Genomic DNA, 56497 nt, shown 5'->3' with positions numbered 1-56497 from the left:
AGCGGCTGCTGCCCGTCTTCGACACCTCGCTGATCTCCCGGGTCGTCGGCGCCGACGCGCTCCGGACCCCCGACGCCGTGCAGGCCCGCGCGCAGTACGACACCCACGACGAACGCATGGCCGAATTCGGTGCCTCGCTCATCCCCCGGATGGCCAGGGAGGTGACGAGCGATGACATGGTGGGGCGGCTCGCCGACTCGCTCTCCCTCCCGGTCGCCCACCGCCGCCGCGGCCTGTTCCGCCGCACGTAGCACCGGACCCGGCCCCCGTCTCGCAGCCGAACCCGTCCCCCCACCCCGAGGACTTCCGCCGTGACACCGCTCGACCTCGCCGGCTACCTGATAGCCGGCCTGATGACAGCCGTCGCCCTGTGGCGCATGCCGGCCGCCCTCTGGGGCGACGAGGACGACCGCCGCCGCCGGGCCCTGTGGGGCTGTTACGCGGGATTCGCCGCCGCCCTGTGGACCAAGACCCGGGTCGTGCGCATCGGGCTCAACGACAGCTCCGTCACCGATCTCTCGGTACTGATCAAGCACTACACGGCGACCGTCGCGATCCTCGCCATCCTCAGCTACATCGTCGCCATCTACGGCCAGTACGCCGACGCCGGGGACGTCCCGCGGCACGTACGGTTCGCCCGGCTGATCCAGCAGGTGGCCGCGAAGGCGTCGGTCGCCACGCTGGTGCTGCTGACGGTGCTGTTCTTCACGGTCGTCGACCGTTCCGTCCCCTCGGACCGCTTCGTCGCCGACCACGCCGGACAGTGGGGCGCGACGCTCTACATGAGCGTGTTCTACCTCTACCTCGGCACCGCGTCCGCCGTCTGCGCCTACCAGTGGGCGCTGGCCACCGCGAGCGCCGGGCTCCGCCGGCTGCGGATCGGCCTCGGCATGATGACGTTCGCGATGTTCATCGGGGTCGGATACACCGTCAGCCGGACGCTGTTCCTCTGGGTGAGCGTGATCGACCCGCCGAGCGAGGCCTTCGCGCTGGACTTCGACCAGATCACCGAGGCCTCGCAGGTGGTGCTGTTCGCCTTCTTCGCGGTCGGCGCCTCCATCCCCGCCCTGAGCAACGTCCGCCGCCGGGCGAAGCTCTGGCGCGCCCAGGTGCGACTGCACGCGCTCTGGTACGAGTTGATGGCGGCCTTCCCCGACCAGCCCTTCGACCCCCCGGCCTCGCTGGTCCGCGAGCTGACCCGGTTCGGCACCCCGGCGGACCTGCGGATCGACCGCTGGGCGGCGGACATCGCCGACGCGGTGGAGAAGCTGCGCCACTACGCCCCCGACACCCTTCTCGCGGCAGCCGAAGCCGCCGCCGAAGCCGCGGCCGAGGCCACCGCCGCCGACCGGGAGCGGACGGGACCGCTCACCGACGCGTACTGGATCAAGGCGGCCCTCGCGGCCCACGGCGACGGCGCGGTTCCGGGGGACGCGGCGGCCGTCGGCACCCAGCACGCGACCGACCAGGACGGCGAGGTCGCCTGGCTGGTCCGGGTAGCCGCCGCGTACCGGACGGTCACGGCACAACGGGCCCGGCAGGTCCTGGAATCCTCCGCGGCGGCGGCAACAGCGGCAGCGGCAGCGGCAGCGGCAGCGGCAAAGGAGCAGACGGCATGAGCACCACCGGCATCGCGGAGACCTCCCGCACCACCTCCACCGCCCGTACGGTGACCGATGTCTTCCAGCCACGTAATCTCCTGCTCGCCGGGATGCTCGCGACCGGATACGCGGCGGCGGGCGAGTGGACGGGACTGCTGTGGGGACTGCTCGGCGCCCTGTGCGCCGGGATCGTCCCGGCCGGCTACATCGAGTGGGAGCGCGGACGCGGCACCTGGGGCGACCGCCATGTCGTCGACCGCACCAAGCGGGCCCCGATCTTCCTCGTCATCCTCGGCTCCATCGGCACCGGTTCGGCGGTCATGGTGCTGGGCGGCGCCCCCACCGGCATCCTGACCGCGATGCTCGCGCTCTGGGCGATGACGGTCGTCCTGCTGGCCGTGAACACGGTCTGGAAGATCTCGGTGGACGCCTCGGTCGCCTCGGCCGTCGTCGCCCTGCTCGCCGTGGTCCACTCGCCGTGGTGGCTGTTCGGGTACCTGATGACGGCCGCCGTGTGCTGGTCACGGGTCACGCTCGGCTACCACACGGTCGGCCAGGTGACCGCGGGGACCGCGCTGGGCGCGGCCACGGCAGGCGCGTTCCTGTTCGGCTGAGCCGTCCGGGTGGGGCCGCCGAACGGGTCCGGTTCTTACGGTCCCCTGACGTGCCGCCCGCGCAACCCCGCCCACCGGCCGCGGCGCCCTAGCGTGAGCGTCATGCGCGTACTGGTCACCGGCGGAGCCGGGTTCATCGGGTCGGAGATCGTCCGGACCCTCACATCGGCCGGGCACGAGGCGGTGGTGCTCGACGCCCTGCTCCCCTCGGCGCACGGCGAGGGAGCGGACCGGCGGGCCGACAGCCGGCTGATCGTGGCGGACGTGCGCGACCGTGAGGCCGTGGACCGCGCGCTGCGCGGCATCGACGCCGTGTGCCACCAGGCGGCGATGGTCGGCCTGGGCAAGGACTTCGCGGACGCCCCGCGGTACGTCGGGTGCAACGACCTCGGGACGGCCGTGCTGCTCGCCGCCGCGGCCGGGGCCGGGGTGCGGAGCCTGGTGCTCGCCGGATCGATGGTCGTCTACGGCGAGGGCCGCTACGACTGCCGGCTCCACGGCCCGGTCCGGCCGGGGCCCAGGGCGGAAACCGATCTGGCCGCGGGCCGGTTCGAGCCGCTCTGCCCCTCCTGCGGTACGGAGCTGACCCCGGGGCTCGTCGGCGAGGACGCGCCGGTGGACCCGCGCAATGTGTACGCGAGCACCAAGCTCGCCCAGGAACACCTCGCGTCCTCCTGGGCGCGCGCGACCGGCGGGCGGGCGCTGTCGCTGCGCTACCACAACGTGTACGGGCCGGGGATGCCGCGCGACACCCCGTACGCCGGGGTCGCCTCGTTCTTCCGCTCGTCGCTGGCCCGGGGCGAGTCGCCGCAGGTCTTCGAGGACGGGGCGCAGCGGCGGGACTTCGTCCATGTGCGGGACGTGGCGTCCGCGAACGCGGTGGCGCTGGAGGCCGTCTCCGGGCTCCGGCCGGGCGGCTTCGCCGCGTACAACACCGGGAGCGGGGAGCCGCACACCATCGGCGAGATGGCCGCGGCCCTGGCCCGCGCCCACGGCGGCCCGGCGCCGGCGGTCACCGGTGAGTACCGGCTCGGGGACGTACGCCATGTCACGGCCGACTCCCGGCGGCTCCGCGAGGAGCTGGGCTGGAAGCCGGCGGTGGGCTTCGCGGAGGGGATGGCGGAGTTCGCGGCGGCCCCGCAGCGGGACATGGCGGCGAGCCCGGCCCGCTGACCCGGCTGCCCGCCGGGTCGGCGGGGCCCGCCCCGCTCACGCTCACGCCACCGGCAGGGTGACCTCGAAGCAGCAGCCGCCGGTGACGTTGCGGACCTCGGCCCGGCCCGCGTGCGCCTCGACGATCCCGCGCACGATGGCGAGCCCGAGGCCCGCGCCGGCCGGGGGCGTACGGGCGTGGGTGCCGCGCCATCCGGTGTCGAAGACCCTGGCCAGGTCCTCTTCCGGGATGCCGCCGCAGCCGTCGGTCACCGACAGGACCACACCGCCGCCCGTGCGTTGCGCGGCCACCGCCACGGTGCCGTCGGCGGGGGTGCGGCGGATCGCGTTGATCAGGAGGTTGCCCAGGACCCGGCTCATCTCCTTGCCGTCGACCTCGACCGGCACCGCCTCGATCCGGTCACCGACCAGCCGTACGCCGTGCTCGCGGGCCAGCGGGTCGGCGCCGGCGAGCGCGTCGCCCACCAGGTCGTACACGGAGATCCGGGTGGGGGTCAGGGTGAGCGAACCGGCATGGATGCGGGAGAGCTCGAAGAGGTCACCGACCATGTCGTTCATCCGCTCCACCTCGGTACGTATCTGGCGCAGATAGCGCGGCGAGTCGACGGCCACGCCGTCCTCCAGCGCCTCCGACATGGCCCGCAGCCCGGCGAGCGGGGTGCGCAGATCGTGCGAGATCCAGGCGACGAGCTCCCGCCGCGAGGTCTCCAGGGCGCGTTCGCGCTCACGTGAACTGTCGAGCTTGGCACTGGTGGCGGCCAGTTCCCGGGTGAGGGCGGCGAGTTCGGCGGTGGCCGGGGCGGCGGGCGCCGCGAAGGTGCCGCCGTCACCGAAGGAGCGGGCGGCGAGGGTCAGATCGCGGCTCCGCGCCGCCACCCAGCGGCCGAGCAGCATCGCGGTGACGAGCGAGACGACGGCGGCCATCGCGACGACGGTCGTGACCACGGACAGGTCGTGCGGCGACAGGAACATCGCCCAGGCGACGGCCAGCGTCCCCGCGAGCATCGCGGTCACGGCGACCGCGGCGACCACGGTCAGCGAGACGACGAGCGAGCGGTGCCGGAAGAGCCGCAGGACGAATGCGCCGAGCAGCCCGGCCGCGGCGGCGCCGAGGAACGCGAACAGCGCGATGAGGAGTATGTCGGTCATGACGGCGCTCCGGAGGGGCCCGGAGTGGGAGTTACCGGCGGACCGGACGGCAGGTCCACTGCGCCGTCCGTCGGGCCGGACGGCAGGTCCAGGCGGTAGCCCACACCCCAGACCGTACGGATCAGCTCCGGCCGGGCCGGGTCCGCCTCGACCTTGCCGCGCAGCCTTCGCACATGGACCGTCACCGTCGACAGGTCACCGAAGTCCCAGCCCCACACCTCGCTCATCAGCTCCTCCCGGGTGAAGACCCGGCCCGGGTGGCGCAGCAGGAAGGCCAGCAGGTCGAACTCGCGCAGGGTGAGGGCCAGCGCCCGGCCGTCCCGGCTCGCCCGCCTGGCCGCCGGGTCGAGGACGAGGCCCGCGCCTTCGAGCAGCGCCGAGCGCCCGGCGGGTACGGCGGACCCACCGGCGCGGCGCAGCACGGAATCGACGCGCAGGACGAGTTCGCGCGGGCTGAACGGCTTGGTGACGTAGTCGTCCGCCCCCGTCTCCAGGCCGAGGACGCGGTCGTCCTCGTCGCCGCGCGCGGTCAGCATGATGACGGGCACCCGCCCGTGCGCCCGCATCAGGCGGCAGACCTCGAAGCCGTCCATGCCGGGCAGCATCAGGTCCAGCACCACCAGGTCGGGGCGGCGGCGGGCGAAACACTCCAGCGCGGCCGGGCCGTCCGCCGCGCGGGCCACGTCGTAGCCGGCAGCGGTCAGGTATCCGGCGACGACCTCGGAGACGGTCGGGTCGTCGTCCACGACGAGAACATGGCCGGGGGCGGGGACGGGGGCCGGGGCACGGACGGGGGTGGGGCCGGGACCGGAGGCCTCGCCCCCGGCTCCCCGGCCCCCCGGCGCCGGACGGGCGGGAATGGCGGGCTGCATGACCCCACCCTGGCACCCGCTCCCCGCGCGCCGGGCGCGTGGACACCGCCACCCGGTCGATGTCCACGTTTCGTAAGAATCCGTGGCCCGAATTGTCGGATTACGCTCCGTAGGGTGAGCCGGGTGACCGACTCCTCCGATAACTCCGGCCCCCGCGCCGACATCGTGCTGCCCTGCCTGGACGAGGCCGCCGCCCTGCCCGGGGTGCTCGGCGCGATCCCGCGCGGCTGGCGCGCCATCGTCGTGGACAACGGCTCCACCGACGGCTCGGCCGAACTGGCGCGCTCGCTCGGCGCGACGGTGGTGCACGAGCCGCGCCGCGGCTTCGGCTCCGCCTGCCACGCCGGGCTGCTCGCCGCCGAGGCGGAGTTCGTCTGCTTCTGCGACTGCGACGGGTCCCTGGACCCCGGGCTGCTCCCCGGCTTCGTCCGCCGGATCGCGGACGGCGAGAGCGATCTGCTGCTCGGCCGCCGTCGCCCCGACCGGCTCGGCGCCTGGCCCCTGCACGCCCGTGCGGGCAATCTGGCGCTGTCCCGGCTGCTGCGCAGACGTACCGGGCTTCGGCTGCACGACCTGGGGCCGATGCGCGCCGGGCGCCGGGCCGACCTGCTGGCGCTCGGCCTCACCGACCGGCGCAGCGGATACCCGTTGCAGATGGTGGTGCGGGCGGCGGACGCGGGGCTGCGGGTGGCCGAGACGGATGTCCCCTACCTCTCGCGCACCGGGAAGTCGAAGGTCACCGGCACCTGGCGGGGCACCTGGCACGCGGTGCGCGACATGCGCGCGGTGCTGGGCGAGGCGCCGGTCGCGGTGGGGGCGTCCCGGTGAACCCGGCCGCCCGTACCGGCGCGGGAACCGGAGCGACCGGGACGACGAACCGCGCCGGAACCGGAGCGCCCGGCGGGACGAACCGCGCCGGAACCGGAGCCGGAGCCGAGGCCGAAGCCGTCTGCGGGACCCCGCCCGTAGGGCCCGTGACCCTGCTGGTCATCGCCAAGGAACCGCTGCCCGGCCGGGTCAAGACCCGGCTGACGCCTCCCTTCACCCCGCAGGAGGCCGCACGGCTCGCCGAGGCCTCGCTCGCCGACACCCTGCGCACCGTCCTCGCGCTGCCCGCCGCGCGGCGGGTGCTCGTCCTCGACGGGGCGCCCGGACCCTGGCTGCCGCCGGGCATCGAGGTGGTGGGCCAGTGCGCGGGCGGCCTCGACGAACGGCTGGCCGCCGCGTTCGGCGGCAGCACGGGGCCGGCGCTCCTCATCGGCATGGACACCCCGCAGATCACCGCCGCCGATCTGGCGCCCGCGCTCTCCCCCGGTTCCTGGGACGGCTGCGACGCCTGGTTCGGCCCGGCCGAGGACGGCGGCTTCTGGGCGCTGGGCCTGGCCGAGCCGGAGCCGGAGCTGCTGCGCGGGGTGCCGATGTCCGTGCCGGAGACCGGCGCGGTGCAGCGCCGGCGGCTGGTCGGCGCCGGACTGACGGTGCGTGACCTGCCCAGGCTGCGGGACGTGGACACGGCCGCCGACGCCGTGGACGTCGCCGCCCTGGCGCCGCATGGCCGGTTCGCCTCCGTACTCGCCGGACTGACCGGGGCGGTGGCCCGATGAGGCGGACGGCTCCCCGGCACGGAACGGTCCGCCCGCCCCACCCGGACACCACCACCTCCTGGAGCACCGACCCGTACGCCAACGCCCTGCGCAACGGCCGCGGTCCGCTGTTCCTGCGCCGTACGGACGGCTGGCTGCTGCCGCTGGACGTGGAACGCTGGTGCGCGGGCGCGGACGCCGCGGACCTGTCCGCGCTGCACCGCTGCGAGGGGCCCGTCCTGGACATCGGGTGTGGGCCCGGCCGGCTGGTCGCGGCGCTGGCGGCCCGCGGCCACCGTGCGCTCGGCATCGACGTGAGCGAGGCGGCGGTGGCCCGCACCCTGCGGCTCGGCGGCTCCGCGCTGCACCGCTCGGTCTTCGAGCCCCTTCCGGGCGAGGGCCGTTGGGGCACCGTCCTGCTCGTCGACGGCAACATCGGCATCGGCGGCGACCCGCGCCGGCTCCTGCGCCGGACGGCGGCCGTGCTCGCCCCCGGCGGGCTGCTCATCGCGGAGACCGCGCCGCAGGACATCGACGAGCGGGTCCGGGTCCGGCTGGACGACGGACGCGCCGACCGGGCCGCGCCCGCCGCGCCCTTCCCGTGGGCCCGGCTCGGCACACCTGCACTGCTGCGCTGCGCCGGGCTCCTCGGCTGGATCGCCGTCGATCAGTGGGAGGCGGACGGCCGCACTTTCGTCTCCCTGCGCCGCGACCGCAGCGTCCTGACGACCAGCCAGAGCCCCGACAGCACGAACAGCGCGGCCGTAATCAGCAGCCAGTTGCCCAGGAACACATCGGGGGAGAGCCCGCTCGCCGGCTCGTAGCGCTTCGTGTGCCGGGTGATCAGCGGCCACCACATCAGCAGCAGCAGGCCGGATAGGAAGACCGGCACCCGGACGAAGTTGACCAGCCCCGGTCGCGGGCCGAGCGAGCGCCGCAGCAGCCGGTCCGCGCCCGCGTACAGCGGCACCAGCACCAGGTCGTGCACCAGGGCCGCGCCGACGAACCAGACGACGACGCCGAACGCGTCCCCGGCCAGCAGCCGCACCCCCGCGTATCCCGCCAGGGCGAAGGAGGCGGCCATCAGCAGGAGGTGCAGCGGGCCCTCCCCGTACCAGCGCCGTACGAGGTCACGGGGGTTCAGCCTGTTCACGGCTCTCCTCACGGCTCTCCTCACAGCTCCCCTCACAGCTCTCCGAAGGTCAGCCGGGACACCCATTTGGTGTTGAGCACGCCGGGCGCGGCCGGGACGATGATCCGTGCCGGGTATCCGTGGTCGGGGGACAGGTCATCGCCGTTGACCCGCAACGCCAGCAGCGAGCGGGGGTCGCGGACCTGGTTGTCGCGGAGCGCCGCCCGGCGGAACGGCCCGCTGCGCTGGACGGACTCCACCAGCACTCCGGGCGGGTTGTGCGGGTACCCGGCGAGCTCCGCCAGGTCCTTCAGGCGTACGCCGCGCCACCACTGGTCCGAGGTGGACCAGCCCTCCACACAGGCGATCGGGAGCGCCGCGCTGTACTGGTCCATGGCGAGCAGCTGCTCACGGGTGAACCGGAGGTCCCCGGCGTTCCCGCTGACGGTCAGCCACCAGCCCTCCCCCGTCTCAGCGGCGGTGATCCCGACAGCGGCGGCGGTCTTGTTGATCTGGAATCCGTTGGGGCCCGGACCGGGTTCGGCGGCGCCGCGCGGGGTGAGCAGCGCGATCTGCCGCAGCGGCCCGTCGAAGCTCCGGCCGGCCGAGGTGATCAGCAGGACCAGCGAACCGGCACCCACCATGGACAGCGCCCCGCGCCGGGAGAGCGTCGGCGCGGCCGGGGCCGGGGAGGCCAGCGGGTCCCCCGGCACGTTCCCGCTCAGCCCGCCCGACCTCAGCACCCGTACGGCCTGCGGCACCCGCAGCCCGGCATGGGCGAGGAACGCGGCGAAGAACACCCACGCCCCGTAGAAGTGCAGCGGGTAGAAGGAGCCCGGGAACAGGTACTCCAGCTGGATGTTGAGGAGTCCGGTGACGAACTCGAACAGCGCCCCGCCCACCAGGAGCAGCAGCGAGAGCCGCTCCAGCGCATGGCCCACCGACCGGGCCGGCGGCAGCGCGAAGAGCTTCGGCACCACCGACCAGAGCTTGGCCAGCAGGACCGGGACGAGCACGATGCCGACGGTGACGTGCAGCCCCTGCGTCAGCCGGTACAGCCAGTGCGGACCGGTCGGCCAGGCGAAGAGGTAGAAGCCCAGCAGGCCCTTGTCCGGGGTCTTGTCGTTGACCGGATTCAGGTCCGGGTTGTACGCGGCGTACGACAGCAGACCGGTCACGAACAGCAGCGTGATCCCGCCGAGCAGGACGAGCCCGAGCACCGCGGTGAACCGGACCCCGCGCACCGGGCTGCGCCAGAAGCCGGGCGCGGAGGGGGTCCGTTCGAGGAGTCCGGCGGCGCGGCCGGAGGAGAGGCCGGGCAGGGATGCGGGAAGTCTGAAGCGTCGGAACCGACGTCTGTCGCCCATGCCCCGACGCTATGCCCGGGGTGCCGGGGCAGGGCGCGTACGACTCCTGACGAAACGCTGACGTCATCCGACTGCGGTCCGCGGCGGCCCCGGCGGCCCCGGCCGGGTGCGGAATCTGACGGTTCGGTGACGCGCCCCGTCAGCACCCGCCCACGCCGCCCCGGCGTGCGTACCGTGCGTGGGTGAAGACCGAGGACCGCACGGAGCGGCGCACCGAACCGGAGAGCGACCGCCGCACCGGCCACCGCCCCGACCTGGCCGCGGCCGGCGCGGGCGTACTGCTCGTCGTCGCCGCCGCGCTCGTCGGCCGGGCCGTCAAGGACTTCGACCGCGTCCTGTACGTCCACTGGCCACCGCTGCTCGCGACCTGGGACCCGCACATCGGGCCGGGGACCGCCGCCGCGCCCGCGGTGGCCCTGGCCGTGATCGCGTACGGTCCCGCCCTGGCGGACCGGCTGCGCTGGCGGGCCCTGCTGCCGATCTGCTGGGGCGCCTCGCTCGCCTGGGTCTTCTCGCTGGCGCTGATCGACGGCTGGGGCCGCGGCATCGCGGAACGCCTCACCACCAAGCACGAGTACCTCAGGGCCATAGGCCGCTTCGACGACATCGGCGCCGCCCTGCGCGGCTTCAACGACCACATCCTGATCGGCCCGCCGGGCAACTGGCCCACCCATGTCGCCGGACACCCGCCGGGCGCCACCCTCACCTTCGTCCTGCTGGACCGCATCGGGCTCGGCGGCGGCGCCTGGGCCGGGGTCTGGTGCATCGTGACCGGCACCACCGCCGCGGTGGCCGCGCTGGTCGCCGTCCGCGTGCTGGCCGACGAGCGCACCGCCCGCCGCGCCGCGCCCTTCCTCGTCCTCGCACCGGTCGCGGTCTGGGCCGGCACCTCGGCGGACGGCTACTTCGCCGCCGTCGCCGCCTGGTCCGTCGCGCTGCTGGCCCTGGCCGCGACCGGCAAGGTCCGCAGCCCCGCGGCGGCCGCCCTCGGCTCGGGGCTGCTGTACGGCCTGACCTGCTACCTCAGTTACGGTCTGGCGCTCGTCGCGCTGCTGCTCCTGGCCGTTCTCCTGCTCGCCCGGACCGCCCGGCCGGTCCCGCTCTTCGTCGTGGGGGCCCTGGTCGTGCCGGCCGCCTTCACACTGGCGGGCTTCAACTGGTGGGAGGCGTACCACCTGCTGGTCGAGCGCTACTACCAGGCGGCGGGCGGATTCCGCCCGTACTGGTACTGGGTCTGGGCCAACCTCGCCTGCACCGTGATCGCCGTCGGACCGGCGACGGTCGCGGGCCTGCGCCGGAGCGCGGCAGCCGCGCCCGGGGCCGTGGGCGCGCTGCGGACGGGGACCGCGGCCGCGCCGCGGCGGCTGGTCCTGCTGGTGCTCGCCGCGTTCCTCGCACTGCTGGCCGCCGACCTGTCCGGGATGAGCAAGGCGGAGACCGAACGGATCTGGCAGCCCTTCATGCTCTGGCTGCTGCCCGCCACCGCTCTGCTGCCCACGCCTGGCCGCCGCGGCTGGCTGGCCGCCCAGGCCGTCGTCGCCCTGCTCGTCAACCACCTGCTCTGGACCGGGTGGTAACGACCTGGTGCACTGTCGTGGAACGGCCGGCACCCGGGTATGGCTTGTCCGTGCCGACATTCGAGATCACCACAGCAAGCGCGGACGACATCAGGATGATGGCGGACTGGGCCCATGCCGAGGGCTGGAACCCGGGCCTGACCGACGGCCAGGCCTTCTTCGCCGCCGATCCCTGCGGCTTCCTGATCGGCAGGCTCGACGGTGTGCCCGTCTCCTGCGTCTCCGTGATCCGCTACGGCGCGGACCACGGCTTCCTGGGCTTCTACCTCACCCGCCCGGAGCTGCGCGGCCAGGGCTACGGCAGCCGGCTCTGGGCCACCGGGACGGCCCGGCTGGACGGGCGGAACACCGGCCTCGACGGGGTGGTGGAGCAGCAGGCCAACTACCGCAGATCCGGCTTCCGCCCCGTCTGGACGAACATGCGGTACGAGGGCCTGGTGCCGGTGGACATCGCGCCGCCGCCCGGCGTCACCCTGGCCGACGCCCGCACCCTGCCCTTCGGCCAGGTCACCGCGTACGACCGCCGCTTCTTCCCGGCGGAGCGCGACGGCTTCCTGGCGGCCTGGACCACCACCCCCGGCCGCACCGCGCTGGTCGCGCTGCGCGAGGGGGAGGTACAAGGGCTCGCCGTGCTGCGCGCCTGCCGTACGTCCTCGCGCATCGGCCCGCTGTACGCGGCCACGCCGGAGACGGCCGCCGCCCTGGTGAGCGCGCTCGCGGCGACCGACCCGTCCACCCCGGTCGCCGTGGACGTACCCGACGTCAACCCGGCCGCGGTACGGCTCGCCGGACAGCTCGGGCTCACCCCGTCGTTCGAGACGGCCCGCATGTACACCGGGCCGGCGCCGGACGTCGATCACACCGGGCTGTTCGGTATCACCAGCCTCGAACTGGGCTGACCGCCGGCCCGGTCCTCATCCGGTGCGGCGCTCCCGTGGAGCAGCCCCAGGACCCGGTTCCGGAGCAGCTCGTACTCCTCGCGCAGGCGGACGATCTCCGGGGGCCGGGGAACCGCCGTGCCCTCGGTGACGATCTCGTCGGGGGAGAACTGCTCGCGGGTGAGGTCGATCTCCGTACCCGGACCCAGCCGGTTCCACCAGTGGTAGTCCGTGCGCACCCCGGCGACCCGGACCTCACCGCGTACGAGGTCACCGCCCAGCAGGTCGTGCAGGACCAGGGCGGTGACCCCGCACTGGTCGCGGGCGGGGTTGGCGGGGGTCCAGTGCGGCCGGTAACCGGGCGTGGTGGTGTCGGGGCCCCAGCTGCTGCGGACCGCGGCTTCGATGTCGGCGAGGAGGAAGGGCTTCATGACACCGATCCTCGCAGCCGCCACTGACAACGCACCCGGACTCACCTCTTTCCGGGCCCGCCGCCCAGGGCCCGGCGGGTGCGCGAGGCCATCACCGCGATGTCGTCCTCGGCGCCCGGACCGAAGCGGTCGAGCACCTCGTCGAGCAGCTCCTCCAGATCCCCGCTCGCCGGCAGCTTCAGTTCCCGGAGCCGGCCTACGGACACGTCGATGTCCTCTCCGCGCCGCTCCACCAGGCCGTCGGTGTACATGAACAGCACCGTTCCCGGGGTGCACCGCACCTGCGTCGTCCGGTAGCCGCCGTACCCGGTGCCGAGCGGCGGCCCCGCCGGTACGTCGCCCAGCCGGGTACCCGTTGCCCCGGGGTCGATGAAGACCGGCGGCAGATGGCCCGCGCTCGACACCTGGCACATCCCGCCGGACCGGTCGACCACCGCGAGCAGACAGGTCGCCGCCCGGTCGAGACCGGACCGCTCGACCATCCGGTCGAGCTGTTCCAGGATGCGGTGCGGCGGCAGCTTCTCGTCGGCGAGCAGCCGCAGCAGCGAGCGGTAGTGGCTCATCGCGACGGCCGCCTCCACCCCGTGCCCCATCACATCGCCCATCGCCTTCAGGTGGCGTCCGTCGGGCAGCGGGATGATGTCGAACCAGTCGCCGCCCACCAGCACGCTCCGGTCGGCCGGCAGATAGCGGGTGGCGACCTCGATGTGCGGGTGCGGCCGGCGCGGTTCGGAGAGCAGGGAGCGCTGGAGCTCCAGGGCGATGGTGTGCTCGTGGGTGAAACGGCGCGCGTGGTCGAGGTCGACGGCGGCCCGTCCGGCGAGCTCCCGGGCCACCACCACGTCCTGCTCGGTGAAGGTCGGCGAGTCCCCGGCCCTGACCAGGGCGAGCACACCGATCGGCCCGCCGCGCACGGATACCGGCATGATGACCGCGGAGTGCATCCCGAGGGCCCGGTAGGCGGCGACCCGCTCGGGGGAGGGTGCCAGGCGGCCCAGCTGCTGGTCGCCGGTGAGGTTCTCCACGACCGGCTGGTTGGTGGCCAGGCAGCGCGTCACGGCCGCGTCCTCCTGGTAGTCGACGTAGTCGCCGGCCACCCCGAACCGCGCGAGCCGCTCGCGCAGCTCCGGCACCGCCGTGAGCGCCGCCCGCCTCAGCCGGGTCACCCCGGGCGGTGCGGGGCGCACCGGCGGGGCGACGTCCCGCGGGAAGACCTCGATCGTGGCGAGGTCGGCGAGCCCCGGTACGACGAGGTCGACCAGCTCGGCGCAGGTGGTGTCCATGTCGAGCGTGGTGCCGACGCGGGTGTTCGCGGCATCCAGGAGGCTCAGATGGCGGCGGGCCTGGGCCAGCTGTCGCTGCTCCGCGTCGGAGGCCATGACTTCCATCAGGACGGCGGCGACGCCCACCACCCGGCCGGCCACCTCCAGCCGGTGGTACGCGCCGTGCCAGTAGCGCCGGAGGGAGCCGGAAGCGGCGGGCGTCTGGCCGCTCGATGCGATCTCGCGCGTCCGGCCGTCGGCGAGCACCGCCAGCATCAGGTCCTCGCGGGCGTCGATCTCGGGCAGTAGCTCGGCGACCGTACGGCCCAGGTGCGCGGCGGCCGGGATGCCGTTGATCCGTTCGAGGGCCGGGTTCACGTAGAGGTAGCGCAGCTCGGTGTCGAGGACGCCCACCGCTGCCGTGGTACCGGCGATCACGGCCGCGAGCGCCACGGAGTCGAGCGGCGTCGGACTGTCGGCGTGCTCATCGGCGTGCTCATCGGCCTGCAAGTCAACCTCCTGGGGCAGGGCGCGGGCCGCCCGACTGCCCGGCCCTTCATCGTCGACTGCCCGCACCGCCCCCGCATCCCCAGACCGCCCGCCGCTGATCAGCGCGGGCGGACCGGAGGCGCCGCCCGGCTCACCGCGCTCTGCGCGCCGTCGGCGCCGTCGGCGCGCAGCCGGTCCAGATCGACCGTCCCGTCCTCGGCCGGGGCCTCCGGCGGCAGCAGCAGGGCCTCGGCGACGGGGCCGGGGAACGACGCCCGCCCCAGCAGCCCCCCGGCCAGGGCCGCGGTCAGCCGGTGCCAGGCGGGGGCGCGGCGGAGCATCGCGTGGCCGCTGCCGTGCACGGTGACCAGACAGGTACGGGCCCCGGCCCGGCGGGCCCGTGCGGTGAGCGTGCCGGAGGCCACCGGGCTGGTGACCCGGTCGCGGGTGCTGTGCACGAGGACGACGTCCCGCCCGGCGAGCTGCTCGACCGGATCCCCCTCCGGGCACCACGGGGCGAGGCCGACCACACCCCGTACCAGCGGGTGCCCGGCGGCGTGCAGTGCGGCGCGGCCGCCCATCGAGTGCCCCACCAGCACCACCGGGACCTCCCCCGCCGCCCGCCGCAGCTCGTCCAGGGCGCGCACGGCATCGCGCAGCGGGTCCGCCCTGGACCCGTTCCAGCCCTGGTACCCGTACCGGACGGCGTGCACCAGGACGTCCCCCGGCAGCGCCCGCCCCAGCGCGTGCGCGAACGGCCGCATCCGCACCGCGGGCAGGTTGAACGGTCCGGGCGGCGGCGCCCCGAGCCCGGTCTCCCGTCCGCCGTGCAGCAGGAGTACCGCCGCCCCGGGCGGTCGTCGTGGCGTCATGCGTACCTCCGGTGCGAATGGCTGGAGCCGTACCGAGCATGCTGTACGGAGCAGGGGCGGCACCACCGCCGCGGCGCCGGACACCGAAGGACACGCCATGGGATCTTCACCACAGCTCGGCAGCACCGTCCAGGACTTCACACTCGCCGGCGGGGCGCTCGACGGTGACACGTTCGCACGCCGCGACTACACGCTCTCCGCCGCCCGCGGCCGGGCCGTGGTCCTCGCCTTCTACCCCGGCGACAACACGGCCGTGTGCACCAAGCAGCTCTGCTCGTACTCCTCAGGCATGGAGACCTTCGAGGGACTCGACGCCGAGGTCTGGGGGATCAGCCCGCAGGATGTGGACAGCCACGAGTCCTTCGCCCGCGCCCACAGCCTGCGGATGCCGCTGCTGGCGGACACCGGCCGTGACCTCGCGCGGGCGTACGGGGTGGCGGCGCCGGGCATCGGAGTGCGCCGGGCGGTGTTCCTTATCGACGCCGAAGGGGTGCTGCGCTGGAAGCACGTGGCGCTCCTCGGGGCCACGTTCCAGTCACTGGACACACTGGCGGGCCACCTCTCCGGCATTCAGAACACTTAGAAGACTGCCGGGACCCGGCAGTGTCGCCGGACTGGTATGTATGGGACCATCCAGCCAGTTCGACGGATAATGTCCGGGGGATTCCGCAGACCGGGAGGGGTGATTAACGTGACCTTGTTTCTCGGTCTCGGCATTGCGGGGGTTGTGCTGCTCGCACTTTCCCTGATCTTCGACGGAATACTCGAAGGCCTCTTCGGGGGCGTGCTGGACGGCCTCTTCGACGGGCTGCTCTCCCTTCCGGTGATCGCCGGTTTCATCTCGATGCTCGGTTTCGGCGGCGCCATAGTGCTCGGCACGACCGGCGTCGGTACGTTCGCGGCCGTCGGGGCCGGTATCGTCGCCGGTCTGGTCGCCGCCTGGCTGACCTGGAAGTTCAGCCAGGCCCTGATGCGGGACCAGACCAACGCCACGCCGCGGGAAGCGGACCTCGTCGGCTCCGCCGGCTCCGTGGTCACGGCCATTCCGGCCGAGGGCTACGGAGAGGTACTACTGCGGCTGGGGGGTCAGGTCGTGAAGTTGTCGGCCAAGAGCCCGGTGCCGGTCGCACGCGGCACCGAGATCTGGGTCGAGGCGACGCTCTCGACCACCTCGGTCTCGGTCCGCCCCGTCGAACGCTGAGCCGGCAAACCGGCCGCCCCACCACCGCTCGCAACAGAACTGCCGTCCCCGTCGGGAGGCAGAGGGGGACACCCTTATGAGTCCAGTACTGATCGCCATCGTCGGAGTCGTCGTACTCCTCGTCCTGCTGGCCCTCGTGGTCATCTCCCGCTACAAGGTGGCCGGGCCCAGCGAGGCGTTCATCATCACCGGCCGCCGCGGCAAGAAGTCCGTCGACCCGGTGACCGGGCGGGCCAGCATCGACAACAGCGGCCAGAAGGTCGTCGTCGGCGGCGGCGTCTTCGTCGTCCCGTTCGTCCAGCAGAAGTTCACCCTGGACCTGTCCAGCCGGCACATCCCGATCGCCGTGCGCGGGGCCGTCACGCTGCGTGGCGTGAAGTCCAACCTGGAAGGCGTCGCGATCGTCAAGGTCGGCGGCAGCGAGGACGCGATCCGGGCCGCCGCCCAGCGCTTCCTGCAGCAGCAGGACGGCATCGTCGGCTTCACCCAGGAAGTGCTCTCCGGCGCACTGCGTGCCATCGTCGGCCGGATGTCGGTCGAGGACATCATCCGTGACCGGGCCGCGTTCGCCGGCCAGGTGGCGGAGGAGGCCGAAGCCAGCCTGTCCGGCCAGGGCCTGATCCTGGACGCCTTCCAGATCCAGGACATCACCACCGAGGGCTCCTACCTGGAGGACCTCGGCCGCCCCGAGGCCGCCCGCGCCAAGCAGGAGGCGGACATCGCCGAGGCGATCGCCCGCCGCGCCTCGGAGCAGGCCCGGCTGAAGGCCGCCGAGGAAATCGCCATCGCCGAGCGGACGTACTACCTCAAGCAGGCCGAGATCAAGGCCGAGACGGAAGCGGCCGCCGCCAAGGCGAACGCCGCCGGTCCCCTCGCCGAGGCCGCCCGCCAGCAGGAAGTCCTCCAGGAGCAGGAGAAGGTCGCCGAGCGCCAGGCCGCACTGACGGACCGCGAACTCGACACCAAGGTCCGCAAGCCCGCCGACGCCGCCCGCTACCAGGCCGAGCAGGAGGCGGAGGCCCGCCGCATCGCCCAGGTCAAGGAGGCCGAGGCGGAAGCCGAGCGCTCCCGCCTGACCGGCCAGGGCGAGAAGCTCCACCGCTCCGCACTCGCCGACGCCGTACGCATCGAGGGCGAGGCCGAGGGCGCCGCCATCGCCGCGAGGGGTTCGGCCGAGGCCGAGGCCATGCAGAAGAAGGCGGACGCCTTCGCCCAGTACGGCGACGCGGCCGTGCTCCAGATGCTCGTCGAGGTACTCCCGCAGGTCGTCGCCAAGGCGTCCGAGCCGCTGAGCGCCATCGACAAGCTGACCGTGATCTCGACGGACGGCGCGAGCCAGCTGTCGCGCACCGTCACGGACAACGTCGCCCAGGGCATGGAGCTCCTCAGCTCCACCACGGGCGTCGACCTCACCGCCCTGCTCAAGAACCTCAGGGGCGCCACCCCGAAGTCGGAGATCCCGCCCCAGCCGGAAACGGCCGCGGCCTCCACCGCACAGAACGGCAAGATCGAGGTCACGGACTGACCCCGCCCCGTCCTCAGCAACACCCACGTGCCCGGCCGGTCCCACACCGTCCGGGCACGCGCGCGTCGGGGGCCGGCGCGCGAGCGCGGCGAGCGCGGCAAGCGCGGCGGGGGGCGCGGCGCCCGGCCGGGCCGGCTTTGACGGTGGAGGGGCACCGTAAAAACGGAGTCATCCCCGCATGCGCGGGGAGCAGGACCTCGGCGACCTTCCAGGTGCAGAGAAGCAGGGTTCATCCCCGCATGCGCGGGGAGCAGCGCCGCCATTGACGGTGATCTCGTCGATGCTGGGGTTCATCCCCGCATGCGCGGGGAGCAGACTCAGTGACCTGCGGGTTTATCCAGCGGAGTGCCGGAATTCAAGCAGCTTCACCGAATCGGACATTTCACCGTTCTCGTCGCCGTCCGACCGATCGCCGACCCGCAGCCTCTCCCAACCGTTCGCAGACACGGCCGGAGCAGACGCACGGCCCTCCTGGCAGGGCATCAACGTCAGGCTCTCACGGTCCACCGAATGCCACCCCGCGCTCATGATGTGATCGATTCCCCCCTGCAAAACCAGAACCTCGGTGCGAAGCAGGCGAGGTACAACGACTATCCGCAAGGCCACCTGCCCTTGCGGGTGTTGGTCGTCATCCGTGCGGCCGACGCTGCCCGATGTGAGTTTCACTCACGAGTGACGCACTCAGCAAGCTACGGGTGATTGTGTCCACCCCACCAACCAAACACGTCATCCATCTGTCAGCCCAACTGGCCACGGAATGCCCTCTATCCCGAGGGGGGCGCCACGCAGAGAGTGCCAATACCCCGAACCGGCAGTCAGGCCTTCATGGCGGCTACCAGGCGAATCTGTTCGCTCATCCCTCGAACCGTACGGGACGTCCGGTGCTTGGCGAGACTCTTTCGCAGCGTCTCGAAATGCTCGTCTCCCCGAGCCGTAGAGAGCACCATGTAGTCGTTGAGGAAGGTCCCCCACGAGGCACACGATTCCTCGATATGCCCGAACTCGAACTGCCGCTGGGCCAAAACAGCATTCGCATGCAGCCGCCCCTGCCTCTCCTGAAGCGGCATGGCCTTGATCGACTGCTTCATGGCCGTGATGGACTCGGCCAAGTCCCGGTTCTCGTAGTGAACGTGGGACACGTGAAATAGGTACGCGGCCTGGTCATATCCGCCGATCGCCTCACGACGAGAGTCCGCCTTCGAGAGCGCCGTCTCAGTCTCTCGAAGCCGCGTGACAGCCGCACGCTTGTCTCCCACCATCGCCGAGGCATGGGCCTGTTGCCCCCGGAGGAACGCAACCAGCCTGGGGCCCGCCTGCGGAGCGGCTTCGGCTGCCGAGTCAGCGAGTTGCAGGGCCCTACTGCCGTGGCGCAGGTTCGTCGCTTGCAAGCTCATACCCCGAAGCGTCCGGCAGTACGTGACCTGGTCACGGGACTCCCCCGCAAGCTTGAGCGCTTCGAGGTAGTACTTCTGACCGAGCCCGTGGGCCCGCTCATACATGGACATCCAGCCGATCAAGTAGGTGAGATCGGAGGCCGCAGACAGCATGTCAGCGTGCACTTTCTCAGTACCACCAGCCTTGAGGTACAAGGCCACCGTGTTGACGAGGAATGCCGCGGCCATGGGCCTCGCGTGGCCGCCGCCCAGTTCGTCAAGGATGTCCGCGATTCTCTCCGTCATCCTGCGGACGGTCTCGACCTCACCTTGACCGATCCGCCCGGTGGGCTTCGTGGCCCGCTCTCCGTCGTCGGCATGGGCAACGTCGGCGAACAGCGGGACGGAGAGCGCCGCCGAGTAGAGGCCCGCGGCAAGTACGCCGCGGCGTGATGGGTCCATGTCCGCTTTCCCAAGTCGCAGCAGAGCTTCGCCCCTGTCACCCGGCTCAACGCCCCCCTCCGACCTCGGCCGGTTGAGCCCGGCTTCGTCGTAGGGAACGGGCCGTCCGAGCTTGCGTTCGAGCGCCTCAATGATCAGTGGCCTGACTCGCTCGGTCGGCTGTGTCCCTCTGATCCAGTGCGCCACCGTGGACTGGCTGTACGTGAGCGCCATCCCTGCCTCGGTGCCGATCCGGTTCACGGCCTGAGCAAGTTGTGTCTCGGACCATTGCGCCTGGCCAAGGAGGTTCTTCAGCCCGATGTTGCGCTGCTTCTCGGACGCTGTAGCCACATCAACTCCCGTTGCATTCATGGGATTCATGCTTTGCCCTCCCCTCCAAGGTACCCGCCCCGGCACTCTGCGCGGTTAGCTGTTCACGCACCGCCGCCAAGCGGCCCGGAAGGGACATGTGGTGACCACCGTGACGAGAAAGCACGACGTTCCAACCGTCGATGTCACCGCTGACAGGCTGCCGATCGACGTGGAATCCATTCACGACGGCTTGGCCCACGCGCTGGCGTTGCCGCTGGCCACCACAACCCGAGAGGACATCAACGCGAGCGTCCAACAAGTCTTGGGACACCTCAACCTATTGATGGCGGAGGAGTTGGGATACGACTCGGACGCGGACGTGCGCGGTCTGTTCAGACAGGCATACGCCCTGCTCGATCTCAGTCGGCGTCCCACCGAAGAGACTGCCGTCTTCGAGGTGTTCACCTATCTCGGCGATACGGCTCATGTGGCCATGCGCTTCCTGAGCGCCTTCGAGTCATCCCTGAGAACCCCTGCTGAACGACCCACCTTGCAGTCCACCCGGGGCCGCATGCCGGGCTGTGTCCTTCCCGAGCAGTCGCCGGGAAGTTGGATGTGAAACCACCATGAAGAAACCGATGACCACTGCCACCATCCCGTTCGCCACCCGTGCCGCCGAGCCGCCCTGCCTGGTCGCGATGTCGATCGTCGGCGTCACCTGGGACGAGGGCCGCCAGCTCAACGTCCGGGCGGACGGCTCGCCCTGGCACACGGCCGACCACGCGGCCTCGACCACCGACACCAACCAGGACGGCAAGGGTGACGACGTGAACGACCCCTACTTCGCCCCCGCCTCCTGATGGGCGCCGCCCGGCCGGTGCTCGTCGTCGCCGAACGGCTCGATGCCTCGGCCGACATGGTGGTCGACCAGCTCAATCAACGCGGCGTAGCGGTCATGCGATTCGACTCAGCCGACTTCCCCCAGCACGTCACCCTGACCGCCGACGTCGGGGGACGTCGCGAGTTCACCCCCGCACGCGCGGGGAGCAGACTCCGTGACCTGCAGACTTGCCCGGCCGGCTGGCTGAATTCGAGCAACTTCAGCGACTCAGACATTTCGCCACCCTCAGCCTCCGGCGAACCGCCGCCTCTTCGCCGCCTTGCTCCAGCCCTTGGCGGGTGGCGCCGCAGCAGACGACGGTCTGTCCTTCGGGCGGAGGATCAATGTCGGCCTGCGGCGGGGGCCCCTCGTCGTGTCCGGGGTCAGCCCCGTCGTGCCGCTCCATCCGGCCACACCACATCTACCGGCACTCCAGCAGCTCGGGCCTCCTCCACCGTGTCCGCTGTACCCCCGCCCTTCCCTGAAGGAGGAAGGCCGTCCCAGACGGCGACGAGCCGATCGGCACGCTGCAAGAGCTCGGCGTTAGCCGCTTCGTAAGCGCTGCGGCTGGCAGTCTCATGCGGCAGCGTAAACACCTCGACGGCGGTCTCGACCAGGTGATCGAAGACTGCCACGTACTCTGGCTTGACCTTCCGGGCGCGGTAGTCCTGAGAGGGGATCACGACCACCAAACGTCCGCCCACGGCAGTAACCTCTTCGGCGAAGATGCTGTCCGATCCCGCTGCAATGCAGGAGACCCCAGTCAGGTCCTCGCTGTAGCCGGCCAGCAGACTGCGAAGAGCCTCGCGCACGAGCGGCACGCTCTCGTCTGTCAGGTCCATATGCCCGGTCACGGCCAATGTCGTCATGCGCCCGTCCCTCAGCTCGACAGCAGATCGCGGATACTATCGCGCGCCTCCCGCACCGGACGCGAGGCGCTGTGCCCCACGGTGTAGGGGTACAACTGCCCGAGCTGCGCACGGACACGCCCCGACTGCGTCCCTCGTGCGGCCTGCACCGCGAGGGTTGCTTCGGCGGCAGCCGACCGGATATCGCCAGCGAGGAACTGGCATTCCGCCAGGCCGATACGGTCGAGCGCGTGGGAACGCCCGGCCTCCCGGCCGCGGTGTGCCAGGGCGGTCCGGATCTCGGCAGCTGCCTGGGCGGCGTGTCGGCGCGGGTCGGTGCGGGCGAGGTCGAGAAGCCGCCCCCCGGTGACGCCCGCGAGCTCTGCCTCGTCGAAGTACGCAATCCAGTAGGGCTCTTCATCGCTGCCTGCTGCTGACAGCGCCTCGACTGCTCGCGCCGTCGCCCGTTGGAACCCCACGTGTCTGCCCTGGGTTGCGTATGCCCACGCCTCTCGCGTGTGGAGCATGGCACGGACTCGGGGCCCCATGACATCGCGGGCGCCTTCCTGGGCAAGGTGGATGAGCTGGAGCGCGTCATCGGCCCGGTCGCGGTAGAGCATCTGGCGGGCCATTCCGGCGAGCACGTTGGCCCCGAAGATGATGTCACCTCCGGCGTGCGCGGCACGGAGCGCGAGGCGGTAGTAGTCCTGGGCCCGCCGTTGCAGACCGGAGTCCCATGCCATCGTTGCGGCGGTGCCGGCCAGCTGGGCCATGACGCGGTACAGCCGGTCCGCAACAGCGGGTGCCTGGTGGTCGTCGAGGGCGCCGGAGACCTCGGCGAGCTGGCCGAGCACTGCCTTCCTCCGGAGTCCGCCGCCATACTGGTGGTCCCACTGGCGGAAGGCCCGCGCGGTGGTCTCCAGCGCCGCGACATCACCCATGCCGAGTCGACCGGGACGGCGGTGCTCCGGCACGATGGCGGCCGGCACGAGCCAGCCTTCGAGGCTGTCGAGGAGCGCAGCGCCGGTTACAGCGGCACCGGCGAGGGCGCGAGTGAGGGCCCTTCGGTCCATCACGAGATCACTCCTGGTGAGGTGGGTGGCCAGGTCCACAGTGGCGTCGGGCCGCCACGGGATCTCGTCTGTGTCTGGCCGTTCACCTGGAACGTCTGGCTGATCGTGCTGTGCTGAAGTGCGATCGCCCTCCCAAGGCCGCGGAGCGAGCCCGAGCAGGATGCCCGGGATGCGGAGACCGTCAGCGATTCGGCAGACGACGTCAAAGCTGGTGACGCGTTGGGCCCCGCTGATGATCGTGGATACCTTGCCCGGGGTGAACTGGCAGGCGGACGCGATGCGGTTCTGGGAGAGGCCGCCCCATTTCTTGATCAGGGTGAAGACGGCTGCGAAGTCGTGCTCGATGAGCGCCGCCCGAACGTCAGCTCTGTCGAGCACGTCCGGGGTGAGCAGGCCGGGGGTGGTGGCATCCATGGTGACTTCCGTTGCGATCCTATGCACGCGCAGGCGCCTTGCTGGAGGAGCAACGAGTGTATTACCGCCTCGGTAACCCCCTCTGGTCATACCGTAGTTAGCCCCACCAGTCGATGCTGTTGAGGCGATGACAACCGACGGCTGGGGCACTCCATGGGAATGACGCTCAAGGTGTACGAAGTGGACAGGGCGGGGATCACCCGCGTCTTACGGCCGGAGGCCGAGGTTGTTCCGGTCACGACAGTGGACCCCAGCGCCGCGTTCCCTGACTGCGAATGTCCTCGCCACCGCTCCGTCGGCACTGATGGCGCGTACCGCGTGTTCCTCGGGCACACCGCCCAGTGCGCCGCCTGCCGCGCCGGAGCACCCTGCCCCACGGCCGCCCGCCTCGGCCGCGCCTGGCGGGAGACCCGCCGATGACCCCCCGGTCGGTGATGCGGTTCACGGAGTGGCCGATCGGCGCTCCCCGCGGCGAGGCACCGCAGACCTTCATCCTGATCCGCTGCCTCACCCCGGGCTGCGGCGAGGAGTCCGAGCCGAGCCGCTCACACATCACCCCTGACACCTGGGCGCTGAAGCACGCCGGGCGGATGGGCACACCGAGTACGAAGAGGTCGCGCGCTGCCGCCTCGTCGCCACCCCTATGGAGGACCGGTGATCTGTGATCGCTGCGAGCAGCTGATGTGGCCGGACGAAGCCGAGCAGATCCATATTGACGCGGCCTCGGGCGCCGGGGTCACGGTCAACGTCCACAGGGTGCTGTGCGCCAGGCCCCGAACGCACCCACAGTCGTACCCGCAGCGCCCGGCTCGCTGATCTCCCGCCCGTACCCGAGGCCGGCAGCGGACCAGGTGCGGGCGGGCATACTCCCGAACGAGGTGTCGGCAAGGGTTCATCCCCGCGTGCGCGGGGAGCAGAACGACCAGGCCGCCTTCCGCCTCCTCGCCGAGGGTTCATCCCCGCACGCGCGGGGAGCAGTTCGTCACGGTCCGCTTCGGAACCCGGTGGGAGGGTTCATCCCCGCACGCGCGGGGAGCAGGTGAGGTAGCAGGTGAAGTAGGCGGGTTCGTCGGGTTCATCCCCGCACGCGCGGGGAGCAGACTGCCTGACCTCGGGTTCGCTGGACGCATCCTGCCATTTCGAAGCAGCTTCACGAAGTCCGGCATAAATGGTCAAATCACCCATCACTAAAACCCGGGCCCGCACTGATCACCGCCCGAACCCCGTAAGCCGCGCCGCTCGTCCGTGGCGCCGGAGAGCAAGGCGTACCGGAGAGAGCCGCCCGCCCCACAACACAAGGCGCACCGAGGGAGCCGTCCACCCACGGGCGAAACGCAAACCCGAAGACCCCAGCAAGGGTCCGGTTAGGGTAATGCGGGACTAAAGAGATCACCAAGTGCGTTCAGCAAGCGTCGCACTCCTCGGGAGGAAGCCATGGGAACCCACCGCACCACGCTGCCCGGAGTCGGAGTGCAGTACGACTACACCACCGAATCGGGGCAGCACATCTCCGTCGTCGTGCACCACGACGGGCGTCGGTTCATCGGGTTCTACGACCAGGACGATCCTGATTCGTGCCGGCTCTCCGTACCCCTAACTCCACAGGAGGCGACCGGGCTCGCGCACCTCATCGACGCTGCGCCGATCGACGCCGTACGGACCGATGGCATTGATCTGGTCACCGAGCACATCCCGCTCGGGACGCGTTCCCCGTACGGCGGCCGGCTGCTCGGGGACACCCGGGCGCGGACCCGGACCGGGGCCTCGATCGTGGCCGTGTTGCGTACGCACAGTGCGCATCCGTCACCGGGACCGGACTTCCGGCTGGCCATCGGGGACACGCTCGTTGTCGTCGGTACGCGCGAGGGCGTGGACACGCTCTCCGAAATCATTGCGGAGGGCTGATCGTGCACGACACGACCGCACTACTGGTGGAGCTCGGCTCCGTCATTCTGGGGCTGGGCATCATCGGGCGGTTCGCGGGCCGAATAGGGCTCTCGCCGATCCCCCTCTACCTGATCGCCGGACTCGCGTTCGGAGAGGGCGGGCTGGTGCCGCTCAGGGCCAGTGAGGAGTTCACCGCCGTCGGCGCCGAGATCGGTGTCATCCTGCTGCTGCTCCTGCTGGGGCTGGAGTACAGCGCCAGTGAGCTCGTCACCAGTCTGAAGACGCAGTACCCGTCCGGTGCCGTGGACTTCGTGCTCAACGCGACGCCGGGGGCCGTCGCCGCGCTGCTGCTCGGTTGGGGGCCCGTGGGGGCCGTGGCGCTGGCCGGGGTCACCTGGATCTCGTCGTCCGGGGTGATCGCCAAAGTGATGGCTGATCTGGGGCGGCTCGGCAACCGGGAGACGCCCGTCATCCTCGGGGTGCTGGTCATCGAGGACCTGTCGATGGCCGTCTATCTGCCGCTGCTCACCGCGATGCTCGCGGGCGTGGGCTTCGCCGGGGGGAGCATCGCGCTCCTCGTCGCGCTCGGCACCGTCGGATTCGTGCTCTATCTCGCGCTGCGGCACGGACGGCTGATCAGCCGGGCCGTGTCCTCCGACAATCCCGAGATGCTGCTGCTCGTCGTGCTCGGGCTGACCGTGCTGGTCGCCGGGGTGGCCCAGCAGTTGCAGGTCTCGGCGGCCGTCGGAGCGTTCCTCGTCGGCATCGCGCTCTCCGGAGAGGTCGCGGAGGGGGCGCGCAAGCTGCTGACCCCGTTGCGGGATCTCTTCGCCGCCGTCTTCTTCGTGTTCTTCGGGCTCTCCACCATTCCCTCGGACATCCCGCCGGTGCTGCTCCCGGCCGCGCTGCTGGCCGTCGTCACCGTCTTCACCAAGATCGCCACCGGCTGGTACGCCGCCCGGCGGGCCGGCATCGGGTCGCGCGGGCGCTGGCGGGCCGGCGGCACGCTCGTCGCCCGCGGCGAGTTCTCCATCGTCATCGCCGGTCTGGCCGTGGCGACCGAGCCCCGCATCGGCCCCCTCGCCACCGCGTACGTCCTGATCCTGGTCATCGTCGGCCCGCTCACCGCGCGCTGGACCCAGCCCGCCGCCGAGCTGGTCAAGAAGTGGCGCGGCCAGGACGGCGGCCCGGCTCCCGGAGCCGGCAGCGGTACGGCTCCCGCCGCGCGGGTGCCCGCGCCGCAGGAGGAGCTGGCTCCGACCTCCGACTGAACGTCAGCCGTCCTGGGCGGCCGGCAGGTCGGGCACCCAGCCCAGGGGGTACGCGTCCGTGCCGCCCCCGGGCACGGCCGGCTCGCCGCCCGCCGCGGTGAACGCCGTCAGCGCCTCGATCAGCGCGGCCCGCTGCTCCGGCGCGAGGCGTTCGACGATCGAGGCGATCTCGCGGCGGCGGCCGGCCGTGACGTCCTCGACCAGTTGGAGGCCCTCCGGGGTCACCCGCAGTGCCGTCTCCCGGCGGTTGGCCGGGTTGACCTGCCGTTCGGCCAGACCGGCGACGATCAGCCGGTCCAGCATGCGCATCGCGGTCGACGGATTGACGCCCAGCCGCTCGGCCAGCGACACGAGCTTGGCGTCCCCGTGCGTGGCGAGGACCACCAGCAGCCGGAACTGCGGCAGCGTCACCCGGTCCTCGACCGCCGCCAGCGACCGTGCGGAGACGGCCACCAGCAGTCTCGACGCCGTCAGCACGGCCCGCGTCACCGCATCGACGTCGTCCCTGCCCTGGGCGGACGGTCGTTTCTCAGATGCCTGTTCGTGTGCCTGTTCGTGCGCGGCCATGCCCCTTTGTACCGTGCCGGACGGCCGTACTCGAACCGGGGCACGACCGTGACCGAAAGATGTCGTACCGGTACCCGGCCCCCTGCGTGCGACGGTGGCGCACATCTTTGGATTGTGCAAAATTTGCACCGTGACGCATCACTCCGAAGCTTCGCCCGAACCCCGGCACCCGGCCCCTCCGGCCGGCTGGCGGCGTACCGCTGTCCGGCTGCCCGTCCATATGTTCCGGGCCGGGCTCGGACCACTGTTCCGAGGGCGCCTGCTGCTCCTCGTCCACACCGGGCGCACCTCGGGACAGCCGCGCCGGACCGCCGTCGAGGTCGTCGAGTCCGCGACGGTGGACGGCCGGCGGAGCTGGACCGTGGCGTCCGGATTCGGGACGGCCACCGACTGGTACCGCAATCTGAAACACACGCCGCAGGCCACCGTGCAGGTCGGCCGCCGGTTCCACGCGGTGACGGCGGCCGATCTGCCGGCCGAGGAGGGCGGCGAGCTGATGGCGCGGTACGCGCCCCGGCACCCCCGGATCGCGCGGCGGCTCTGCGCGTACATGGGGTTCACGGTCGACGGCAGCGAGGCGGACTACCGGACCGTGGGCGAGGCCATCGCGTTCGTACGTCTCACCGAGGGCGCCCGGACCGCCGGAAACGACCGCTGAGGGGCGGGGTCAGTCCGGGCCCGTACGCAGGAGAGGGTCAGGACCGTACGGAGTCAGGACCGTACGGAGTCAGGACCGTACGGAGTCAGGACCGTACACGTGCGGGTTCCTCCACCGGGTGGGGCTGCGGCACGCCCCGGCGGTAGAGGATCACCGTGATCAGGAGCCCGACGGCGAAGAAGCCGGCGGACCACCAGTACGCGGTGGAGTAGCTCTCCAGCTGGGACTGGGCGACGGCGGCCGGGGTCGGGCGGCGGCCGACCAGATAGTTGGCGGCCGCGCTGGTGGCGAGCGTGTTCAGCAGCGCCGTACCGATGGAACCGCCCACCTGCTGGCTGGTGTTGACCATCGCGGAGGCGACCCCGGCGTCCCGGGCGGAGACCCCGGCGGTGGCCAGGTTCATCGCCGTGGCGAAGATCATGCCCAGTCCGAGCCCCAGGCAGATCAGCGGGGGCAGCACATGGGCGAGATAGGTGCTGTTCAGGTCCAGGGTGGTCAGCCACACCATGCCGCCCGCCGCGAGGCCCATGCCGAGCGGAACGATCGGTTTGGCGCCGAGCCTCGGCACCAGGACGTTCGTCGTCGTCACGGACGTCATGATCATGACGGCGATCATCGGCAGGAAGGCCAGACCGGTGCTGACCGGCGAGTAGAACAGGCTCTTCTGCAGGAAGTACGTGAGGAACAGGAACACCCCGAACAGGCCGCCGCCGGAGATGAACATCGCGAAGTACGACGCGGCCCGGTCCCGGTCGAGCACCACCCGCATCGGCAGCAGCGGATGCGCGGCCCTGGTCTGCCACCACGCGAACGCCGCCACGAGCACCGCCCCGGCCATCAGGAACCCCCAGGTGTCGGGTGAACTCCACGGGTGCGTCTCGGCCCTGGAGAACCCGAACACGATGCAGAAGAGTCCGGCCGAGACCAGCACGGTCCCCGGGATGTCGAGCTTCGGGCGGTCGGCGGGCGCACCCGCGTCCAGCAGGCGCCAGCCGCCGAAGAAGGCGACGAGCGCGAACAGCAGGTTCACGTACAGGCACCAGCGCCAGTCCAGGTACTCCGTCAGCACCCCGCCGAGCAGCAGCCCCACCGCACCGCCCGCGCCCGCGATGGCCCCGTAGATACCGAAGGCCTTCGCGCGCTCCTTCGGGACGGTGAACGTCGTGGTGAGCAGGGAGAGCGCGGCCGGGGCCAGCAGCGCGCCGAACATGCCCTGGAGGGCGCGGGCCAGCACCAGGACCTCGAAGCTCGGGGCGCCACCGCCGATCGCCGAGGCCACCGCGAAGCCGACCAGTCCGGTCAGGAACACCACCCGGCGGCCGACCAGGTCGGCGATCCGGCCGCCGAGCAGCAGCAGCGAGCCGAAGGCGAGGGCGTACGCCGTCACGATCCACTGGCGGTTGCCGTTGCTGAAGCCGAGGGCCTGCTGGGCGGAGGGCAGCGCGATGTTCACGATCGTCGCGTCGAGCACCACCATCAACTGGGCGAGCCCGATCACCCCCAGCACCCACCACCGGTGGGACGGGCCGCGCTCCTTCCCGCCCTCGGCCGACTCCCGTGGCTGACGCGCGTGTCGGGCCATGGTGCGGATCTCCCTCGTAGCGCACACCGCCGAATTCCCCCGACTGATCACGCTAGGCGGAGGTCGGCTCGCCCGCATTCGGGGAGCGCCACCGGCGCACGCTCCTGCCGGGACCCGGCAGGACCGGGGAGGACTGGGGAGAGGAGGGCTGGGGAGAGGAGGGCTGGGGAGAGGAGGACCGGGGAACAGCGGCGGGCGGGTCGCTCACACCTCCTTCGCAGGCCAGTCCAGCAGCCGGGCCCCGATCACCGCCGTCTGGAGTGTGTAGCGGTGCATCGGGTCGGACGGGTCGGAGCCGGTCAGCTGGTGGATCCGCTCCAGCCGGTAGGTGAGGGCGCGCACGCTCAGCGCGAGCCGGCGGGCCGTCTCGGCCGCGACACAGCCCGACTCGAAGTACACGGACAGCGTCTTGAGGAGCGGTTCCGCACCGCCCCGCGCCTCCTGGAGCGGGCCCAGCTCGCTGCGCACCAGATCGGACATCGCCTGCCGGTCCCGGGTCAGCACCGGGTAGACCAGCAGATCGGCGGAGTACAGCACCGGATCGTCCAGGTCCATCCGGTCGGCCAGATCGAGCGCGTCGAGTGCCTCGTCGTACGACTGGACGACACCGCCGGGGCCCCGGTGGGCACGGCCGACGGCGACCCGGCCGCCGTCCGTCGCCGCGTGCGCCTGCTTGGCGAAGTACCTCAGGACGTCGGGCTGGCTGCCGGGCGCGATGCATATCAGCCGCCCGTCCTTCGTCGTGATGAGGATCTTCCGGCCGCTGAACCGGGCCAGCAGCGCCGACTCCACATGCCTGGGTACGGAATCCGTCTCGGTGTACGCCTCGGGGCCCGCCGCCACCGCCACCGCGTGGGCGCGCGAGAGCCGCAGCCCGAAGCGCGTGGCCCGCTCGGCGAGCCGGCCCAGGTCGCTGCGCCCGTACAGCAGATCGTCGATGAACTCCCGGCGGGCCGCCTCCTCGCGCCGCACGGTGAGCCGCTGCGCCCGCTCGAAGCCCTCGGCGAACGCGTCGACCGCCTGCTCGGCCGCCGCCAGCACGCTCTCCGCGACCGCGGCCACGGCGGCCGGCGTGGCGCCGGGGGCGGCGGCCGGCCAGGAGGCGCGGGTCTCGGTCAGGTGCATACGGACCAGGGCGCGCAGCTGGTGTCCGGCCTCGGCGGCCTGCCTGCCCAAAGTGCGACGGGTCTCCAGCTCCTCCCGGGTGAGCCGGCGTCCGGTGACGGCGACCTCGCCCAGGACGTGGGCGTAGCCCTCCAGAAAGCTGTCGGGGATCTCCGGCTCAGGCACGCGCCCGCCTCCAGTGCTCATTCGTTGCTGACATTGGCACAACGCTTACGGTCCGGTGCCGGTGCCCGGCACCGAGGACAGAGAAAGATTGCCGTATTCCGGCAGTGCGACGGGCCGGCCCCGGATGACACGATCCGGTCAGCACCAACCGGGGGACCACGGGGGAAACACGGGGGTGCAACGGGGTACGGGGGAAGGCCCGGCTGCTGCGGTACCGCTCAGGGCGGTACCGCAGCACCTGGGTCACCGCCGGACCGCGCGCAGACGCCGGCAGTGCTGTCGGCGGGACGGCAGGGGGTGGAACCGATGCGGGAGTTCCTGACAGCGACATTGTCCTTCCCGGCCGTTCTCTTCGCCGCGGCGCTCGTCGTCGTGATCGCGTTCTGGCTGCTCGTCCTGGCCGGCGCGGCCGACCACCACTCGTTCGACGCGGACCTCGACGCCGATCTGGCCGGGGTCGGCGGTGTGCCGGTCACCGTCTCGGTGTCCGTCATGGTGACCGTCGCCTGGTTCACCTCGCTGACCGGTTCGGTCCTGCTGCACCGCAGCGCCGCCACCGGCACCACCCGGGCCCTGCTCGCCGTCGGCATCCTCGCCGGCGCGCTGCTGATCGCCTGGGCCGTGGTGCGGGTGCTCGTGCGCCACTTCCGCCGCTTCTTCCCGGACCAGCCTCCGCCATCCCGCCAGGACTTCCTGGGCCGGGTCTGCACGGTCCGTACCGGCTCGGTCGGCCCGGACTTCGGCCAGGCCGAGGTCGCCGCGGCCGACGGGTCCACCGCGATCGTCCAGGTCCGGCAGTTGCGGGCGGACGACGCGGAGCTGACCTCGGGGAGTTCGGGACTGCTGTACGCGTACGACGACGCGGGCGAGTTCTTCTGGGTCTCGCCGTACGACAGGGCACTCGACCCCGGACCACCGCAGCCGCTGCCCACGCACCGGCGCGCGGACCCCGGCCACACCGTCTGAGCCCCACGCCCACCGCACCGCCGCGCGCGGTACCGGTCCGCACGGCCGCGCCCGGACACGGCGCGGCGCCCGGACCCGGAGCCGTGCCCCCTCCACCTCTCATTCTCCGTACCACCAGCCGCCAAGGACTGTCATGGAAGCCATCTCCTTGGGCCTCGGCCTGCTCATCGCCGTGGTCCTGCTCATCGCGATCGCCCTGCTGCTGATCGTCACCCGGCTCTTCCACAAGGTGGAGCAGGGCAAGGCCCTGATCATCTCCAAGACCAAGAAGGTCGATGTGACCTTCACCGGTGCCGTCGTCCTGCCGGTGCTGCACAAGGCCGAGTCGATGGACATCTCGGTGAAGACCATCGAGATCCGGCGCACCGGGCGCGAGGGCCTGATCTGCCAGGACAACATCCGCGCCGATATCCACATCACGTTCTTCGTACGGGTCAACAAGACCGTCGAGGACGTCATCAAGGTCGCCCAGGCCATCGGTACGGAGCGGGCCAGCGACAAGATCGCGATCCAGGAGTTCTTCGCCGCGAAGTTCTCCGAGGCGCTCAAGACCGTCGGCAAGCAGCTGGACTTCGTCGATCTGTACACCAAGCGCGAGGAGTTCCGGGACCGGATCATCCGCGTCATCGGCACCGATCTGAACGGCTACCACCTGGACGACGCCGCGATCGACTTCCTTGAGCAGACCCCGATGGTGCAGCTCGACGGCGCCAACATCCTCGACGCGCAGGGCATTCGGAAGATCACCGAGCTGACCGCGATCGAGCACGTGCGGACCAACGAGTTCCAGCGCACCGAGCAGAAGGAGATCACCCGGCAGGACGTCGACGCCCGGGAGACCATCCTTGAGCTGGAGCGCCGGCAGGCCGAGGCCGAGATCAAGCAGCGCCGCGAGGTCGAGACGCTGCGGGCCCGCGAGGAGGCGGTGACCGCCCGGGTCCAGGAGGAGGAACGCCTCGGCGCGCAGGGCGCGTTCATCAAGACCGAGGAGCAGCTCGGCATCCAGCGGGAGAACCAGGCCCGGGAGATCGCCGTCGCGCAGAAGAACCGCGAGCGGGTCATCGCGGTGGAGAACGAGCGCATCGAGAAGGACCGGATGATCGAGGTCATCGGGCGCGAGCGGCAGACCGAGCTGAACCGGATCGCCGCGACGAAGGAGGTCGAGGCCGAGCGCCGCGACGTCGCCGATGTGATCCGGGAGCGGATCGCGGTGGACCGTACGGTCGCCGAGCAGGAGGAGTCCATCAAGACGCTGCGCTCCGTCGAGGAGTCCGAGCGCACCCGCAAGTCGGTGATCATCGCCGCCGAGGCGGAGGCCCAGGAACAGCTGGTCAAGGACATCAAGGCCGCGGAGGCCGCCGAGGTTTCGGCCACCCACCGGGCGGCCGAGCAGCTCACGCTCGCCGAGGCCCGGCTGAAGACCGCGGACCTGGACGCCCGCGCGAAGCTGCGGCTGGCCGAGGGTGTGCAGGCGGAGTCGGCCGCGGCCGGCCTCGCGGAGGTGCAGGTGCAGGACGCGGCGGCCGAGGTCATCGAGAAGACCGGCCTGGCCGAGGCCGAGGCGACGTCCGCCCGGCTCAGGGCCGAGGCGGAGGGCTCCAGGCTGAAGGCGCTGGCGGCGGCGGAGGGTACGCAGGCCCAGGCGACGGCCGACGCGGCGATGATCGGCGAGAAGCTGAAGGCCGAGGCGGCGGGGCTCACCGACAAGGCGGCCGCGATGGCCGCCCTGGACGACGCGTCGCGCGGCCACGAGGAGTACCGGCTGCGGCTGGAGGCGGAGAAGGAGATCCGGCTCGCCGGTCTCGATGTGCAGCGGCAGGTCGCCGAGGCGCAGGCGACGATCGTGGCCGCCGGGCTGGAGAACGCCGACATCGACATCGTCGGCGGGGAGTCGGTCTTCTTCGACCGGCTGGTCTCGTCCATCTCCATGGGCAAGAGCCTCGACGGCTTCGTCGAGAACTCGGACACGGCGAAGGCGCTCGCCGGGCCGTGGCTGAACGGCACGTCGTCGTTCACGGACGACCTGACCAAGGTGCTGGGGTCGGTGTCGTCGGGCGATGTGCAGAACCTGACGGTGTCGGCGCTCCTGATGCGGATGATGGCCGCTCCGGGGGCGGGGGGCGCGGGGGCGGACCAGGTCCGCCGGCTCCTGGACCACGCACATGAGCTCGGCCTCGCGGACCTGCCCGTGAGCGCGGTCGCCGGCCCGTCCCGGAACGGCACGCCGGTGTCGTGACCGGCGCGGTGTCCTCAATCGTCGGACGGGCTCGGTCTGCCCGCCGCGGGCGGCAATTCCAGCCCGCCCGGCGATTGAGGACGGACGGTGCCGGGGTCACACCCGAACCTTCCTCGCGCCCGTCCCTCACGCACCCGAACCCCTCACGCACCCGTCCCTCTCACGCCCGCCCCTCTCTTAAGCCCGTCCGGCGATTGAGGACGGACGGTGCCGAGGTCGCACCCGAACCTTTCTCGCGCCCGTCCCTCACGCACCCGCCCCTCTCAAGCCCGTCCCTCACGCACCCGCCCCTCTCAAGCCCGCCCCTCTCAAGCCCGTCCGGCGCTTGAGGACACCGCCGCCCGCCCGGCAGCCCAGACCTCACGCCGCCCCCCCCCCCCCCCCCCCCCCCCCCCCCCCCCCCCCCCCCCCCCCCCCCCCCCCCCACCCCCCCCCCCCCCCCCCCCCCCCGCGCGGGCGCCCCCCCCCACCGCCGCCCGCCCGGCAGCCCAGACCTCACGCACCCACCCGGCCGCCCCCACCCCACGCATCCGCCCACCCGTAAGGAGCCGCACCGCATGGACACCGGAACCCCGCCGCCCCCGGGCGGCCCCGTGGAGGCCGGGGCCTACGACGTGCTGCGCCGCCGGCTCTCCGCCCAGGCCGCGGAGCTCACCCGCCGGGCCGAGGCGCTCAACTCCCGCCGCACGGAGGAGTTCGGCTCCACCGGGCTGCGGCTGCTCGGCAGCGAGCAGATCCGTACCGAGCAGCCCGCCACCCCCCGCGACCTCGTCGCGATCGGCGGCCGGCTGCTGTTCGGCTTCGAACGCGGCCCCGGCCGGCGCGACGAGCCCGCCGTGGACGACGTACTCGCGCTGTACGACGCCGAGCTGGCCCCCGGCACCGGTCCGCTCCTCACCGACGAGGCGTTCGTCCGCGAGTTCGACGGGCTGCACCGCTACTACCGCGACGCCCGGCTGCTGCGGCTGCGCCGTACCGACGGCCGGCTCCTCGCCGTGTTCCGGACCGGCGAGAGCGCCGAGGACATCCGCGTCCTGCGCTGGGCCCTCAACGCCGACGGCACACCCGGCGCGTTCCTCGACGCCCGCGGCGAGCGCGACCACGTGTTCCCGCCGTCGCACGATTTCGCCTGGACCGTCGCCGGACGCGAGTCCCACATCCCGGGCCGGCACCCGCACATCGCCATCGGGGGAACGGGCGACGGAAGCGACGCGCGGCTCTTCGTCACCACCCTCGGCGGCCACCTCACCGTCAAGGCCGTCAACGACACGGACACCCCGGACGGGATCTACCGGGAGCCGGTCACCGAGCCCCTCCAGTCGCTCGCCGACGCCGAGGTCGAATACGCGGAGCTCGGCCCGCTGGTGCTGCTCCGCGTCCGTCCGTACAAGGAGGAGGCCGCCCGCCACCTCGTGTTCAACTCGCTCCTGGGCACGGTGCTGCGGCTGGACGCCATCGGCCCGGCCTGCCACCGGCTCCCCGAGGACCAGGGGATCATCTTCCCCGGCGGCTTCTACCTGACCACCGGCACCGCCAAGACCTTCGACATCGCGCAGCCGCTCACCGAGCCCGCCTTCGAGGGGGCCGTGCGCTCCCCCAACGGCGAGGACGTGCTCTACGCGTTCCGCTCCCGGGACGACGGCCGCAGCCTGCTGCTCCCCTACAACGTGATCCGCCAGGAAGTGGCCACCCCGCTCCAGGGCCGCGGCCACGCCCTGCTCGACGACGGGACCCTCGTACTCCTGCGGGACCCGGTGGAGGGCCCGGACGCCGGAGCGGCACGTGTTCACCCGGTGCAGCGCTGGCAGACGCCGTACGTCTCCGACACCTACGCCGCCTCCCGCCCCGCCGGCACCGGCCCGCTTGCCCGGATCGGCAACGCCGACCTGGTGCGCGGCATCTCCGACTGCCTCGCGCTCGCGCACAGCGCGGACGGGACCACCCCGACCGGCGCGGTCTACGCGCGGCTGGTGGCCGACTGCACCCGCGCCACCGACCGCTACCACTGGCTGGGCGACAGCGAACTGGGCGCCCTCGCCGTCCCGTTGACCGAGCTCCGCGAGACCGCGCAGCAGGTGCTGGCCGAGTTCGAGGGCGTCCAGGAGCTGACCCGGCAGGCCGCCGACGCGCTCGCGGAGAGCGCGGACCGGATCACCGCGCTGGTGCGCCGGGTCCGCGGCGAGGCCCCGCAGTCCGCCGCCGAGTGGGTCACCCGGCTCACCGAACTCCGCGGCGCGCACGGCCGCCTGGCGACGCTCGGTGAGATGCGGTACGCCGACACCGCGCGGATCGACGAGCTCACCGCAGCCACCGCCGACGACCTGGCCTCGGCAGGCCGGCGCGCGGTCGCGTTCCTGGCCAGGGATGACGCGTTCGCCGGCTACCACGAGGACATCGCCCGCCTCACCGAGGAGGCGTCCGCGCTCGCCACCGTCACGGACGCCGCCGCGCTCGGTGAGCGGCTGACGGGGATGACGGACGGGCTGAGCACCGTCACGGACGTCGTCGCCGGGCTCGACATCGGCGACGGCGTGGTCCGCACCTCGATCCTGGAGCGGATCGCCGAGGTGCTCGGCGGGGTGAACCGGGTCCGCGCCACCCTCGACGCCCGCCGCCGCGAACTCCTCGACCACGAGGGCCGGGCCGAGTTCGCCGCCGAGTTCGCCCTGCTGGGACAGGCGGTGACGGGTGCGCTGGCCGCCGCCGCCACCCCCGACGCCTGCGACGAGCAGCTCGCGCGGCTGCTGCTCCAGCTGGAGAACCTGGAGGCGCGGTTCGCGGAGTTCGACGACTTCCTGACCGCGCTCGGCGAGCGGCGGACGGAGGTGTACGAGGCGTTCTCGGCCCGCAGGCAGACCCTTCAGGACGCCCTCGCCCGCCGTACCGAACGCCTCGCCCAGTCCGCCGCCCGGGTGCTGGAGACGGTCTCCCGCCGCAGCGCCGCACTGCCCGACGCGGACGCCGTCCACACCTACTTCGCCTCCGACCCGATGGTCGCCAAGGTCCGCCGCACGGCGGCCGAGCTGCGCGAACTCGGGGACGCGGTACGGGCGGAGGAGCTGGACGGGCAGCTGCTCGCGGCCCGCCAGGAGGCCGGGCGGGCGCTGCGCGACCGCAGCGAGCTGTACGCGGACGGCGGGGCCACCATCCGGCTGGGCCGTCACCGGTTCGCGGTGAACACCCAGCCGTTCGATCTGACGCTGGTCCCCCAGGGGGACGGGCTCGCGTTCGCCGTCACCGGTACCGACTACCGGATGCCGGTCAGCGACCCGGGCTTCGGTGAGACCCGCCCGTACTGGGACCAGCAGCTGCCCTCCGAGTCCCCTGCCGTCTACCGCGGCGAGCACCTGGCGGCCCGGCTCCTGGCCGAGCAGGGCCCGGACCGGCTGGCCGCCCTGGATTCGGCCGAACTCGCCTCCCTGGTACGGGAGTCGGCGGCCGGGGCGTACGACGAGGGGTATCAGCGCGGCGTCCACGACGAGGACGCCGGCGCGATCCTGACCGTACTGCTGCGGCTGCACGCCGGGGCCGGACTCCTGCGCTGCCCGCCCGCCGTCCGGGCCGCCGCCCAGCTCTTCTGGGCGCACCGGGCGGATGACGCCCTGCGGACCTCCTGGACGCGCCGGGCCCGCTCACTGGCCCGCGCCCGTGACACCTTCGGGCTCGCCCCGGCCGTCGCCGCACTCCAGGAGGAGTGGGCCGGCGTCATCGCGGGCGAGGACGCGCGGGCCGTCGCCGGGTATCTCTTCGAGGAGCTGACGAGCGGCCCCGAGGGGTTCGTCACCAGTGCCGGGGTCCGCACCTTCCTGGACAAGTTCCGCCGCACCACCGGGACTTCGGCGTACGACGAGGATCTCGCGGCCCTCGGGGACGATCTGCCGGCCCGCCGCCAGCTCGTCGAGGGGTGGCTCACCTCGTACTCCCGCGCGAGCGGCTCGGACCTCAACGACGGCGATCTCGCGGAGGCCGTCGCCGTCGAGCTCTGCCCGCAGCCGGCCGTCCGCCGGTACGAGGGCGAGGCGCCGCTTACCGCGACCGTGGAGGGGCTCCTCGGCGTCCACCCGCGCATCGACCGGGGCAGGCTGCCCGTGCGGATCGACGAACTCCTCTTCCGTACCGAGGAGTTCCGCACGGTCACGGTGCCCGGCTTCCGCGCCTACCAGCGCCGGCGCACCGCGCTGGCCGCCGCCGAGCGCACCCGGCTGCGGCTGGACGACCACCGGCCGCGCGTGATGTCGGCGTTCGTCCGCAACCGGCTGCTCGACGAGGTGTACCTGCCGCTGATCGGCGACAGCCTCGCCAAGCAGCTCGGCACCGCCGACGCCGACCGGCGCACCGACTCGCAGGGCCTGCTGCTGCTCGTTTCGCCGCCCGGCTACGGCAAGACGACACTGATGGAGTACGTCGCGGAGCGGCTCGGCATGGTCCTCGTCAAGATCAGCGGACCCAACCTCGGCCACGACGTGACCTCACTGGACCCGGCGCAGGCGCGCAGCGCGACCGCGCGCCAGGAGATCGAGAAGATCAACTTCGCGCTGGAGGCGGGCAACAACACCCTCCTCTACCTCGACGACATCCAGCACACCTCGCCGGAACTGCTCCAGAAGTTCATCCCGCTCTGCGACGCCACCCGCCGGATCGAGGGGGTGCGGGACGGCGAGCCGCGCAGCTACGACCTGCGGGGCAAGCGGTTCGCGGTGTGCATGGCGGGCAACCCGTACACCGAGTCCGGGGAGCAGTTCCGGATTCCCGACATGCTCGCCAACCGGGCCGACGTCTGGAATCTGGGCGAGGTGCTGAGCGGCCGGGAGGACGTCTTCGCGCTGAGCTTCGTGGAGAACGCGCTGACCGCCAACCCGGTGCTGGCCCCGCTCGCCGGCCGGTCCCGCGACGACCTGGCAACTCTGCTGCGGCTCGCCGCCGGCACGGAACCCGCCTCCGGCGCGAACCGGCTGGAGCACCCGTACGCCCCCGCCGAGGTGGAACGCATCGTCGCCGTGCTGCGCCATCTGCTCACCGCCCGCGACACCGTTCTCGCGGTGAACGCCGCGTACATCGCCTCGGCGGCGCAGACGGACGCGACGCGCACCGAACCGCCGTTCCGGCTGCAGGGCTCGTACCGGAACATGAACCGGATCGCCGAGCGGATCGTGCCCGTGATGAACGACGCCGAACTGTCCGACGTCATCGACGACCACTACGCGGGCGAGGCCCAGACGCTCACCACGGGCGCGGAGGCCGCCCTGCTGAAGCTCGCCGCGCTGCGCGGAACACTCGGTCCGGAGCAGGCCGCCCGCTGGTCCGCCGTCACCGCCGCCTACGTCCGCACCCAGGCGCTCGGCGGCCCGGACGGCGACCCCATGACCCGTGCGGTCGCCGCGCTCGGCCTGCTCGCGGACCGGATCGCGGCGGTCGAATCGGCCATCAGCCGGGCGGCGGACCCCCGCCAACTCCTGGCCCGGCCACCGTCGGTGACACCGGGGACTCCCGGGGCCACTGACCCCGGCGATCACCAGTAGCGCTTGGTCGTGTTGGTGCGGGGTCTGGAATGTCGCGGTGACAGGTGGGACAGGGGCCGGTCCAGATCGCGAGGAGAGTCTGCGGTTCGCGGACGACTCGGTAGAGGCTCAGGCCGACGCCGTCTCCTTTCGCCTCGTCCCACAGGCTGGAAGTGCCGAAGCGGGCCAGGGCCTGCCGGTTTCCGGGTGTGTCTGCACCGGATCAGCCGGAACGGGACGTTATGGGTGCGGGTTGCCAGTAGCGTGCGCCGGATGAACAGTCCTTCCACCAGTCCTCGCGCCTTCCGTCTGATCGTCACGGGCGGAGGTACGGGCGGCCATACGTATCCCGCCCTGACAGCGATCCGTGCGTTGCAGGAGCGGCTGGCCGGTGACGGCCGGTCGCTCGATGTGCTGTGGATCGGGACGCCTGACGGCCTGGAGGCGCGGGTGGCACCGGCGGAGGGCATTGCCTTCACCACGGTTGCCACCGGCAAGATCCGGCGCTCCAGCAATCCGCTGAAGATGCTGAGCCCGGCCAATGCCCGGGACATGGCGCGCGTGCCGCTGGGCGTGGCCCAGGCCCGGAAGATCATCGCGGAGTTCCGGCCCGATGTGGTGCTCGCGACGGGCGGGTATGTGGCCGTCCCCGCTGGGCTGGGCGCCCGACTGTGCCGACGCCCTCTCGTGCTCCACGAGCAGACCGTGCGCCTGGGACTGGCGAACCGGAAGCTGGCGGGCTCGGCGACGAGGATCGCGGTGTCGTCGGAGTCGACGGTGGCGTTGCTGCCGGAGTCGGTCCGGGGCGCTGCCGTCGTGACGGGTAACCCGGTGCGCCCGGATGTGTTGTCGGGGCATCCGGACAAAGCCGTGGAGGCCCTGGGGCTGACGGCCTTCGACCGGCGGCTGCCGACCGTGTATGTCACGGGCGGGGCGCAGGGGTCGCAGCAGATCAACGGCGTCGTTCGGGATGCTCTGCCGTGGCTGCTGGAGCGGGCCAATGTGGTGCACCAGTGCGGGCCGGCGAACGAGGAGGAGCTGCGGCGCCACGTGGCCGGGCTTCCGGCGGAGTTGGCGAGCCGGTACTACCTCGCCGGGTTCGTGGGTGCGGAGCTTCCTGACGTGCTGGCGCTGGCCGACGTCGTCGTCTCGCGCAGCGGGGCCGGGACGCTGGCCGAGCTCACCGCGCTGGGCAAGCCGGCCGTGTTCATCCCGCTCGCGACCTCGGCCGGGAACGAACAGGCACATAACGCCCAGCACTTGGCGGAGGCCGGGGCGGCTGTCGCACTGCTCGGCGAGGTGACGGAGGCGACTCTCCGTGAGGCGGTGGGCCCGCTCCTCACGGACCCCGGCCGGCGGGATGCGATGGCGGAGCGGGCGCGGGCGCACGGAAGGCCGGACGCGGCGGCCAGGCTCGTGGACGTGATCCTGTCCGCCGCGTCCGGCTGACCGGGGCGGGGTCTTACGCGAGGCGGCCGATGTGCCGCTCAGCCCTCACCGTCTCGATGGCCTGGCCGAGGACAGCGACCACGTGGGCGATGTCGTCTTCGGTCAGGTGCTGGTGGAAGGGCAGGCTCAGAATTTCCTGCCCGGCCTTCTCAGTGACGGGCAGTGCCCGCCGCCAGGGCGCGAACGCGGGCTGGAGGTGGTTGGGCGGGTAGTGGACGCCGACGCCGATCCCCTGGGATCGCATCTCCTGGAACACCTGGTCGCGCGGGGGGACGCGGACCTGGCACAGGTGCGGTACTGCCGTCTGCGGGCCGACGTCGACGAGCGTCACACCCTCCAGAGGGCCCAGGGCGTCCCGGTAGATGCACCACAGGCGTCGCCGGGTCTCTACGGCCGTGTCGAAGTTGTCGAGTTGGGCCAGACCGATGGCCGCGTTGAGGGCCGACAGCTGGTAGCGCAGCCCGAATGAGTCGACCTGGTAGGTCGTGGTGTTCGCGCGTTCGGTCTGGGACTGGGTGACGCCGAGGAGCCGGAGCCGGCGGATCGTGTCGGCTTGCTCCGAGGTGCGCGGGATGACCACACCGCCCTGGCCGCCAGGTGAGGTTCTTGATCGGCCCGAACGAGAAGCAGGTCAGGGCCGCTCCGGTGGCGCCGACATGTCGGGTGCCGTTGTAGGACCCGAAGGCGTGGGCTGCGTCTTCGATGACGGCGATCCCTCGCTCTTCCAGTTCACAGTGGATGGGGCCGAGGTTTACGGCTCGGCCGCCGAACAGGACCGGGATGACGGCGGCCGTGTCCGCGGTGACTGCCTCCAGGACGAGCTGGTGGTCCACGCACAGGGTGACGGGGTTGATCTCGATGAACCGCGGGGTGGCGCCGACGGCCAGGATCGCCTGGACCGTCGCGCAGAACGTCATCGAGGGGACGATCACCTCGTCTCCGGGACCGACCCCGGCGGCGAGCAGCGCGGTGTGCAGAGCCGCGGTGCCGGAGGTGACGGCCACGGCGTCGTCGACGCCGAGGAACGCGGCGATCCGGCGCTCGAACTCCTCGGTGACCCCGGTGTGCCCGTACTGGCCGGACTCCAGGACCTGGGCGACCGCCGACGCCTCCCGTCCGTAGAGGTAGGGGCTGGCGTTGCGCCGGGCATCCGGCCTTGACGAGTTCATCATGACTCTCCCTTCGCCACCGTGACCGGTCGGACGATCGGTCGAACCAGTGCGCCGGCCGTCTCCAGAGCCAAGGACACGTCCGCAACGGACGGCCCGGCAGCGACGACCATGCCGATCTTGTGGCCGGACTGGTCATGCGGCCGTACAAGGTCACCCGGCTCGGCGTACAGCACGACGTCGGTGATTCCGGGAACATTGCGGGCTGCGACGACGCCGTCCCACGCGACCAGCTCGCCGTCCGTGACGAGCGGTGATCCGATCAGTTCTACCGCCGCATGCTCGTTGCGCGTCGGCAGCAGGTGGCCGTCGAACGGCTCGCCGAGCGTAAGTGCGACGAGCGCGCCCACCACGTTCACGCCATGGGCGGCGGCGTGCAATCGCGGGATGCTGTCGCCGCTGAGACGCGGATTGGCTTCGATGATCCGCGCCTGACCATCTGCACCGAGGACAAGGTCGAAGTTCGCTGGCCCATCGACAATGCCCAGTACACGGCACAGCCGTTCAGCACTCGCCTCAAGGTGGTCGTGCTCCTCCGACGACAGCTGCACCGTGCCGATCCGCCTGACGACGAACCCGGCGACGAACTCCAGCTCCTTGACGCAGGTCATCATCGACCTGCCGCCCCGCAGGAAGAGGTCAATGGTCAACTGCCGGCCCTCAACGAACTCCTCAGCGATCACGGTCTGAGAGGCGGAGTAGACACGGGCATGGGCGACTGCGCCCGGCAGGTCGTCAGGGTGAGCGACGAGAGTGACGCCCTTGCTTCCCGACCCGTCGACGGGCTTGACCACGAGCGGGAAGGGCAGCCCTGCCGCCTTCGCGACGACCTCATCCGGGTCGCTCGACGCGACCCACCCGTAGTCGGTGATGCCACAGGACGCGACAACCGCATGGAACGCGGCCTTGTCGAGGCCCGCGAATGCGTCCTTCGGGTACACGTAAGGGGCGTCGTACCGCACACCCAGGGTGTGCCAAGTGGCCAGCGCGGCGTCGCTCGCGCCGCCTACGATCCCGGCGGGGCGTACGTCGCCCAGCGCATCGACAATGGCGTCGGCGTCCCGGGTGGAGATCTCAAGGGCCGCGTCGGCGAACGGGAACGCGGGAGCATCCGCGCGCATGTCCACCGCGATGGTCGGCATCCCGCGACGGCGCGCCTCCTCGTAGAGCGGGATGTGCTCCTGCGACGCGCCGAGCACAAGCAGCGCGTTCTGTGGCAACGGGTCACACGGCATGGTGGTCACGCTCCTGCCTCGGGGCCGCGATGTGGACGGCGGGCATCGGCGCCTGCGGGTTGCGGGAGAGCGGGGCCCAGCGGTCCGGGTTGTTGCGGTACCAGTCCGCGGTTTCGACGAGCCCCGTGCCGAAGTCATGGGTGGGCCGGTAGCCGAGCTGGTCGGCGATCTTCGTCCAGTCCATCGCGTAGCGCAGGTCATTGCACCGCCGGTCGGGGACGTAGGTGACCGCGTCCCAGTCGGCGCCGCAGATGCGCAGGAGTTCGCCGGTGAGGTCACGGCCGGTGAGGTCGGTGCCGCCGCCGATGTTGTAGATCTCGCCCGGGGTGCCGCCGCGCAGGACGAGTTCGATCGCCGCGCAGTTGTCCTCGACGTGGAGCCAGTTGCGCACGTGCTGTCCACGGTCGTGGAGGGTGACGGGCCGGCCCCGCAGGAGACAGGTCACGAACAACGGGATGATCTTTTCGGGGTGCTGGTAGGGCCCGTAGTTGTTCGAGGAGCGCGTCACGCACACGGGGACGCCGTAGGTGCGGTGGTAGCTCAAGGCCACGAGGTCGCTGGCCGCCTTCGACGCGGCATACGGGACGGTGGGGCGCAGCGGGTCGTCCTCCGTCGCGGCGCCTTCGAGCAGCGGCCCGTACACCTCGTCCGTGGAGACGTGCACGAACTTCTGGGTGCCGTGGCGCATGGCGGCGTCGGCGAGGGCCTGGGTGCCGAGCACGTTCGTGGTCAGGAACGTGCCCGCCGTGAAGAACGAGCGGTCGACGTGGGACTCGGCAGCGAAGTGCACGATCGCCGTGTGGCTCTGCACCAGCTGGTCGACGAGGTCCGCGTCGACGATGTTGCCGTGAACGAACGTCAGTCTCGGGTCGAGGAATGCCTTGCCGAGGTTCTCGATGTGTCCTGCATAGGTGAGCGCGTCGAGGACGGTCACCTGGGCGACGTCGTCGGCTTGCAGGATGCGCTTGACGAAGTGCGAGCCGATGAATCCGGCCCCGCCAGTGACGAGCACTTTGTCCATGGGTTGCCTCCGGTGGGAGTGCGAGCAGCGAGGCGGCTGGGTACGCCGTCCGTCTGCCAGGCCACCATCCCGGCCCCGATGCCATGTGCGGGACGGCCCGGGGCTCATCCGCACACGGTGTGCGGGGCCCGCACACCGTGTGCTTCCGCGCGCCCTGCCGCCGGGTGGGCAACGGCGCTACGTTCGTTAGCCCCGTCGGCGCAGGAGGTACCTATGGGCAGGACAACCGGGCCCGACGTCGGAGCCATCATTCGCGGCGCCCGAGCCGCTGCCCGGATCACACAGACGCAGTTAGGCGCGGCATGCGGGTACTCGGCGTCGGCGATCTCGCGGATCGAGGCGAACAAACTGAGGCCGGAGCACTCCGCGATGCTACGTATGTGCGAGGTGTTGGGCATCCCACCCGAGCGGATGCGTGGTTCCGCTGTTCCGGATGGGGCGGCGGTCGCTACGGTGACGGTCGTGGGCCCGTCTGACGAGGAGGATGCGGTGCGTCGCAGGAAGCTACTGACCGGGGCGATTGCCGCTGGGGCGACGGCCGTCGTGGGCTCGGGCACCGCGTCCGCCGCGACCTCGTCCGGGGATCCGGCGGCCGGAGTGGAGGATGCCCTGTTCCGCCTGCCGGCCGCTGAACCGGTGGCGTTGCCGCTCCTGACCGCTCGGACGGCCAGAGCGCGAAAGGCGTTTCGGGCCGCCCACTACGCTGACCTCGGCCGCACGCTGCCCGGTCTCCTGGCCACGGCCGCGGCGACCCGTAACGCGGCCACCGGCCATGCACGACAGCAGGCCTCCGCCGTCCTGGCCAGAGGCTACGTACTGACCGCCGAGCTGGCATCGAAGCAGCATTCCGACTCGGCATGGGTCGCAGCCGACCGGGCACTCTCAGCGGCCCGGGACAGCGGGTCACCCGTACCGGTCGGCGAGGCATCCCGCGTCCTGGCGATCACGATGCGACGCTCCGGCAGCTGGTCGTCCGCCGTCCACTTCCTGACCCGTGAGGCGGCGGAGCTGGACGCCGCCGAGCAGCGCCCCGCCGCCGTCCGGACGACACTGCTCCTCACAGCCGCGTACTCCGCCGCGACGGGCGGCAACCGGTCAACAGCGCTGGCCCTGCTCGACGAGGCCGAGGAGGACGTCGAGCGGCTCCCCGACGTTCCTGGCCTGTTCACCGTCGAGGCCACCCGAGCCCAGGTCGATGTCTACCGCATCGGGGCGCTCAACGCGCTGGGCACCCCGGACGAGGGCCTGAGGGTCGCGGCTGGGCTGAACATCGGCTACATGGTGACGCCGGAACGCAGAGCCCGCGCCTGGACCGACATTGCCCGCATGCACCACGCTCTGGGGGACGGGACGCAGACGTTCGCCGCGCTGCGCCGCGTCGAGCAGGAAGCGCCGCAGGAGGTCCGCCGTCCCGCCCTGCGAGCGCTGACGTCGGACCTGTTGTACGGGCCGGCCCGCGTGCAGGGCCTCCGCGAATTCGCCGTCCGCACCGGCGCGTTGCCTGGCTGATCTCGACGAGCGGGTGGTGGATGTCGCCGACGTCGTAGGAGTGTGGGCAAGAGGGTTGTGGTGCCAGGGCTGTCCTATGGCCTCTTGAAGGGAACAGGCATGCTGGGTCATGTGCCCCCACTTCCTCAGCAGCCCCAACGCTCCCCGTTCTCCAGCCACATGGTGGTATGCGGCGACGACGCGCTCGCCCAGCGGCTCGCCGTGGAGCTGCGCTACGTCTACGGGGAACGGGTCACCCTCGTCCTGCCGCCGGGGCCCGATCAGAGACGGCCGGAGCTGCCGCTGACCGGGCGCGGCCGGGCGGCGGCCCTGTTCGGCCGGATGTCGTCGGCGATGAGCCGCAACGGCGGGAACGGCGGCGGGAGCGGTGACAGCGACACCAACGCCGGGGTGGAGGCGGTACGCATCCTCCAGGCGCACGAGCCATCCGACGAGGTGCTGGAGGAGGCCGGTGTCGACACGGCCGCCGCGCTCGCCCTCGTCTACGACGACGACGAGCGCAACATCCGGGCCGCGCTGACCGCCCGCCGGCTCAACCCCCGCGTCCGGCTGGTGATCCGGCTCTACAACCGCAAGCTCGGCCAGCATCTGGAGACCCTGCTCGACCAGGCGGCCGCCGTCGCCTCGCCGGGGCTCGACCCGACCGCGCTGGACGCCTCCACCACGGTCCTGTCCGACGCCGACACCGCGGCCCCCGCCCTCGCGGCGACCGCGCTCGCCGGATCCAGCAAGGTGATCCAGGCGGAGGGCCTGCTCCTGCGGGCCGCCGAACGCACCCCGCCGCGGGACGGCCAGGTCGCCGACCCCGGCCTGTGCACCCTGGCCCTGCTCTCCTCCACCACCCATGACCCGGCGGGCACCGAGGGCTCCGACAGCAGCGGCGACGAGGGCCCCCGGCTGCTGCCCGACCAGACCGAGGTGGCCGCGGCGACCGGGCGCGGAACCGTCGTCCTGGAGGCCGTCAGCCAGAGCGGTCCGGCCTCCTCGACGCCCCTGATGGGCGGCCGGGGCGCACCGCTGAGCCAGATCTTCTCGCGCCGGCTGCGCTGGTCAGCGCTGGGCGTCGGCACGGCCGTCCTCGCGCTCGCGGTGGCGTCCACGTTCACCACCGGGGACGATCCGCTGCACGCCGCCTACCTGACGCTGCTCGACCTGTTCGCGATGGGCGATCCGGCCATCGGCGACCCCACCGCCCGCCAGATCATCCAGCTCCTGTCCGGGGTCGCCGGGCTGATGCTCCTGCCGCTGCTCGTCGCCGGGGTGCTGGAGGCCTTCGGCTCGCTCCGTACGGTCTCGTCGCTGCGCCGCCCGCCGCGCGGTCTGTCCGGGCACGTGGTGCTGCTGGGCCTCGGCAAGATCGGCACCCGGGTCCTGGTGCAGCTGCGCGAACTCGGCATCCCCGTCGTGTGCGTGGAGGACGACCCGGACGCGCGCGGCATCCCGGTGGCCCGGCGGCTGCACGTGCCGGTGGTCATCGGGGACGTCACGCAGGAGGGCGTGCTGGAGGCGGCGAAGATCCGGCGCTCCCGCGCCCTGCTCGCCCTGACCAGCATCGACACCACCAATCTGGAGGCCGCGCTGTACGCCCGCTCGGTCAAGCCGGACCTGCGGGTGACGCTGCGCCTGTTCGACGACGAGTTCGCCACCGCCGTCTACCGCACCCTGCGCACCGCCCACCCGCAGGCGCTGACCCGCTCCCGGTCGGTCTCCCATCTGGCCGCGCCCTCCTTCGCGGTCGCCATGATGGGCCGGCAGATCCTGGGCGCGGTGCCGGTCGAGCGGAAGGTGATGCTGTTCGCCGCGATCGAGGTGGCCGGGCACCCGCAGCTGGAGGGCCGGACGGTGGAGCAGGCGTTCCGGTCGGGTGCCTGGCGGGTCCTCGCCCTGGACGTCGCCCCGCCCGCCGCCCGCCGCCCGGACCTGGCGGCGCCGGGAACGGTCCCCGGCGCCGGGGACCGCCCCGGCGGCCTCGTGTGGAACCTGCACCCCGGCTACGTACTCCAGCCCACCGACCGGGTGGTCATCGCGGCCACCCGGCGCGGCCTGGCCGAACTCCTGCGCGGGCGAGGCTCGTTGACCCCTCGCTGACCGGTCATGAGGCGGGGCCCCGGCCCAGGCCCCCCATCGCCTCCCGCACCTGCGTCAGCGTCGCGTCGGCGATGGCGTTCGCGCGCTCGTTGCCGGCCCGCAGCACGGACCGTACGTACTCCATGTCCCGTGCGTACTCGGCCCGCCGGGCCCGCATCGGTGCCAGCCGGGTGTTCACCGCGTCGGTCACGGTCCGCTTCAGGGCGGCCGCGCCCCCGCCGCCGATCTCCTCGGCCACGTCGTGCGGATCGCGGTCGAGGCAGAGCGCGGCCAGCAGCACCAGGCCGGACACTCCGGGCCGCCCCTCGGGGTCGTAGGTGATGTGCCGGTCGGCATCCGTTGTCGCGCCCTTGATCAGGCGTGCCGTCTCGTCCGCGCCGGCGCCGAGCGCGATGGAGTTGGCGCGGCTCTTGCTCATCTTGGTGCCGTCGGTGCCGAGCAGCTGCGGCACGGCGGAGAGCAGCGCGTCGGGTTCCGGGAAGACGGGCCCGTACCGCTCGTTGAACCGCCTGGCGACGGTCCGGGTCACTTCGAGGTGGGGCAGCTGGTCCTGGCCGACCGGCACCAGATTGCCCTTGCAGAACAGGATGTCGGCCGCCTGATGGACCGGGTAGGTGAACATCAGGCCGCTGACGGAGGCCTGCCGGGAGTGCGTGATCTCGTCCTTGACCGTGGGGTTGCGGCCCAGCTCGGCGACGGAGACCAGGCTCAGGAACGGCAGCATCAGCTGGTTGAGCGCGGGCACGGCGCTGTGGTTGAAGATCACCGAGCGTTCCGGGTCGATGCCGACGGCCAGGTAGTCCAGCAGCAGCCCCTCCATCGTCGCGGTGAGCCGATCGGCGACGTCCCGGTCGGTCAGTACCTGGTAGTCGGCGATGAGTACGAAGACCTCCACCCCGAGGTCCTGGAGCCGCACCCGGTTGTGGAGCGTGCCGAAGTAGTGCCCGAGGTGGAGCGCCCCGGTGGGCCGGTCGCCGGTCAGGACCCGGAAGCGGGCGGGGTCGCGCCGGATCCGCCCCTCCAGAGTGTCGTCCTGGGCGGCGTCGGCGTCGGCGTCGGCGCAGGTGGTCGTGGTCATGAGTGGTCTCTCCTCGCGTCGGTGTGTGCGTGGAGGACGGCCCGCCGGGCGAGGAGCCCGTACCGGAAAAGGGCAGAGAAAAAGGGCCGTCCATATCGAACGGCCCTGGTCCCGCGCAGAAGAGGTGGCCGCTCCTAGGAGGAGCGCCACCAGTTCCGGCACGGTACGGAGGTCATGGGGCGATGGTAACGCGCCCCGGCCCCGCGCCACGGCACTTCGCGCCGCCCCGGGCGCGGTTCGGCGCCTTCTGCCGGACTCATGACCGGTCTGTGGCCCGGGGGTGTCCTGTGCTCGCGAAGGTGATCCAGCAGGTGTCGGCGGCAGTGTCCAGGAGGTACCGGACGCGTCCGCCCCCGGTCACCTCGATCTGCCACTGTTCGCAGGCCTGCCCCCGGTGGGTTCCGTGGGCCAGGCTGCCCTTCAGCCTGTGATGCCGGGGCGCCTCGGCTGCCGGCCTCGGGTCCGTGCGCATGGTGATCCAGGCTCGGTACGTGTTGCTGCGGGCCTGCCGGCCCAGGCTCTCCCAGCCCTTGGCCGCCGCCGCATCGGCGAAGCGGACTTCCCACTGCCCTTCGGGCGCGGAAAACGCTGCCCGGTCGCCGCGGCCCACGCTCATGCGAGCTCCCGCGGGTCGGGCACCTGCCCGTAGTCCGTCTCGTGGTCCCTGGTCAGCGCGGCCAGCAGTTCGGGGTCGGAGTGGACCTCGGCGCTGTGCTGCCATGCGGTGAGCATCTGGGCGACGGAAGCGCTGTTGCCGATCGAGTCGGCGGCGCGCATGGTGTCGACCAGTTCGACGGCGAAGGCGTGGACATCGGGTTCGGGGAGGAACCGGACCCAGGGGAACGCGTCCGATCCACCGGACCGGGCGTCACCGCGCGGTCCGGACGCTCACTTCTTGGCGTGCTCGCCCACGTAGAAAAGGATCATGACGAAGCCCGCGAACAGGTGCGTGGCGAAGATGTAGATGAAGACGCGCAGGGCGACGCCGCGTTCCTTCCAGGCCTCGCTGCCGCCGCCGTAGTCGCGGTCGATCCCGCTCCCTGGCTCGGGCCGAGGCGCGTCGTCGTTCCCTGTGCCGGTCCCGCTCATGTCCGCTTCGCCTCCGTCCGCCCGGGGCTCGCGCGGCGCCCGTACCCGTTCAGCGTACCGAGGGCGTGCGCCGGGCGGCCTCGCGGAATAGGGAAGCGGGGTGCTCCGTTGTAGGGTGTGTCATGTAGTTCAATGTTCAACAATACTGGAGGCGGGCGCCATGCAGTTCGGGATCTTCACCGTCGGGGACGTCACCACAGACCCGACGACCGGCCGGACGCCGAGCGAGCACGAGCGGATCAAGGCCACCATCGCCATCGCGCTGAAGGCGGAGGAGGTCGGCCTCGACGTCTTCGCGACCGGCGAGCACCACAACCCGCCGTTCGTCCCGTCCTCGCCCACGACCACCCTCGGCTACATCGCCGCCCGCACCGAGAACCTGCTCCTGTCCACGTCCACGACGCTGATCACCACCAACGACCCGGTGAAGATCGCCGAGGACTACGCCACGCTCCAGCACCTCGCCGACGGCCGCGTCGACCTGATGATGGGCCGCGGCAACACCGGCCCCGTCTACCCCTGGTTCGGCAAGGACATCCGCCAGGGCATGCCGCTCGCCATCGAGAACTACGCCCTGCTGCACCGGCTGTGGCGCGAGGACGTCGTCGACTGGGAGGGGAAGTTCCGTACACCGCTCCAGTCGTTCACCGCGAGCCCGCGCCCGCTGGACGGCGTGCCGCCGTTCGTCTGGCACGGCTCGATCCGCTCCCCGGAGATCGCCGAGCAGGCCGCGTACTACGGCGACGGCTTCTTCCACAACAACATCTTCTGGCCCATCGAGCACACGGAGAAGATGGTGCGCCTCTACCGGCAGCGCTACGCCCACTACGGGCACGGCACCGCCGAGCAGGCCATCGTGGGCCTCGGCGGCCAGGTGTTCATGCGGAAGAACTCGCAGGACGCGGTACGGGAGTTCCGCCCGTACTTCGACAACGCACCGGTCTACGGGCACGGCCCCTCGATGGAGGACTTCACCCAGCAGACACCGCTGACCGTGGGCTCCCCGCAGGAGGTCATCGAGCGGACGCTGTCCTTCCGGGACGCCGTCGGTGACTACCAGCGCCAGCTGTTCCTGATGGACCACGCGGGGCTGCCGCTGAAGACCGTCCTGGAGCAGCTCGACATCCTCGGCGAGGAGGTCGTACCGGTGCTGCGCAAGGAGTTCGCCGCACTGCGGCCGGCCGGGGTCCCCGAGTCCGCGCCGCTGCACCCCGCCGTCACCGCGAAGGAGAGCTGACACCGTGTTCGCCACCGAACCGCTGAGGATCGTCGCCGTCTCGGCCGGGCTGAGCCGCCCCTCGTCGACCAGACTGCTGGCCGACCGGCTGGCCGGGGCCGCCCGGGACCGGCTGGACGCCGAGCAGGACCGCCCGGTCGAGATCCGGGTGATCGAGCTGCGCGACCTGGCCGTCGACATCGCCAACCACCTGGTGACAGGGTTCCCCCCGGCCGCGCTGGAGGAAGCGATCGGCGCGGTCACGGAGTCCGACGGGCTGATCGCCGTCAGCCCCGTCTTCACCGCCTCGTACAGCGGGCTGTTCAAGTCGTTCTTCGACCTCGTCGAGAACACCGCGCTGACCGGGAAGCCCGTCGTCGTCGCCGCGACCGGCGGCACCGCCCGGCACTCGCTGGTACTGGAGCACGCGATGCGCCCGCTCTTCGCCTACCTGCGGGCCGTCACGCTGCCGACCTCGGTGTACGCGGCGTCGGAGGACTGGGGTGCGTCGGGCGACGCGTACGCCGACGGGCTGCCGGCCCGGATCCGGCGCGCGGGCGGCGAGCTGGCGAGCGCGATCACCGGCGGCCGGGCCGTCTCCGGGGCGTCCAGGGCCCTCGGCGTGGACGACGAGGTGGTCCCGTTCGAGCAGCAGCTGGCCGCTCTCCGGCCGGCCTGACCGACCCGAGTGCTGTGGTACCGACCCCGGCGCCATGGATTCGTCCTATTTGATTAGAGTTGGTCGGGAGGGCGCGCCGTCGGGAGACCGCACGGCGCACCCGCGCAACCGAGCCGAAACTAGCTGGAGGCAGAAATGGGCAGGATCGTGGTGGGCGTTGACGGCTCCGAGTCGTCGATCAAGGCACTGCACTGGGCCGTACGCCAGGCGGACCTGACCGGTGACACGGTCGAGGCCGTCAACAGCTGGGAGTACCCCGCCACCAGCTGGGCGTCCATGATGCCGGGCCTGCCGGAGGACTTCGACCCGCAGGCGCTGGCCACCGTGTCGCTCACCGAGGCGCTGGAGGAGGCCCTCGGCGCGGTGGGTGCCGCCGCGGTCAGCAAGGTCGTGGTGATCGGCAACCCGGCGCAGTCCCTGCTGGACCGGGCCGAGGGCGCGAGCCTGCTGGTGGTGGGCGCGCGCGGATACAGCGGCTTCAAGGCCACCCTGCTCGGCTCGGTCAGCCTCCACGTCACCCAGCACGCGCCGTGCCCGGTGACGGTGGTGCGCGGCTGACACCCGACGCCGCATGACAAGGGGGCGGGCCCGCGCGGTCGTGATGACCGCGCGGGCCCGCCCTCTGCCGTCGCGCGCGTACATCACGACCGGCGGGGCGCTCAGTCCCGTACGCGCGGAGGGCGCTCAGTCCTCGTGCGTGTAGAAGACGTAGAACGCGGCCAGCAGCATGCTCGCCCCGGTCAGCAGGCCCAGCACCGAAGACGCGAGCACGCTCTTGTCCGACAGGCTGTACAGGAAGCCGATCGAGCCGCCGAACAGCGCGCCGTAGGCCGCCGCCCGCAGCTCGCGCGGCAGCCGCTTCTGCATCCGGCCCAGGCCGAAGCAGAGGACCGCGAGGACGGCGCCCGAGATCAGTCCGAGGGCGAGCTGCCCGCCGGTGAGCACACCACCGTCCCGGACGATGGACGTCGCGTACCAGCCGAGGATCACCCCGAGCGTGACGGGCAGCGCCCAGCCGAGGGTGGAGTGACGCTGTGCACGCGCGCGCGTTCCGCGTGCCTGCACCGAAGCATGTGCGGCCATGGCGGGAAGCTCCTTCCGTCGTCCCCTCTTCCCTCCAGAGCACACCTGGTCGCGCCGCCCGGCAACTCGAATGGCTCACGGCCCGGGGCGCCCCCGCCCGATCGGTCACGCGCCCCGGCGGGCCGGGGGCTCGGCCCTGGGCGGGAGCAGCGGCCATCTGGCCGAGTGCCTCATCGCCGCCTCGGTCACCGCAGGATCGCGCGACCGTGCCATCAGCCCGTCCAGAAAGGCGTTGGCCGCCGCCTCGTACAGGCTGTCCAACGCCCGGCTGCGGGCCTCCACCGCCTGCCAGCGCTGTTCGGCACGGTCTTCCGCCGTCTCGGCGAGCGAACGGGCACGGTCGGCGGACGCACGTGCCTCCTCCCGCTGCCTGACCCTGTCGGCCCGGCGCTCCAGCGCCGCACGGTACGCGTCCAGGAAGGGGTGTTCCCTGAGCAGTCCCAGCAGAAAACCGATGCCTCCGGACAGGAAGAGCAGGGACACGAACATCCAGGTGATGGTCTGGGGCGTCAGATGGAGACTGTCCACCAGCGTCGACTGTGCCGCGAGGTCATCCGCGCCACTGAAGTCACCGAGGTCCGAGGGGACGTCGACGGGGTCGGGATGCTGGAGCACCAGTCTGGCCCGCAGGTCACCCAGGGCCCACCCGGAGAATCCCCAGACCCCCAGCAGGGCCAGCGCCGGAAGGGCGGCGGCCTTGACGGAGCCGGTCGCCTGGCGGCCCCGCAGGGTGCGTCCGGCCAGGTGCGGCAGGAACACCATCAGTACGGCGGTGGAGATCGCCAGCGTGCCGGACAGGAAGTCGCTGCCCGTGCTGCCCGTGCCGTGGAAGGGCTGGTAGGCGATCCAGTAGATCGGTATCTCGACCGCCGCGATGGCGAGGAGCATTCCCCACGTCATCCACGAGGGCATGCCCGGACGAGCGGGCATGCCCTCCCAGCCCGGGTCGGGCGGCGGCACCACTCCGCCCACGAGCTGCCGCTCCGGCCCCGCCCCCTGTACGGGGCCCGTGGCGGTGGACGGCTGGGCACCGGCCGCGTGGCCCTCGGGATCGAGCGACTGCCAGCCCTCCTCGGCGAAACCTTCGTCGGGCGCCGGCGCGGGCCCGGTCCCCGGTTCGCGGTCGCCCTCCGGTACGGGGTTCGCGCCGGGGCCGGCCCCGCGTGGTGCCCCGTCCGGACGGGGCACCTCGTCTTCGTCGTCCGCGGGGGCGAAGTCGCGGAACCGCGCCTGGATCCAGCTGACCTCGACCTGCTCCCGGACCCTGTCGCGGAACAGCTCCCATCGCACCGCTCGGGCCGCGAGCCGGTTCAGCTGGCTCCAGGAAGCCCGGACCTGCTCATCGGCCTCCCGCACCAGGTCATCCCGCAGCCGGAGCTCCGTCTCCGCCGCATCGACCTGCGACTTGGCCCGCGAGTCCTCCACCAAAGCCGCCTTCTCCACCTCCGCCGCCTGCTCCGTCAACCGCCCCTGGAGCGTGTCGCGTACGGCGGCGAGTTCGGCGAAGTAGGGCGCCCGGCCCTTGCTGTTGAGCACCCAGGGATCGAACACACCCGGCCGGGCGGTCCGGCCGCGCACGACGGGCACCCCCCTGCCCGCGGCCTCCTTCGCGCCGTGCCGCCGGGCCGTCCTGAGCAGGCGTCGCTGCTGCCCGTCCGTCATGACCATCGGAAGGCGTACAGAACCCGTCGGATCCGTGGCCCGCCGGTCCGCACCCCGGCGGGTCGCACGAGCACGCAGCGGGCCCGCGATCCGGGACCGCCGCCGGCGCGGCTCCTCGGGGTCACTTCCGGTAGTCGTCGTGGACATGCGCCTTCGCCCTTCCGCTCAGGATCTCGGACCAGAACGCGTCGAACGGCTGGTACTCGCTCGGTTTGGCGTCATGCCGCATGCCGTAGCCGACGGGATAGACGTTCATCCCCGCGATTCCCGGTACGCCCCGGTCGTCGAGCAGGGTGTCGACCACCTGCTCACGGCTCTTCTCGGTGGTGATCTCACTTACCCTGAGCGTGAATTCGGGGTCGGCCTGCTCGAAGTCGCTCACCACCAGCAGACTTGGTGTCCCCTTGCCGGACGGCATGGCGTCGCCGATCCGCGCCAGGGCCCCCAGCACATCCGAACCCCCCTGGGTACGGGCGCACTTCAGCATGGTGACCGCGCCCTTGAGCGCCAGGATCCGCGCGGCCCTGCGCATGCTCTCGTGGTCGGAGGTCGCGTTCCCCGGCGGGTCGAGATCGATGTCGCCGACCCGGCAGGAGGACGTCTGCGAGGAGCGGGTGACCGGCACGAACGCGATCGTGCCGCAGTGCCGTCCGGTCAGGAAAGGGACCAGCGTGGACTCGAGTTTCGCCTTGGCGTCGAAGCCCTTGCCGTCGGCGTCTCCGGAGCCCGATCCGTCGATGACGAGTCCGCACGGCGTACGGAGAGCGTCGGCCTCGGCGGACGAGGAGCAGCCGGCGGTGGCCGCGAGCAGCGCGGCGAGTACCAGGGCGGGGACGCCTCGCCGGAAACGGCCGGACCTGCGGGACAGCCGGGTGGCGGGTGGACGGCCTGGCGGGTAGGGCGGGTAGGGCAGGTTGGGCAGGTTGGGCAGGTTGGGCAGGTTGGGCAGGTTGGGCAGGTTCATGACACTCTCCGTGTGCGTGCGGTGATTCACCGTTCGCTGGCAGTCGTCGCTCCGGAAGTGGTCTCTCCGAAAGTCGTGTTCCGGGAAGTCGTGTCCCTGGAAGCCGTGTCCCTGGAAGCCGTCGGTGTTCGTGGGCGGCGGCGCCGCGGCCCACGCCGAAGGGGCGGCCGGCTTCGGGCGGATCATCCTTGCCCCCGTTCCGGATCCGCCGCGGCGGCCCCCTGGGGGATGCCGGCCCCGGCGCCCCGCTCGGGCTGTGCGTCGAGGATGGCCAGCGCGCGGACCACCGGGTGGCCGGACGGGCCGGGGGCCGGCGCGGGCCACAGTCCGCCGTCCGCCCACAGCCAGTCGTCGGTGCGCTGCCAGGACTCGTCGAGGTCGACGCGTCCTGGCAGCCGCCGCAGGTCTCTCGCCGTGAGCGGCCCCTCAGCCGGCGGCGGCTGGAGGCTGATCAGGACGGCGTCCCAGTAACAGGCGAGCCGCTGGTTCGCCTCATGGGTCAGGACCGTGGCCCTGACCCGGCACACACCGGCCGAGGTCCGCCACACACCGATGAGTTCGCCGTACCGGGCGAGGGCCGCCGGTGCGGGGTTCTGCCGCACGTCGTACTGGGTGACCACCCGTACCGACTCGGCGTGGATCCGTGCGCACAGCGCGCGTTCGCCGTGCAGCAGCCGCGAGCGCAGCTGGTCGGCCGCGCGCGACGCGCTCGCCCGTATCCCCAGCACATGGGGGGTCAGCAGCTGCGGGTACGGATCGGTGTCCCGCTCCCAGGTGTCCGGGTGCGGCAGCGAATCGAGCCGGGCCCGCAGGCCCGGTGCGTCCTGCCGCCCCTGACGCCGGTCGTGGAACGCCGTGGTCCGGCCGAGCCAGGCGTACCGGGCCGAACTGCTGAACCGGTTCGTATCGATTCTCATGGCGCAAATCCCTTCCCCCGTCACAGTTCCCTTTCGGCAACTTCCTTTTCATTCCGAAGCCAAAGCCAAAGTCAAAGCCGAAGCCAAAGCCGAGGTCGAAGCCAAAGCCGAAGCCGAGTCAGAAGGACGGAGCGTAGCCGACGGAATAAGGCAGATTCCCGGCCTTTCACCCAGGCATTCGCCCTGGCGGGGGCCTTCCCGGAAGACATCCGGAATCGGCCCGGAAACCGACCGGGATGCTCCCGGAAACGCCCGGAGATACACCGGAAGAAATGTGCGGCGCCCCGGCCATTCCCTCGATACTCGATTCCGACGG

General features: G+C 72.0%; 51 protein-coding genes and 2 pseudogenes (2 of these 53 running past the window's edge). 29 read left to right on the top strand and 24 right to left on the bottom strand.

Annotated elements, in window-relative coordinates; translation table 11 throughout:
- The 4 genes from ACZ6S6_RS18500 to ACZ6S6_RS18485 all read left to right on the top strand — a co-directional run.
- A protein-coding gene (locus ACZ6S6_RS18500) for a toxin (protein WP_362958335.1) crosses the window boundary here: on the top strand, positions 1-251 show its 3' end. Its footprint begins 310 nt before the window's first position; only the last 251 of its 561 coding nucleotides appear in the window; its start codon lies off the left edge, out of view; the stop codon is at positions 249-251.
- A 60-nt stretch (positions 252-311) separates the two neighbouring features.
- A complete protein-coding gene (locus ACZ6S6_RS18495) occupies positions 312-1619 on the top strand; it encodes an MAB_1171c family putative transporter (protein ID WP_469706238.1) in 1308 nt (435 codons plus the stop codon).
- Positions 1616-2215, top strand: coding sequence for a hypothetical protein (locus ACZ6S6_RS18490; protein ID WP_362958330.1), 600 nt, complete (start codon positions 1616-1618; stop codon positions 2213-2215). The genes ACZ6S6_RS18495 and ACZ6S6_RS18490 overlap by 4 nt, the downstream gene beginning before the upstream one ends.
- 102 nt (positions 2216-2317) lie before the next feature.
- A complete protein-coding gene (locus tag ACZ6S6_RS18485; protein ID WP_469706237.1) occupies positions 2318-3388 on the top strand; it encodes an NAD-dependent epimerase/dehydratase family protein in 1071 nt (356 codons plus the stop codon).
- Positions 3389-3430: 42 nt separating this feature from the next.
- On the opposite strand, the gene ACZ6S6_RS18480 is transcribed toward ACZ6S6_RS18485, so the two are convergent.
- Positions 3431-4537: a sensor histidine kinase gene (locus ACZ6S6_RS18480; protein ID WP_362958324.1), complete on the bottom strand. Its 1107-nt coding sequence runs from the start codon at positions 4535-4537 to the stop codon at positions 3431-3433.
- Positions 4534-5409, bottom strand: a complete 876-nt coding sequence (locus ACZ6S6_RS18475; protein ID WP_469706236.1) for a response regulator transcription factor — start codon at positions 5407-5409, stop codon at positions 4534-4536. Before ACZ6S6_RS18475 ends, ACZ6S6_RS18480 begins: the two co-directional genes overlap by 4 nt.
- Before the next feature lie 114 nt (positions 5410-5523).
- Between ACZ6S6_RS18475 and ACZ6S6_RS18470 the strand changes: the two genes are divergently transcribed.
- From ACZ6S6_RS18470 to ACZ6S6_RS18460, 3 genes are all read left to right on the top strand, one after another.
- A complete protein-coding gene (locus ACZ6S6_RS18470; protein WP_469706235.1) occupies positions 5524-6237 on the top strand; it encodes a glycosyltransferase family 2 protein in 714 nt (237 codons plus the stop codon).
- A 152-nt stretch (positions 6238-6389) separates the two neighbouring features.
- Positions 6390-7013, top strand: a complete 624-nt coding sequence (locus tag ACZ6S6_RS18465; RefSeq protein ID WP_362958505.1) for a TIGR04282 family arsenosugar biosynthesis glycosyltransferase — start codon at positions 6390-6392, stop codon at positions 7011-7013.
- On the top strand, positions 7010-7816 hold the full coding sequence (locus ACZ6S6_RS18460) for a class I SAM-dependent methyltransferase (protein WP_469706234.1): 807 nt from the start codon (positions 7010-7012) through the stop codon (positions 7814-7816). The genes ACZ6S6_RS18465 and ACZ6S6_RS18460 overlap by 4 nt, the downstream gene beginning before the upstream one ends.
- Before the next feature lie 361 nt (positions 7817-8177).
- Here ACZ6S6_RS18460 and ACZ6S6_RS18455 read toward each other — a convergent pair whose 3' ends face one another.
- Positions 8178-9491 carry a molybdopterin-dependent oxidoreductase gene (locus ACZ6S6_RS18455; RefSeq protein WP_469706233.1) on the bottom strand — a complete coding sequence of 438 codons (1314 nt, stop codon included), beginning with the start codon at positions 9489-9491 and terminating at the stop codon, positions 8178-8180.
- A 182-nt stretch (positions 9492-9673) separates the two neighbouring features.
- Between ACZ6S6_RS18455 and ACZ6S6_RS18450 the strand changes: the two genes are divergently transcribed.
- Both ACZ6S6_RS18450 and ACZ6S6_RS18445 read left to right on the top strand, forming a co-directional pair.
- Positions 9674-11068, top strand: coding sequence for a hypothetical protein (locus ACZ6S6_RS18450; RefSeq protein ID WP_469706232.1), 1395 nt, complete (start codon positions 9674-9676; stop codon positions 11066-11068).
- Between the two features lie 50 nt (positions 11069-11118).
- Positions 11119-11967 (top strand): GNAT family N-acetyltransferase, encoded by an 849-nt coding sequence (locus tag ACZ6S6_RS18445; protein ID WP_362958310.1) that lies wholly within the window; start codon positions 11119-11121, stop codon positions 11965-11967.
- On the opposite strand, the gene ACZ6S6_RS18440 is transcribed toward ACZ6S6_RS18445, so the two are convergent.
- The 3 genes from ACZ6S6_RS18440 to ACZ6S6_RS18430 form a co-directional block, all read right to left on the bottom strand.
- Positions 11925-12377: a YunG family protein gene (locus ACZ6S6_RS18440; RefSeq protein WP_362958307.1), complete on the bottom strand. Its 453-nt coding sequence runs from the start codon at positions 12375-12377 to the stop codon at positions 11925-11927. The genes ACZ6S6_RS18445 and ACZ6S6_RS18440 overlap by 43 nt on opposite strands.
- A 41-nt stretch (positions 12378-12418) precedes the next feature.
- Entirely contained in the window at positions 12419-14149 is a 1731-nt protein-coding gene (locus tag ACZ6S6_RS18435) for a SpoIIE family protein phosphatase (RefSeq protein WP_469706231.1), read from the bottom strand.
- Positions 14150-14247: 98 nt separating this feature from the next.
- A complete protein-coding gene (locus tag ACZ6S6_RS18430) occupies positions 14248-15000 on the bottom strand; it encodes an alpha/beta hydrolase (protein ID WP_362958301.1) in 753 nt (250 codons plus the stop codon).
- A gap of 97 nt (positions 15001-15097) precedes the next feature.
- On the opposite strand from ACZ6S6_RS18430, the gene ACZ6S6_RS18425 reads away from it, so the two are divergent.
- The 3 genes from ACZ6S6_RS18425 to ACZ6S6_RS18415 all read left to right on the top strand — a co-directional run bounded on the left by ACZ6S6_RS18425 (position 15098) and on the right by ACZ6S6_RS18415 (position 17726).
- On the top strand, positions 15098-15583 hold the full coding sequence (locus tag ACZ6S6_RS18425; RefSeq protein WP_362958298.1) for a peroxiredoxin: 486 nt from the start codon (positions 15098-15100) through the stop codon (positions 15581-15583).
- Positions 15584-15691: 108 nt separating this feature from the next.
- Positions 15692-16201, top strand: a complete 510-nt coding sequence (locus ACZ6S6_RS18420) for a hypothetical protein (RefSeq protein WP_362958296.1) — start codon at positions 15692-15694, stop codon at positions 16199-16201.
- Between the two features lie 76 nt (positions 16202-16277).
- A complete protein-coding gene (locus tag ACZ6S6_RS18415; protein ID WP_362958293.1) occupies positions 16278-17726 on the top strand; it encodes a flotillin family protein in 1449 nt (482 codons plus the stop codon).
- An 815-nt stretch (positions 17727-18541) separates the two neighbouring features.
- Here the strand turns inward: ACZ6S6_RS18415 and ACZ6S6_RS18410 are convergent.
- Positions 18542-19912, bottom strand: a complete 1371-nt coding sequence (locus ACZ6S6_RS18410; RefSeq protein ID WP_362958502.1) for a hypothetical protein — start codon at positions 19910-19912, stop codon at positions 18542-18544.
- A gap of 100 nt (positions 19913-20012) precedes the next feature.
- Between ACZ6S6_RS18410 and ACZ6S6_RS18405 the strand changes: the two genes are divergently transcribed.
- Entirely contained in the window at positions 20013-20471 is a 459-nt protein-coding gene (locus tag ACZ6S6_RS18405; protein WP_469706230.1) for a hypothetical protein, read from the top strand.
- Positions 20472-20490: 19 nt separating this feature from the next.
- Entirely contained in the window at positions 20491-20712 is a 222-nt protein-coding gene (locus ACZ6S6_RS18400) for a hypothetical protein (RefSeq protein WP_362958290.1), read from the top strand.
- Positions 20713-21115: 403 nt separating this feature from the next.
- Here ACZ6S6_RS18400 and ACZ6S6_RS18395 read toward each other — a convergent pair whose 3' ends face one another.
- Positions 21116-21601 carry a hypothetical protein gene (locus ACZ6S6_RS18395; protein ID WP_362958288.1) on the bottom strand — a complete coding sequence of 162 codons (486 nt, stop codon included), beginning with the start codon at positions 21599-21601 and terminating at the stop codon, positions 21116-21118.
- Positions 21602-21612: 11 nt separating this feature from the next.
- Positions 21613-23067, bottom strand: coding sequence for a helix-turn-helix domain-containing protein (locus ACZ6S6_RS18390; RefSeq protein ID WP_469706229.1), 1455 nt, complete (start codon positions 23065-23067; stop codon positions 21613-21615).
- A 416-nt stretch (positions 23068-23483) separates the two neighbouring features.
- On the opposite strand from ACZ6S6_RS18390, the gene ACZ6S6_RS18385 reads away from it, so the two are divergent.
- The 3 genes from ACZ6S6_RS18385 (at position 23484) to ACZ6S6_RS18375 (ending at position 26225) form a co-directional block, all read left to right on the top strand.
- On the top strand, positions 23484-23732 hold the full coding sequence (locus ACZ6S6_RS18385) for a DUF7848 domain-containing protein (protein WP_469706228.1): 249 nt from the start codon (positions 23484-23486) through the stop codon (positions 23730-23732).
- A gap of 769 nt (positions 23733-24501) precedes the next feature.
- A complete protein-coding gene (locus ACZ6S6_RS18380; protein WP_123525000.1) occupies positions 24502-24972 on the top strand; it encodes a cation:proton antiporter regulatory subunit in 471 nt (156 codons plus the stop codon).
- A gap of 2 nt (positions 24973-24974) precedes the next feature.
- Entirely contained in the window at positions 24975-26225 is a 1251-nt protein-coding gene (locus tag ACZ6S6_RS18375; RefSeq protein ID WP_362958282.1) for a cation:proton antiporter, read from the top strand.
- A 3-nt stretch (positions 26226-26228) separates the two neighbouring features.
- On the opposite strand, the gene ACZ6S6_RS18370 is transcribed toward ACZ6S6_RS18375, so the two are convergent.
- A complete protein-coding gene (locus tag ACZ6S6_RS18370) occupies positions 26229-26792 on the bottom strand; it encodes a MarR family winged helix-turn-helix transcriptional regulator (protein WP_469706227.1) in 564 nt (187 codons plus the stop codon).
- Positions 26793-26922: 130 nt separating this feature from the next.
- On the opposite strand from ACZ6S6_RS18370, the gene ACZ6S6_RS18365 reads away from it, so the two are divergent.
- Positions 26923-27450, top strand: a complete 528-nt coding sequence (locus tag ACZ6S6_RS18365; RefSeq protein WP_362958276.1) for a nitroreductase family deazaflavin-dependent oxidoreductase — start codon at positions 26923-26925, stop codon at positions 27448-27450.
- 85 nt (positions 27451-27535) lie between these two features.
- On the opposite strand, the gene ACZ6S6_RS18360 is transcribed toward ACZ6S6_RS18365, so the two are convergent.
- Positions 27536-29032, bottom strand: coding sequence for an MFS transporter (locus ACZ6S6_RS18360; RefSeq protein WP_469706226.1), 1497 nt, complete (start codon positions 29030-29032; stop codon positions 27536-27538).
- A gap of 204 nt (positions 29033-29236) precedes the next feature.
- On the bottom strand, positions 29237-30322 hold the full coding sequence (locus ACZ6S6_RS18355) for a PucR family transcriptional regulator (protein ID WP_362958270.1): 1086 nt from the start codon (positions 30320-30322) through the stop codon (positions 29237-29239).
- A 306-nt stretch (positions 30323-30628) separates the two neighbouring features.
- On the opposite strand from ACZ6S6_RS18355, the gene ACZ6S6_RS18350 reads away from it, so the two are divergent.
- From ACZ6S6_RS18350 to ACZ6S6_RS18335, 4 genes are all read left to right on the top strand, one after another.
- A complete protein-coding gene (locus ACZ6S6_RS18350) occupies positions 30629-31288 on the top strand; it encodes a YbdD/YjiX family protein (RefSeq protein ID WP_362958267.1) in 660 nt (219 codons plus the stop codon).
- Between the two features lie 133 nt (positions 31289-31421).
- On the top strand, positions 31422-33524 hold the full coding sequence (locus tag ACZ6S6_RS18345) for a flotillin family protein (protein ID WP_469706225.1): 2103 nt from the start codon (positions 31422-31424) through the stop codon (positions 33522-33524).
- A 557-nt stretch (positions 33525-34081) separates the two neighbouring features.
- Positions 34082-39043 carry a DNA repair ATPase gene (locus tag ACZ6S6_RS18340; RefSeq protein WP_469706224.1) on the top strand — a complete coding sequence of 1654 codons (4962 nt, stop codon included), beginning with the start codon at positions 34082-34084 and terminating at the stop codon, positions 39041-39043.
- 252 nt (positions 39044-39295) lie between these two features.
- Entirely contained in the window at positions 39296-40471 is a 1176-nt protein-coding gene (locus ACZ6S6_RS18335) for a UDP-N-acetylglucosamine--N-acetylmuramyl-(pentapeptide) pyrophosphoryl-undecaprenol N-acetylglucosamine transferase (protein WP_469706223.1), read from the top strand.
- Between the two features lie 13 nt (positions 40472-40484).
- On the opposite strand, the gene ACZ6S6_RS18330 is transcribed toward ACZ6S6_RS18335, so the two are convergent.
- From ACZ6S6_RS18330 to rfbB, 4 genes and pseudogenes are all read right to left on the bottom strand, one after another.
- Positions 40485-41051 carry a DegT/DnrJ/EryC1/StrS family aminotransferase gene (locus ACZ6S6_RS18330; RefSeq protein WP_469706222.1) on the bottom strand — a complete coding sequence of 189 codons (567 nt, stop codon included), beginning with the start codon at positions 41049-41051 and terminating at the stop codon, positions 40485-40487.
- 73 nt (positions 41052-41124) lie between these two features.
- A pseudogene (locus ACZ6S6_RS18325) lies at positions 41125-41640 on the bottom strand (aminotransferase class I/II-fold pyridoxal phosphate-dependent enzyme); the annotation flags it as partial.
- Positions 41640-42875, bottom strand: a complete 1236-nt coding sequence (locus ACZ6S6_RS18320) for an ATP-grasp domain-containing protein (protein WP_469706294.1) — start codon at positions 42873-42875, stop codon at positions 41640-41642. The gene ACZ6S6_RS18320 and the pseudogene ACZ6S6_RS18325, both read right to left, overlap by 1 nt.
- On the bottom strand, positions 42865-43896 hold the full coding sequence (gene rfbB, locus ACZ6S6_RS18315; protein ID WP_469706221.1) for a dTDP-glucose 4,6-dehydratase: 1032 nt from the start codon (positions 43894-43896) through the stop codon (positions 42865-42867). Before rfbB ends, ACZ6S6_RS18320 begins: the two co-directional genes overlap by 11 nt.
- Positions 43897-43974: 78 nt before the next feature.
- Between rfbB and ACZ6S6_RS18310 the strand changes: the two are divergent.
- The 3 genes and pseudogenes from ACZ6S6_RS18310 to ACZ6S6_RS18300 all read left to right on the top strand — a co-directional run.
- A pseudogene (locus ACZ6S6_RS18310) lies at positions 43975-44295 on the top strand (helix-turn-helix domain-containing protein); the annotation flags it as partial.
- Positions 44296-44385: 90 nt separating this feature from the next.
- On the top strand, positions 44386-45405 hold the full coding sequence (locus ACZ6S6_RS18305) for an XRE family transcriptional regulator (RefSeq protein WP_469706293.1): 1020 nt from the start codon (positions 44386-44388) through the stop codon (positions 45403-45405).
- A 99-nt stretch (positions 45406-45504) separates the two neighbouring features.
- Positions 45505-47493 carry an NAD-binding protein gene (locus ACZ6S6_RS18300; protein ID WP_469706220.1) on the top strand — a complete coding sequence of 663 codons (1989 nt, stop codon included), beginning with the start codon at positions 45505-45507 and terminating at the stop codon, positions 47491-47493.
- A 4-nt stretch (positions 47494-47497) separates the two neighbouring features.
- Here the strand turns inward: ACZ6S6_RS18300 and trpS are convergent, their stop codons facing one another.
- The 4 genes from trpS to ACZ6S6_RS18280 all read right to left on the bottom strand — a co-directional run bounded on the left by trpS (position 47498) and on the right by ACZ6S6_RS18280 (position 49603).
- Positions 47498-48571 (bottom strand): tryptophan--tRNA ligase, encoded by a 1074-nt coding sequence (gene trpS / locus ACZ6S6_RS18295; RefSeq protein WP_469706219.1) that lies wholly within the window; start codon positions 48569-48571, stop codon positions 47498-47500.
- Positions 48572-48827: 256 nt separating this feature from the next.
- Positions 48828-49187, bottom strand: coding sequence for a hypothetical protein (locus ACZ6S6_RS18290; protein ID WP_469706218.1), 360 nt, complete (start codon positions 49185-49187; stop codon positions 48828-48830).
- Positions 49184-49348, bottom strand: coding sequence for a hypothetical protein (locus ACZ6S6_RS18285; RefSeq protein WP_469706217.1), 165 nt, complete (start codon positions 49346-49348; stop codon positions 49184-49186). Before ACZ6S6_RS18285 ends, ACZ6S6_RS18290 begins: the two co-directional genes overlap by 4 nt.
- 111 nt (positions 49349-49459) lie before the next feature.
- A complete protein-coding gene (locus ACZ6S6_RS18280; protein ID WP_362958494.1) occupies positions 49460-49603 on the bottom strand; it encodes a DUF6126 family protein in 144 nt (47 codons plus the stop codon).
- Positions 49604-49820: 217 nt separating this feature from the next.
- On the opposite strand from ACZ6S6_RS18280, the gene ACZ6S6_RS18275 reads away from it, so the two are divergent.
- From ACZ6S6_RS18275 to ACZ6S6_RS18265, 3 genes are all read left to right on the top strand, one after another.
- A complete protein-coding gene (locus tag ACZ6S6_RS18275) occupies positions 49821-50897 on the top strand; it encodes an LLM class flavin-dependent oxidoreductase (protein WP_362958242.1) in 1077 nt (358 codons plus the stop codon).
- Positions 50898-50901: 4 nt separating this feature from the next.
- The gene (locus tag ACZ6S6_RS18270) at positions 50902-51555 is read left to right on the top strand and encodes an FMN reductase (RefSeq protein ID WP_362958239.1); all 654 of its coding nucleotides are present in this window, start codon (positions 50902-50904) and stop codon (positions 51553-51555) included.
- A 135-nt stretch (positions 51556-51690) separates the two neighbouring features.
- The gene (locus ACZ6S6_RS18265) at positions 51691-52113 is read left to right on the top strand and encodes a universal stress protein (protein WP_362958236.1); all 423 of its coding nucleotides are present in this window, start codon (positions 51691-51693) and stop codon (positions 52111-52113) included.
- A gap of 126 nt (positions 52114-52239) precedes the next feature.
- On the opposite strand, the gene ACZ6S6_RS18260 is transcribed toward ACZ6S6_RS18265, so the two are convergent.
- The 4 genes from ACZ6S6_RS18260 to ACZ6S6_RS18245 all read right to left on the bottom strand — a co-directional run bounded on the left by ACZ6S6_RS18260 (position 52240) and on the right by ACZ6S6_RS18245 (position 56181).
- The gene (locus ACZ6S6_RS18260) at positions 52240-52638 is read right to left on the bottom strand and encodes a hypothetical protein (RefSeq protein WP_362953405.1); all 399 of its coding nucleotides are present in this window, start codon (positions 52636-52638) and stop codon (positions 52240-52242) included.
- Between the two features lie 105 nt (positions 52639-52743).
- Positions 52744-54447 (bottom strand): hypothetical protein, encoded by a 1704-nt coding sequence (locus tag ACZ6S6_RS18255; RefSeq protein ID WP_469706216.1) that lies wholly within the window; start codon positions 54445-54447, stop codon positions 52744-52746.
- Positions 54422-55264, bottom strand: coding sequence for a hypothetical protein (locus tag ACZ6S6_RS18250; protein WP_469706215.1), 843 nt, complete (start codon positions 55262-55264; stop codon positions 54422-54424). The genes ACZ6S6_RS18255 and ACZ6S6_RS18250 overlap by 26 nt, the downstream gene beginning before the upstream one ends.
- A gap of 182 nt (positions 55265-55446) precedes the next feature.
- A complete protein-coding gene (locus ACZ6S6_RS18245) occupies positions 55447-56181 on the bottom strand; it encodes a hypothetical protein (protein WP_469706214.1) in 735 nt (244 codons plus the stop codon).
- Here ACZ6S6_RS18245 and ACZ6S6_RS18240 point away from each other — a divergent pair.
- Positions 56180-56497, top strand: partial view of a 4Fe-4S single cluster domain-containing protein gene (locus tag ACZ6S6_RS18240; RefSeq protein WP_469706213.1) — the beginning only. It continues 798 nt past the right edge of the window; 318 of the gene's 1116 nt are visible here — the first part of the coding sequence; it begins with the start codon at positions 56180-56182; the stop codon falls past the right edge of the window. The two genes, ACZ6S6_RS18245 and ACZ6S6_RS18240, sit on opposite strands and share 2 nt — an antisense overlap.

This window comes from Streptomyces sp. NPDC048671 (genome assembly GCF_055587045.1).
The sequence above is the reverse complement of the archived record's forward strand: the minus strand, read 5'-3'. Positions and strand labels throughout refer to the sequence as shown.

Excerpts from the sequence above, each read along its gene's own strand:
- ACZ6S6_RS18290 (WP_469706218.1), bottom strand. The coding sequence starts at position 49,187 with ATGAGCGTGGGCCGCGGCGACCGGGCAGCGTTTTCCGCGCCCGAAGGG.
- ACZ6S6_RS18335 (WP_469706223.1), top strand. The coding sequence starts at position 39,296 with ATGAACAGTCCTTCCACCAGTCCTCGCGCCTTCCGTCTGATCGTCACG.
- ACZ6S6_RS18455 (WP_469706233.1), bottom strand. The coding sequence starts at position 9,491 with ATGGGCGACAGACGTCGGTTCCGACGCTTCAGACTTCCCGCATCCCTG.
- ACZ6S6_RS18400 (WP_362958290.1), top strand. The coding sequence starts at position 20,491 with ATGACCACTGCCACCATCCCGTTCGCCACCCGTGCCGCCGAGCCGCCC.
- ACZ6S6_RS18260 (WP_362953405.1), bottom strand. The coding sequence starts at position 52,638 with ATGGCCGCACATGCTTCGGTGCAGGCACGCGGAACGCGCGCGCGTGCA.
- ACZ6S6_RS18490 (WP_362958330.1), top strand. The coding sequence starts at position 1,616 with ATGAGCACCACCGGCATCGCGGAGACCTCCCGCACCACCTCCACCGCC.
- ACZ6S6_RS18380 (WP_123525000.1), top strand. The coding sequence starts at position 24,502 with ATGGGAACCCACCGCACCACGCTGCCCGGAGTCGGAGTGCAGTACGAC.
- ACZ6S6_RS18460 (WP_469706234.1), top strand. The coding sequence starts at position 7,010 with ATGAGGCGGACGGCTCCCCGGCACGGAACGGTCCGCCCGCCCCACCCG.
- ACZ6S6_RS18485 (WP_469706237.1), top strand. The coding sequence starts at position 2,318 with ATGCGCGTACTGGTCACCGGCGGAGCCGGGTTCATCGGGTCGGAGATC.
- ACZ6S6_RS18385 (WP_469706228.1), top strand. The coding sequence starts at position 23,484 with ATGACCCCCCGGTCGGTGATGCGGTTCACGGAGTGGCCGATCGGCGCT.
- ACZ6S6_RS18360 (WP_469706226.1), bottom strand. The coding sequence starts at position 29,032 with ATGGCCCGACACGCGCGTCAGCCACGGGAGTCGGCCGAGGGCGGGAAG.
- ACZ6S6_RS18430 (WP_362958301.1), bottom strand. The coding sequence starts at position 15,000 with ATGACGCCACGACGACCGCCCGGGGCGGCGGTACTCCTGCTGCACGGC.
- ACZ6S6_RS18340 (WP_469706224.1), top strand. The coding sequence starts at position 34,082 with ATGGACACCGGAACCCCGCCGCCCCCGGGCGGCCCCGTGGAGGCCGGG.
- ACZ6S6_RS18300 (WP_469706220.1), top strand. The coding sequence starts at position 45,505 with ATGCTGGGTCATGTGCCCCCACTTCCTCAGCAGCCCCAACGCTCCCCG.
- ACZ6S6_RS18425 (WP_362958298.1), top strand. The coding sequence starts at position 15,098 with ATGGGATCTTCACCACAGCTCGGCAGCACCGTCCAGGACTTCACACTC.
- rfbB (WP_469706221.1), bottom strand. The coding sequence starts at position 43,896 with ATGGACAAAGTGCTCGTCACTGGCGGGGCCGGATTCATCGGCTCGCAC.
- trpS (WP_469706219.1), bottom strand. The coding sequence starts at position 48,571 with ATGACCACGACCACCTGCGCCGACGCCGACGCCGACGCCGCCCAGGAC.
- ACZ6S6_RS18480 (WP_362958324.1), bottom strand. The coding sequence starts at position 4,537 with ATGACCGACATACTCCTCATCGCGCTGTTCGCGTTCCTCGGCGCCGCC.
- ACZ6S6_RS18415 (WP_362958293.1), top strand. The coding sequence starts at position 16,278 with ATGAGTCCAGTACTGATCGCCATCGTCGGAGTCGTCGTACTCCTCGTC.
- ACZ6S6_RS18250 (WP_469706215.1), bottom strand. The coding sequence starts at position 55,264 with ATGAACCTGCCCAACCTGCCCAACCTGCCCAACCTGCCCAACCTGCCC.
- ACZ6S6_RS18370 (WP_469706227.1), bottom strand. The coding sequence starts at position 26,792 with ATGGCCGCGCACGAACAGGCACACGAACAGGCATCTGAGAAACGACCG.
- ACZ6S6_RS18395 (WP_362958288.1), bottom strand. The coding sequence starts at position 21,601 with ATGACGACATTGGCCGTGACCGGGCATATGGACCTGACAGACGAGAGC.
- ACZ6S6_RS18320 (WP_469706294.1), bottom strand. The coding sequence starts at position 42,875 with ATGCCGTGTGACCCGTTGCCACAGAACGCGCTGCTTGTGCTCGGCGCG.
- ACZ6S6_RS18350 (WP_362958267.1), top strand. The coding sequence starts at position 30,629 with ATGCGGGAGTTCCTGACAGCGACATTGTCCTTCCCGGCCGTTCTCTTC.
- ACZ6S6_RS18255 (WP_469706216.1), bottom strand. The coding sequence starts at position 54,447 with ATGTCCACGACGACTACCGGAAGTGACCCCGAGGAGCCGCGCCGGCGG.
- ACZ6S6_RS18285 (WP_469706217.1), bottom strand. The coding sequence starts at position 49,348 with ATGCGCGCCGCCGACTCGATCGGCAACAGCGCTTCCGTCGCCCAGATG.
- ACZ6S6_RS18245 (WP_469706214.1), bottom strand. The coding sequence starts at position 56,181 with ATGAGAATCGATACGAACCGGTTCAGCAGTTCGGCCCGGTACGCCTGG.
- ACZ6S6_RS18410 (WP_362958502.1), bottom strand. The coding sequence starts at position 19,912 with ATGAATGCAACGGGAGTTGATGTGGCTACAGCGTCCGAGAAGCAGCGC.
- ACZ6S6_RS18475 (WP_469706236.1), bottom strand. The coding sequence starts at position 5,409 with ATGCAGCCCGCCATTCCCGCCCGTCCGGCGCCGGGGGGCCGGGGAGCC.
- ACZ6S6_RS18275 (WP_362958242.1), top strand. The coding sequence starts at position 49,821 with ATGCAGTTCGGGATCTTCACCGTCGGGGACGTCACCACAGACCCGACG.
- ACZ6S6_RS18440 (WP_362958307.1), bottom strand. The coding sequence starts at position 12,377 with ATGAAGCCCTTCCTCCTCGCCGACATCGAAGCCGCGGTCCGCAGCAGC.
- ACZ6S6_RS18345 (WP_469706225.1), top strand. The coding sequence starts at position 31,422 with ATGGAAGCCATCTCCTTGGGCCTCGGCCTGCTCATCGCCGTGGTCCTG.
- ACZ6S6_RS18390 (WP_469706229.1), bottom strand. The coding sequence starts at position 23,067 with ATGGATGCCACCACCCCCGGCCTGCTCACCCCGGACGTGCTCGACAGA.
- ACZ6S6_RS18265 (WP_362958236.1), top strand. The coding sequence starts at position 51,691 with ATGGGCAGGATCGTGGTGGGCGTTGACGGCTCCGAGTCGTCGATCAAG.